We start from the raw sequence: 53,870 nt of genomic DNA, 5'->3' as shown, positions 1-53,870 counted from the left end.
CTGGGCTCGATACCGGCCGTGACCGCCAGGCCCGCGATGACGATGGAGAACTCGCCGCGCGCCACGAGCGCGCCGCCGGCGCGCCAGCGGCCCTTGACGGAGATCTTCGCCCGCCGCGCCGCCCAATAGCCCGTCGCGATCTTCGTGCAGGCCGTGACCACCGCGAGAGCGAGCGCCGGAAGCAGGACCGGCGGGATGCTCGCCGGGTCGGTGTGCAGCCCGAAGAAGACGAAGAACACGGCGGCGAACAGATCGCGCAGCGGCAGCAGCAGCGAGTGGGCGCCCTCGGCGACCTCACCGGACAGGGCGATGCCGACGAGGAACGCGCCGACGGCCGCCGACACCTGGAGCTGCTGCGCGATCCCGGCGACCAGGATCGTCAGACCGAGCACCACCAGGAGCAGCTTCTCCGGGTCGTCGCTGGAGACGAACCGGGAGATGTGCCGTCCGTAGCGTACGGCGAGGAGCAGGACGAGACCCGCCGCTCCGAGCGCGATGGCCAGCGTGACACCGCCCGCCGCCCAGCCGACCCCTGCGAGCAGAGCCGTGATGATCGGCAGATAGACGGCCATCGCCAGGTCCTCGAGAACGAGGATGCTGAGGATCACCGGGGTCTCCCGGTTGCCGACCCGGCCGAGGTCGCCGAGCACCTTGGCGATCACACCCGACGACGAGATCCAGGTGACACCGGCGAGGACGACGGCGGCCACCGGGCCCCATCCCATGAGCAACGCGGCCGCGGCGCCGGGCAGCGCGTTGAACGCGCAGTCGACGAGGCCCGCCGGGTACTGCGTCTTGAGGTTGCTGACGAGATCGCTGGCCGTGTACTCCAGTCCCAGCATCAGCAGCAGCAGGATGACGCCGATCTCGGCGCCGATGGCCACGAACTCCTCGCTCGCGCCGAGCGGGAGCAGCCCGCCTTCGCCGAACGCGAGCCCCGCGAGCAGATAGAGGGGGATGGGTGAGAACCGGAACCGCCCGGCGAATCTGCCCAGCAGGCCGAGCGCGAGGATGATCGCCCCGAACTCGATGAGGAACACCGCGGAGTGCATCCGATCACTCCCTTCCGAGTATCGTCGCCGCCGCTTCCACGCCCTCGCGGGTGCCGATGACGATCACGGTGTCCCCGCCGGCGAGCCGGAAGTCGGGGGTGGGTGACGGGATCGCCTCGGCGCGCCGCAGCACGGCAACGATCGAGGCGCCGGTCTCGGTGCGCAGCTGCGTCTCGCCGAGCACGCGCCCGTTCCAGTGCGAGGTCGCGCCGATCTCGATGCGCTCGGCGACCAGGCCCAGATCGGTGGTGTGCAGCAGGTTCGGGCTGTGATGGGACGGCATCAGCGCGTCGATCAGCGCGGCCGCCTCACCGGACGTCAGCTTCAGCGACAGGTCGCAGGCGTCCGGGTCGTCGTTCCGGTAGGCGCTCAGGGTGCGCCCGCCGTCCCGGTGCGCGACCACCGACACCTGGCGTCGGTCGCGGGTGGTCAGGTCGTACCGGAAGCCGATCCCCGGCAGTGGCGTGCGGCTCAGGCGTGAAGCGGGCACAGCTCTCCCCTTGTCCGTGCTTGTCCTGGATGATGCATGGCTCCTGCATGTACAGGGTGCCGGGTGTCACCCTATCGGCCCCAATGTTTGGCAAAGAAACGGTCTTGTCACGGGGCCGGGTGTGCGGCGAGCACCGTCTCGACCGTGTCGGCGTCCTCGGCCGTCTTGTCCTCGCGGTAGCGCACGACGCGCGCGAAGCGGAGCGTGACGCCGGCCGGGTAGCGAGTGGACTTCTGCAGACCGTCGTAGGCGATCTCCACGACCAGCTCGGGCCGCACCGTGACGACGTGGCCGTCGTCACTCAGGGCCAGCCCCCGCAGCCGCTCCGTCTGCCAGGCGAGCAGCGCGTCCGTGAGCCCCTTGAACGTCTTGCCCAGCATCGCGAAGGAGCCGTCCGGCCTGCGGGCGCCGAGGTGCAGGTTCGACAGCTTGCCCGTGCGCCGGCCGTGCCCCCACTCGGCCGCGAGTACCACCAGGTCCAGCGTGTGCACGGGCTTCACCTTCAGCCAGGACGCGCCGCGCCGCCCCGCGCTGTACAGGGCGTCGAGCGCCTTCACGACGACGCCTTCATGGCCGCGCCGCAGGGTGTCGGCGAAGAAAGCGTCGGCGGCCGCGCGGACTTCCGCGTCCGCCCCGTCCGATACGACGACGTGGCGCACCCGCATCGCCTCGGGCACCAGCAGCGCGAGGCGCGTGTGGCGCTCGGCGAACGGCAGATCGAGCAGCTCGTCCCCGCCCGCGTACAAGGCGTCGAAGAACACCGGCACCACGGGAACGGACCCGGCGGCCGTCGCCACGTCCACCCGCGAACCCACACGGCTCGCGATCTCCTGGAAGGGGCGCGGCCGCCCGTCCCCGTCCAGCGCGATGACCTCCCCGTCGAGAATGAAGCGGCCCCCGTCGAGCCCGGCCGCCGCGGCGGTGACCTCGGGCAGCCGGTCGGTGATGTCGTCGAGCGTGCGCGTGTAGACGCGTACGACGTCGCCGTCGCGGTGCACCTGCACGCGGATGCCGTCGAGCTTCTCCTCCACCGCGCAGGCCCCGAGCTTGTCGACGGCCTCCCTGACCGAGGTGGCGCTGTGCGCCAGCATGGGGAACACCGGGCGCCCGACAGTCAGTCGGAATCGGCTCAGCGCGTCCGGACCCTCGGTCAGCAGTGCCTGCGCCACCACCTGGAGAGACCCGGTCAGCATCACCGCGCGCCGCACGTCCTCCGGCGGCGCGCCGGTCGCCTGCGCCAGCCCCTCCAGGGCCACCGCGTCGAGCGCTCCCTGCCGCACCTCACCGGTGAGCAGACCGAACAGGAACCGCTGCTCGTCCTCGGTCGCGCCGCCCATCAACTCCCCGACGAGGCGGGTCCGTTCGGCCTGCGATCCCGCGCCGGCGACATCGCCCAGCGACGTCAGCGCGGCGTCGACGTCCTGGACCGTCAGCCGGGGCTGCGTGGCAGGGTCCACCGGATCGCGCAGCACCCGCCACCCGACGCCGAGACGCCCCTGCGGGAGGCGTCCCGCGAGGTAGGGGATCACGATCGGTACGTCATCCGGTTCCGCCGCCCGGAAGAGCTCGGCGAGCAGCGCGATCTTCCGCGACCGCGCCTTGGTGGCCGCGACCTCCTGGGACACCTGTGCGAGCCGGGAGAACAGCATGCAGCCATCCTGCACCGGGCCGCGGTGTGGCGCACGAGGGTACGGGCACCCGCCGATAAACCGCACTCCCCGAGGGATTCTCGAAGGGAACTCGTCGTTCGCGGTTTATCCCGGCCCATGCGGAAGGCTGTTCCGCGATGCGAGACCGGCGCGGAGATTTCTTGACTGGCCCGACTCGCCCCTGGTTGGATCGGTGGCATGAACACGAGACTGGACCTCACGCGGCGACGCCATGTCGACCTCGCGCGCGTCTCCAGCTCCTTCTGTTGTCGCGCCCTCTGACGGGTCTCCCGCGCCCCGGCTGCCAGGCCGCCTCCGCCGCGACCGGCGCCGTCGAACCTCCACCGTGCCGACCGATTTCCGCACGGCTCCCCACCACACCGCACTGAACCGCACCGTGTATTCGGTACGCCTTCGGCATGCGTGAATTCCTGATTTCCGTATCCCTGCCTTTCCGCGTTCCCGCGTCCGCGCCTTTCTCAGTTCCTGCATTCCGCGTGCCGAATTCCAGCCCGAAGGGTCCCGTCATGGCCACCGTCCTCTCCATTTCCGGAAGTCCCTCCGCCACCTCCCGCACGGCGCGGCTCCTGCGCCATCTCGACGCGCGGCTCGAAGCGCAGGGCCACGACGTCATAACCCTCGACGTCCGCACCCTGCCCGCCGAGGCGCTCCTCGGCGCCGACTTCGCCCACCCCGCCATCGTCGAGGCGATCGAGCTCCTCGCCCGCGCCGACGGCGTCGTCGTCGCGACTCCCGTCTACAAGGCCGCGTACTCGGGTCTCCTCAAGGCGCTCCTCGACCTGCTGCCGCAGTACGGACTCGACGGCAAGACCGTGCTTCCGCTCGCCACCGGCGGCACCACCGCCCATGTCCTCGCCCTCGACTACGCGCTGCGGCCCGTCCTCAATTCCATGGGAGCCGACCACATCGTCCAGGGGTGGTTCACCCTCGACAAGGACATCACCGTCGCACCGGACGGCACGGTCAGCGTCGCGCCGGGTTCCGCCGAAGCGCTCAGCCGCGTCGTCGACCAGTTCTCGCGAGCACTCACGCGGACCGCGCGGCCGCTGCTCGCCGCGGCGAGCTGACCCGCCGACTCCCGCCCCGCAACCACCTGTTGGCATCACCCTCCTCCGCGATCGGAGTCCGCACGTGTCCCTCACCTTCCACTGGTTCCTGCCGACCAACGGCGACAGTCGCCACGTCGTCGGCGGCGGTCACGGCACACCCGTGACCGCGGCGGGCGGTGACCGGCCCCCGTCCATCGGCTATCTCACGCAGATCGCCCGCGCCGCCGAGGACCTCGGCTTCGTCGGCGCGCTGACCCCCACCGGCGCCTGGTGCGAGGACGCGTGGCTGACCACCGCCATGCTCAGCCAGCAGACCGAGCGCCTGAAGTTCCTCGTCGCGTTCCGGCCCGGTTTCGTCTCACCCACCCTCGCTGCGCAGATGGCGTCCACGTACCAGCGCCAGACCGGCGGCAGGCTCCTCCTGAACGTCGTGACGGGCGGCGAGAGCCGTGAGCAGCGCGCCTACGGCGACTTCCTCGACAAGGACGCCCGGTACGCGCGCACCGGTGAATTCCTGGAGATCGTGCGGGGGTTGTGGGCGGGCGACACCGTCGACCTGGCGGGCGAACACCTCCAGGTGCAGGACGCACGGCTCGCCCGGCTGCCCGACCCGGTCCCCGAGGTGTACTTCGGCGGCTCCTCAGCCGTCGCGGGTGAGATCGCGGCGCGGCACAGCGACGTCTACCTCACCTGGGGCGAGCCGCCCACTCAGGTCGCCGAGAAGATCGCCCGGATCCGCGGCCTCGCCGAGAAGGAGGGCCGCACCGTCCGGTTCGGGATCCGGCTGCACGTCATCACGCGCGACACCTCGGAGCAGGCCTGGGCGGAGGCCGACCGGCTCCTCCAGGGATTCGACCCGGCCACCGTCAGGTCCGTCCAGGAGGGGCTGGCGCGCAGCGAGTCCGAGGGCCAGCAGCGCATGCTCGCCCTGCACGGCGGAAGCTCCGGCAGCCTGGAGATCCACCCCAACCTGTGGGCCGGGATCGGCCTCGTACGCGGTGGCGCCGGCACCGCGCTCGTCGGCAGCCACGACGAGGTCGCCGACCGCGTCGAGGAGTACCACCGCATCGGCATCGACGAGTTCGTGCTCTCCGGATATCCGCATCTGGAGGAGGCGTACTGGTTCGGGGAGGGCGTCCTGCCGCGGCTGCACGCGCGCGGGCTGTGGGCACACCCGCACCGGGATGCGGCAGCGCTGACGGCGCCCCAGGTCCCGTTCGGGAGCTGAGCCGGTCCGCACGCACCTCCGCTACAGCGCCTTGCGCTGGTCCTGCTCGTGCGTCCCGGGCTCCAACGCCGGTGCCGCGACACCGAGATGCGCGCGGCACTGCGGCTTCGGCGCCTTCTCCAGTCGCGAGCGGACCGCCGCCGGACGGATGAACACGAGGGCCGTCGCCGAACCCAGTGCGAACAGCAGGGCGCAGCCCAGGGCGGCCCGGTGGAACGACGTGTTCACGGAATCCGGCTGCGTGTAGGCGTCCCCGGACAGCCCCACCGCCAGCGGCAGCGCCGCCACCACGAGAAGCTGCGCGATACGGGCCGCCGTGTTGTTGACGCCGCTGGCGAGCCCGGCGCGCCCCGGCTCGACCGACGCCAGGACCGTGGCCGTCAGGGGCGCGACGAACACGCTCATGCCCAGGCCGAGGACCGCCACCGCGGGCAGGACATCGGCCACGTACGACGAGCCGGGCTCGATCCGCAGCATGAGGAGCAGGCCCACCGCCGCGATCAGCGGACCGGCGACCAGGGGCGGCGTCGGCCCGACACGGCGCGAGAGATCGCCCGCACGAGGAGAGAGCAGCAGCATCAGGACGGTGATCGGCAGCGTCGCCATACCGGCCTCCAACGCGCTGTAGCCGAGCGCGATCTGGAGCTGGACGGGCATCAGGAACAGGATGCCGCCGATCCCCGCGTACAGGCACAGCGTCATCGCGTTGGCCGCGCTGAACAGCCGGGAGCGGAACAGCGAGGGCGGCAGCATCGGGTTCGCGCGCCGGTGCTCCACGGCGACGAAGGCGACGCCGGCGGCGACACCGAGCACGGCGGGCAGCGCCGTCGACACGGCGGAGGCGCCGCCGGACGACCCGATGAGCGCGTAACTGACGCCCACCAGGCACACGGCGGCGAGCGTGGCCCCCGCCATGTCGAAGCGGGTCCCGGCGACCCCGGCCTCACGGCTCTCCGGGACGTGCCGCACCGCGATCAGCAGCACGACCACGGCCAGTGGCACATTGATGAGGAAGATCCACCGCCATCCTGGGCCGTCGATCAGATACCCGCCGAGGAACGGTCCGAGCGCCCCCGCCACACCCGTGAGCCCCGACCAGGCGCCCACGGCCCGCGACTGGTCCTCGGGGCAGAACGACGACCGTACGAGGGCCAGCGACCCCGGTGTCAGGAGCGCACCGCCGACACCCTGCAGCGCGCGGGCCGCGATGAGGACCCCCTGGTCGGGGGCGAGCCCGCACAGCGCCGACGCGAGCGCGAACCAGGCCACGCCGAGCACGAGTGTGCGCCGCCGCCCGATCCGGTCGCCGAGCGCGCCGCCCCACAGGAGCAGGGCGGACAGCGTCAGCATGTAGGCGTTCACGACCCATTGGAGGCTCGACAGGGAGGCGTCGAGGTCACGCCCGATCGTCGGCAGAGCGACGTTCACCACCGTGCCGTCGAGCATCGCCATCCCGGAAGCCAGGACAACACAGGCGAGGACCCAGCGGCCCCTGGCGGAGGAGAGCCGGATTCCGGGAGCGGATTCGACGGGTTCGGGTGTCATCGCAGCCATTGTCGTGGACGCGGGGGAGCGTCGCAGGACCGCCGCGCGGCGGAGGAGTTCCGCCGGCCTCGCCGGACCCGACCTGCTCGGTCACGGCGCCTGCGACAAGCCCCGCGCCGACTCCTCGGAGCGGGGCTCGCACGAGGCGAGCGGGGCTCCGCAGCCCCGCCGGTGCCCGATACCTACTGCGGGAGGTTGGCCTCGATCGCGGCGACCACCTCGGGAGCGTCCGGCACCACCTGCGGCGAGAAGCGGGCGACGACCTCACCCTTGGGGGAGAGCACGAACTTCTCGAAGTTCCAGCGGATGTCCCCGTCGTGGCCCTCCGCGTCGGCGGTGGTGACCAGACGCTCGTACAGCGGGTGACGTCCTTCTCCGTTCACCTCGACCTTCTCGGTCATCGGGAACGTCACGCCGTACGTCGCCGAGCAGAACTCGGCGATCTCCTCGGCGCTGCCGGGCTCCTGGCCCATGAACTGGTTGCAGGGGACCCCGAGCACGCTGAAGCCGCGGCCCGCGTACGCGGCGTGGAGCTGCTCCAGGGCCGCGTACTGCGGGGTGAGGCCGCACTTCGAGGCCACATTGACGATGAGGACGGCCTTGCCCTCGTACTGGGGGAGGTCGGCGGGGCCACCCTGGAGGGCGGCGATCTCGACATTCTCGTAGACAGACATACTTCGGATGCTAGCGACCCGTGAGGCCGCGCTCCTCGTCACCCCGGCCCCGGGACCGCGGCCCATCTGTGAAGATGGCGAAGAACGATGCGACGAGCGAGTGGAGGACTGATCGTCATGGCGCAGCAGGTGCGAGGCGTGATCGCGCGGGCCAAGGGTGAGCCGGTGCGGATCGAGACGATCGTCGTGCCGGATCCCGGGCCCGGTGAGGCCGTGGTCAAGGTCCAGGCGTGCGGGGTCTGTCATACCGACCTGCACTACCGGGAGGGCGGCATCAACGACGAGTTCCCCTTCCTGCTCGGTCATGAGGCGGCCGGTGTCGTCGAGGCGGTCGGCGAGGGTGTCACCGAAGTCGCGCCGGGCGACTTCGTGATCCTCAACTGGCGTGCCGTGTGCGGCCAGTGCCGTGCCTGCCTGCGCGGGCGCCCCCAGTACTGCTTCGACACGCACAACGCGAAGCAGAAGATGACGCTCCTCGACGGCACGGAGCTCTCGCCCGCGCTCGGTATCGGCGCCTTCGCCGAGAAGACCCTCGTCGCCGCCGGCCAGTGCACCAAGGTCGACCCGGAGGCCTCGCCCGCCGCCGCGGGTCTGCTCGGCTGCGGTGTCATGGCCGGCCTCGGCGCCGCCATCAACACCGGCAACGTCGGCCGCGGCGACTCCGTCGCCGTCATCGGCTGCGGAGGTGTCGGCGCGGCGGCAGTGACCGGCGCCCACCTGGCAGGCGCCGGGAAGATCATCGCCATCGACATCGACGACAAGAAGCTGGCGACGGCGAAGAAGCTCGGCGCCACGCACACCGTCAACTCCCGCTCCACGGACCCGGTCGAGGCCGTCCGCGAGCTGACCGGAGGCTTCGGCGCCGACGTCGTCATCGAGGCCGTCGGCCGCCCGGAGACCTACAAGCAGGCGTTCTACGCCCGCGACCTCGCCGGGACCGTCGTCCTCGTCGGCGTCCCCACGCCCGAGATGCAGCTCGAACTGCCTCTGCTGGACGTGTTCGGGCGCGGCGGCGCGCTCAAGTCGTCCTGGTACGGCGACTGTCTGCCCGCGCGCGACTTCCCGATGCTGATCGACCTCTACCGGCAGGGGCGGCTCGACCTCGACACGTTCGTGACCGAGACGATCGCCCTGGAGGACGTGGAGAAGGCGTTCGAGCGGATGCACCACGGCGACGTGCTGCGCTCGGTGGTGATCTTCTGATGGCGGGCGCGCGCATCGAACACCTCGTCACGTCCGGCACGTTCTCCCTCGACGGGGGCACCTGGGACGTCGACAACAACGTGTGGATCGTCGGGGACGACAGCGAGGTCGTCGTGATCGACGCGGCGCACGACGCCGACGCGATCGCCGAGGCCGTGGGCGACCGGAGGCTCGTCGCCATCGTGTGCACCCATGCCCACGACGACCACATCGACGCGGCACCCGCGCTCGCCGAGCGCACCGGGGCGCCGATCCTTCTGCACCCCGCGGACACGGAGCTGTGGAAGCAGAAGCACCCGGACCGCACACCTGACGGAGACCTCGCCGACGGTCAGCAACTGAGCGTGGCGGGCGTGGAGTTGACCGTGCTGCACACGCCGGGGCACTGCCACGGCGCGGTCAGCCTGTACGCGCCGGACCTCGGTTCCGTCTTCACCGGCGACACCCTGTTCGCGGGTGGCCCCGGGGCGACGGGCCGGTCGTTCAGCGACTTCCCGACCATCGTCGAGTCGATCAGGGAGCGACTCCTCACGCTGCCGCCGGAGACCGAGGTGCGGACCGGGCACGGCGACAGCACGACCATCGGGGCCGAGGCGCCTCACCTGGAGGAGTGGATCGCCAGGGGGCACTGAGCCGGGCGATCGGGCCGGGCGGCAGCCGGAGTGCTGCCGCCCGGGTCTCCCCGGCCGTCACGGGTGAGCGAGTACCGCGCGCACCGTCTTGCCGCCGTAGGGGTCGCTCACCACACTCATACGGCGCGACAGCGCGTCGACGAGGGAGATGCCGCGGCCCGACTCGGCGGACAGCGAAGCCGGCTTGAGGTGCGGGTGGTGCGGGCTGTCGTCGTGGACCGAGACGGTCAGCTCGTCCGCGTCCAGACACAGACTCATACGGCAGTGACTGTCCTCGATCCGGGCCGCGTTGGCGACCAGCTCCGACACGACGAGCACCGCGTCGTGCGCGCCGCCCGCGCTCCGTCCCGCCAGAAAGTCATGAGTGAGGCGCCGGGCCCAGCGGGCGGAGCCCGAGCCCTGCGGCAAGAGGTACTCCACGCGTGCGGGCCGCCGTACGGCGCGCTTGAGCGCACGCATGACGATCACTTCCTTCCGTCGCCTGTGGCACAGGGTGTTCCCCGGTCACGAGCCCCATTCCCCGGCAGCCTGATCGCCAAGCGGGTTCGGCCTGACGGCCGTGCGAGAGCGTGGTAGCCGTGTCCGATGCGACGCCCGAGCAGGAAGTAGGCGATCAGGGCGCCCGTCGTGTTCAGGATCACGTCGTCCACGTCGAAGGCGCGCCCCTCGACGATCGCCCCCTGCGCCAGCTCCACGAGCGCCATCACGAGGACCGTCACCGCGAGCACCCGCATCATGCGGCCCTTGCGCGCCACAAGCACCGGCAGCAGCAGCCCGAACGGCGCGCCGAGCAGCAGATTCCCGCCGATCTGCTTGCACGCGCCGAGGAACGTGTACGACTCGGCGTACTGGCGCAGGGAATGTCCCGGCCGCATGTTGGACCCCGCGAGGTCCGCCGACGCCGGGGACGGCGTCAGGGTCAGCCGGGCGAGGACCGCGGAGAACGCCACGAGGGCCACGAACGCGAAGCCGGCGATGAGCGCCCGGGCGGCGATCCGCCCCCACGGCACCGGCTTTCGTGTCGCCGGCTTTCGTGTCGCCGTTTTCCGTGCTGCCGGCTTTCGCGGCGGGCGCTTCCCTGTCACCCGCTTCCATACCTCGCCCTTACGCTCCTGGCCCTTTCGCCGACGTGCCGCAGTCTGTGGGGTCATGGGGGCCGGTTGCCCCGGCGCGCCCCGGCCATTCCGGCTCGGGCGTCTTCGCGTCAGGTCTTCGTGTCCGGCGGATGCGTCAGGGAGTCGAGGAACCGTTGCAGCGCGGGAGGTCCTTCGCCGCAGCGGCCGCGCTCGACGTGGGGTATCGACAGCTTCGCCAGGCGCAGGTCCTGCACATCCAGGGCCTGTGCCAAGTGAAGTCGTTCCAGGGCGCGTTCGGCGGCTGTCTGACGTACGTACTCGACCACCGTCACGCCCAGGTGGTCCGCGTGCGAGCGGACCGCGTCGTACTCGTCCGGCGTGAAGAGGTCCCGCAGAAGGGCAGTACCGTCCATGGCGGCATGATGCCGCTCCCGGCCGACGCGCGCGGGCGTACGGCATACTCACCGCCCTATCGCGTGGCGTTCGCCGCCCTCACGCGTGCTGGCTCCCTCCGCGAATCTCCGATAAGTTAGGCAAGGCTTACCTAAGAAGATTCGGATGGGTGTCCGACAGATCAGTACCGCCGCTCCCACCGCGGCGGCACGCGCGCGATCAATTCTGGCCACCGCCTGGTCGTGCGAAGTGACCACGGACATCGGGCGGGAGGACCTCGTCGGATCCCATCACGTCACCGACGAGGGCGGGGTAGGGATCCAGCCCCCGGCCGACAGCCTGCTGTCCGCCGCCGTGCTCTGCGCGCCGCGCGGCGAACCGACCGCGCTCATCGAGTTCGCGGACGCCGCGCCGGTGCCCGTCAGGGACCGGATCCGGGCACGCCTGTGGCTTTCCGGGTCACTCGAACCCGACGGCGAACAGTTCGTGCTGAGGCCGGTCCGCGCCGTGCTCCAGACACGTAGCGGCCGCATCGGCATCGAACTCGACGAACTCGCCGGGACCACACCGGATCCCCTCACCACGGCCGAACCCCGCCTGCTCACCCATCTCGCCGACTGCCACCCCGAAGCCGTCGAACAACTCACCCGGCTCGTCGAGGTGGACAGCCTGCACGGCGTCGTCCGGGTCCAGCCCCTCGCCGTCGACCGGCACGGGCTCACCCTCCGGCTCGAACGCGTCCGTGGCCAGGCCGACGTCCGCCTCCCGTTCCACACGCCCGCCGACGACCTGGGGCAGCTCAACGAGCGTATGCACGCCCTGCTTTCCTCGGCGCAGGCGATCAGCCGCCGTCGCAGGTGAGGTCCGCGGCGCGCATGAAACCGAGCGGCGCGCCGTTGTCCGTGCGCGAGACCCGCCACAACTCGTCCGCACCCTGCCGTGTGCCGTCGACCGGGACACCCGGATCCAGTCGGCCGACGATGTCCGTCCACGGGTTGTTGCCCGCGTAGATCGGGGCGTCCGCATGCGTGGCGAAGCACGTGCCGCCCGCGTGCGCCGTCCCGCCGAGCACGGGCACGGAGGCGAGGAGCAGCGCGGCAGGCAACAGGAACGGGAGCGGAGCAGGCGCGTGCGGATCACTGAGGTGCCCTTGTCAACTTGACCCGGCCCTGATGGACCGGGTTTGGAGGTAGTGCCCGGCTGGCTGCTGGGTTGGCTCCTCCGTCCAGACGCCCCGTTATGGGGTGGCAGGGACGCGTGACTCACGCCCCGCATTCCACACGTTCTCGCCGCGTTGGGCGATGTTGTGGGAAGCATTCCGGTCGGCGTGGGCAACGACCCCGCACCCCCGGCAGATGAAAAGCCCCTGGTCCACACGGTTGCGCTTGTCGATGTGCCTGCACTGCGAGCACATCTGCGACGTGTACGCGGGATCGACGTAGACCAGGGGCACGCCTGCCCGCTTGGCCTTGTAGACGATGAAGTCTCCGAGCTGGGCGAAGGCCCAGGAGTGGAGTTGGACCCGTTGGGGCTTACGGAGCCGTACCCTCTGCCGGATTCCCTTGAGTTCTTCCAGGGAGATCCCGGCCGAGGTGCGTTCAGCCTCGGTCACAATCGTCTTCGCGATGATGTGGTTGGTGTTCTTGACGTGCCGCTGCTCGCGGCGGGAGCGCTCTTTCAACCGGCGTTTGGCGGACTTGGTGCGCTTCTTCTGGAGCTTGGCCCGCAGCGTGAGCTGACGTTTGCGGTAGCGGCCCAGTCCGCGCCCGGCGGCCTGGTAACCGGTCGATGTGGTGGCGATGTTGACGATGCCGAGGTCCACGCCGATGAAGCCGTCCGGCTCGTACGCCTCAGCCTCGGGCACATCACAGGTGGCGATCAGGTAGAACACGCCATCGCGCTCGATCAGGTCGGACTCGCCCTTGCGGTACTGCTTGAGCACCTTGAGCGCGTCGGCGGCGCACACGAACGAGACGTTCTTGATGCGCCCGGCCATCGTCCAGATGGACACCGTGTGCTGGTCGTACTGCCAGCTCAGACACCGGTCGTCATACGGCTGCGCGGCCTCGGGGCGGAACGCGATCGGCTTGGACTCCGCCTTGACCCGGCGCCTCGACTTCGGCTTGCCGAGATTTCCGGCGCGCAGGTTGGCGTGCAGCGTGGTGTACGCATCGCGCACCTTCTTGATCACATGCTGCGCGGCCTGCGCCCCGAGCCCTTGCGCCTTGAGATGCGGATACGTGTGCTTACGCAACTCATACTCACGCGGCACACCATGGGCGAACGCCACCTGGGACACCCAGCACGCCAGATCGTTGACCGTGCGCAGCGTGGAGCGCAGCGCGGCGGCCTGTTCGGCCTCCGGCATCAGCTTCACCTGCACCACAATCTTCATACCGAAACCCTATGCGGGGGCACTGACAACAAAGCAGACCCGTACTTACGCGCAGGTCACCCCCATTTAGAGAAGTGATTCCTCCCGGGCCTGAAGACCCGGGGATCCTCACTAGATCCCGCTGAAGGTCCGGGCAGGGCCCGGGACGGGTCCGGTTTCGGGGTCCGACGGACGGGCACAGGCTAGGCGCGCGGGACCCGCTCACCGGGGACGCCGGACACCGGCGGTTCGGCGGCCCGAACCGGTTCCGCACGCCGGAACGCCCACGGCACTCGCGGTTCGACGGCGAACCGGAAGACGCGCCGGACAGGAGACGTACACAGAAGAGTGATGACGCCGACCGCCGCGGCCGTCACCGTCAGTTCACCCGCCGGCGTGTGCAGCCACGGGTGGTCGTACCAGCCCCAGAAGCGCGACGACTTGATGAGGAAGCCGTGCAGCAGGTACGCGTACAGCGTCCCCGTGCCCAGCGTCGTGAACAGTGTCGTCCGCCCCGGCACCCAGGCCAGGAAGCAGACGCTGAGCACGACGGCAAGGACGAACAGGGCCGGCGTCGTGACCAGTCCCGCCCAGGCGGGGGCGCCGAGGCCGGTGACGCTGCCCCGGTGGTAGAACCAGCCCGCGTCGAACCAGGGAGCCACCACGTACGCGGTGACCAGCGTCCCGGCCGCCACGGGCAGCGCCCACAGCCGGGCCCGCCGCGTGCGCAGCCGCTCGAAGTGCCCGGGCCGCAGCGTCAGTCCGAGGACGAAGAACGGCAGGAAACCCACCACCCGTTGGAGTGCCAGGTCACCGCCCGCGTCCGGCGCCATCGACACGAGCACGGCCAGCGCCAGGGCGACCGGCACCGGGTGTCGTAGTTGCAGCCACAGGGGAGTGGTGAGTCGCCAGATGAACAACGCGACCAGGAACCACATCAGATACCAGGGATCGAGCAGGCTGACCGGATACCCCGGATCGTCCTGCGCCCACCGGTAGAACAGCGTGTACGCGATCTCGAACAGCACGTACGGCACCACGACCCCGCCGACGAGACGGCGCAGCCGGCCCGGCGCCATGTCGAAACTCCGCGAGAAATAGCCGGAGATGAGGGCGAACGCCGGCATGTGGAAGGCGTACACACCGAGATACACGGCCGTCACCGTGCGGCTCCCGTACGTCAGCGGCTCCCACGCGTGCCCGCACGCCACGAGCACCATCGTCAGGTATTTCGCGTTGTCGAAGTACGGGTCCCGTGCTCCCTGTGTGACCGGTCCGTGCCGCCTGTCCATCGTTCCCCTTGAGCTCCTCGCGGTGCATGACCCTGGGTGCCCTGCCCGATAGGGCCCGTTTCATGACACACTCCCGGGTGCCCTTTTTCCGACCCTTCGGAAGGTCAGGATGAGCAGCAGGAAGCTGATCACGGCGGCGCGTGTGGTGACCGGCCTGGGCGGCCGCTGTGTCGAGGTCGGTGCCGTCCTCACGGACGGGGACACCGTCGTCGGGGCGGGGAGACGCGCCGAGGTCGAGGCCCTGGCGGACGAGCGGGACGAGCGCATCGCGCTGCCGGGCACCACTGTGCTGCCGGGCCTCGTCGACGCGCACGTCCACCTCGTCTTCGACGCGGGAACGGACCCGGTAGGGACGCTCGAAGGGCAGGACGACGAGGCGCTGCTCGCCGTCATGAGGGAGCGTGCGGCGCGGCTCGTGGCGAGCGGCGTCACCACGGTGCGGGACCTGGGGGACCGCGGGCGACTCACCCTGCGGCTGCGCGAGGAGATCGAGTCGGGCGCGGTGCCGGGACCCTGGATAGTCGCCGCGACGACGCCCGTCACCCCCAAGGGGGGTCACTGCTGGTTCCTGGGCGGAGAGGTCGGCAGCGAGCGCGAACTGCGCGACCTCGTGCGGCGCAACGCCGAGCTGGGCGCTGATGTGATCAAGGTCATGGCGACCGGCGGCGCCCTGACGCGCGGTGGGCCGGCCACCTGGCAGGCCCAGTTCGGCGCCGCTGAGCTGGCCGTCGTCGTCGAGGAGGCGCGCGGTGCGGGGCTGCCGGTCGCAGCTCACGCGCACGGCACGGCCGGGATCGAGGCCGCGGTGACGGCGGGCGTCGACACGCTCGAACACTGCACCTGGATGACCGAGGACGGCAACGATCTGCGTGCCGACGTGCTCGACGCCATCGTGGAGCGCGGGATCCGCGTATGCCCGACCGTCAGTCCGCACTGGCGGATGCTGCCCACGGTCTTCGGGGCCGAACGCGCCGAGAGGCTGTTCGGCCAGGTGCGGACCATGGCGGAACGCGGCGTTCGGTTCATCGCCGGTACCGACGCGGGAGTTCAGCGCGCCGGGTTCGACGGACTGCGCCAGAGCCTGACGTTCTTCGAGCACATCGGGATGCCGGCGCCGCGCGTCCTCGACATGGCCACCACGGAGGCCGCCGACGCGCTGGGCGCCGGCGGCCGCGCGGGAGTCCTCGCCCGGGGGCGTCCGGCCGACCTGATCGCCGTGTCCGGCGGCACGCGCGTCGGCCTCGAGGCGTTGACGGACCTGCGGTTCGTCATGAGCAGGGGAGAGCTGATCCCGCCTCAGCGCGCGGTGTAGGCACCGTCCACGAGGTGGTAGCTGCCGTGCACGAAGGAGGCGCGGTCGGAGAGCAGGAACGCGATCAGTTCGGCGACCTCTTCGGCGTGACCGAGCCGGCCCGCCGGGTGCAGCGCCGTCAGCGCGTCGTACGCGTCCTGGTCCATCTGCCGCAGCAGCGGGGTGTCGATGAAGCCGGGGCCGACCGCGTTCACGCGGATGCCCTTCGCCGCGTACTCGGTGGCCGCGGTCTTCGTCAGGCCGACGACGCCGTGCTTCGCGGCGACGTAGGCGGGGGAGCCGGCGAAGCCGACCGAGCCGAGGATCGACGCGACGTTCACGATGGCGCCGCCCTTGCCGGACGCCTCGATGGCGGGCAGCTCGTGGCGCATCGAATAGAAGACGCCGTCGAGGTTCGTGCGGACGACGCGGTTCCAGACATCGATGTCGTACTCGCCGGTGGGGGCGCTCTCGCCGCCGATCCCGGCGTTGTTGACGGCCAGTTCGAGGCTGCCGAACGTGTCGACGGAGAACTTCACCGCGGCCTCGACCGACTCCGGCTTCGTGACGTCCACGGCGACGGCCGCGGCGGTGATGCCCTCGGCCTTCAGCTCGGCGGCGGCCTTCTCGGCGCCGTCGGCGTTGTAGTCGGCGATCACGACGTTCGCGCCGCCACGGCCCAGGCGGCGGGCGGTGGCGAGGCCGATACCGGAGGCGGAGCCGGTGACAAGGGCGGTCCTGTCGGCGAACTCGGTCGCGTAGTCGCCGACGGGTGCCGGGGTGTTCGTGGTGCTCATGGTGATGTTCACTTTCTGGTTGCGATGTGGGGGGCCGACGCGAGGACGGCCTCCCCGGTCAGGGCGTCGTAGGCCTGCCCCACCAGGTCTGCGAGATCTGTGTCGTGCCCGTCGCCGCCGCGGGCCCACTGGCGCAGGGCGGCGGTGAGCACACCGGCCGCGGCGCCGACGACGACCGCCGGGCGCAGATCCTGGTCCCGGTCGGTGCCGAGCCGGTCGGCGATGATGCGCACGGACTCGTCCTGGGCGTCCACCCGGAGGCGTTCGTACGCGGCGAAGAGCGCCGGTTCCGTGTCGAGGGCCGCGAGCAGGGCACGCATGTGCGGCCTGCGGTGCGGGGCGGACGGCTCCGCCAGCCACTGCTCGACGGCCCTGCGGTAGGCGAGCATCGGGGGCTCGCTCGCGGGGCGGGCGCGCAGGGCCGCGTTGATCCGGTCGGCGTCGGTGCGGGTGAAGTCGAGGGCGGCGTCCTCCTTGCCGCCGAAGTGGCGGCTGAAGGTGCGGCGCGTGACGTCGGCGCGGTCGGCGATGGCCTCCACGGTGACGGCCCCCAGACCCCGCTCCAGCACGAGCCCGACGGCCGCGGCGGCGAGCGCTTCCCGGGTCTGCCGGGCCTTGCGCTGCCGACGGTCCTCGGCGGGTTCGGTGAGTGGTGCGGGGTCGTTCGCCTTCATGTCTTCGAGCGTACACCCATGATGTCCCAATGAGACATGTGTCCCGGCGGGACATGATGGGAGGGGGGGTCAGGCGTGCCAGTGGCCGTGGAGGGCGGCAGTGAAGAATCCGGGGCCGTAGGCGACGGCGAGGCCTTGGGATCCTGCGGCGGGCGGGTCGCTGTGAGTGCGTTCGAGTACGCGCAGGACGCTGGCACCGCCGAGGTTTCCCTCGTTGGTCAACGACTCCGTCGAGTGCCTGGTGCCATGTCCGCCGAGGCCGAAGGTGTCGCCTGTGGTGGAGATGATGCTGTGACTGCCGGGGTGGATCACTGCGAAGTCGACAGGCCGGGCGCCGACCCAGTCCGCGACCACGGTCAGGGTCTTTGCCGCGGTCGTGGGTGCCTGCTTCGTCGACTCGAAATGCATCCCCGCGGCGTCGAGCCGCCCGCGGTACCGGTCCTGGCTATGGGGGAGCGTGTATTCGAGGGTGTCCTCGATGGCGAGACCGGGGCCGAGGGGGCTGCTGGTGACGACCGTAGCCGCGGCGGAGTCGGCGAACAGGGCCTTGTAGATCATCGATTCGATCGTCGCGTTGCTGTGGTTGTAGGAGGTGGAGAGGACCTCCGACGCCACGACGAGGACTTTGCTGCCGGGGCGGACGGCGACGAGGTCCGCGGCGCGGATGAGCGCCTGGGCGCCCCCGCCGCAGGCGGCGGTGGTCATGGCGATTCGACGCACCGTGGGGCGAAGCCCCAGCCGGTTGACGAGATGGATGTCCAGGTTGGGCACGGCCCACCCCGTTGCGTGCGTCGTGACGATCGCGTCGATGTCGTTCGCGTGCTGGCCTGCCGTCTCCAGGGCGAGGACCGCGGCGTTCTGTGACATTTCGAGGGAATCGTCGAACGCGGCTCGCGTGCGGTCGTGGACATCCGCCGTCCCAGAGATCGTGGGGGAGTCGAGGGGGCGGGTGAAGTAGCGGGTTCGTACACCGCAGTTGTCCACGACGCGAAGGAGCGTGGAGAGCCGGGGATGGTCGGAATGGTGCGTGCGTATGTCGTCGGATATCTCCTCGGTGGTGACCTTGTGGGCACCGAGAACTGTCCGGGGTCGTGAGACGTAGGCGGTCATCGAGCAGCTCCCACAAGGAGGGGTTGGGCGTGGGGGGTGCTGCTCAAATTACTTCACCGGGCTCGAATCATCGGCGGCCGAGTGTGATGCAGGCCCTCGCCCGGGCGGAAGATGAGGATGAACAGGCGCGAACCCGGCGCTGTCATGGGCTGTGCGGCGCAGATCGACACCCAGCCGGGGCCCTTGTGAGTGTGGCACAGAGGTCGTTCGTGTCCGTCGGGGTGGAAGAGCGCGCCTCCGGCCTCGTACACGCTGGCCAGTTGGGGATCGGCGAGGACCTCCTTCTCGATCTGCGCCAGGATTTCGTCCTTGGGGCGCGCGGCGATGGCCGCCTGCAGCTGGGGCAGGATCCATGGCACCCAGGCGGTGTCCCAGTCGGTCAGCTGCTTGCGTCCCTCCGGGTCGAGCAGCATCCACCGCATGGTGTTCGCCGGAGGGCGACCGCTGGGGAAAAGCGCCGCGAAGGCGCTGTTGTAGGCGAGCATGTCCCAGGAGGCGTCCGTGATGTAGGCCATGTGCTCGATGCCCTCGACAGCTTCCTGCCAGATGCCGGGGATCTCCTTGCCGGACGACGGACGCAGAGGGCCCGGGGGGTCTTGGAGCAGGGCGTATCGGCAAAGAGAGACCCATTCCTGCTCGTTCAGGTCGAAGAGGTGGGCCACCTCGCGCAACAGGTCCGCCGGCGGGTTCGGGTAGTTGCCCGATTCTAGCCGGTGGTACGTCCCCAGGGTTCGGTGGAGCAGTTGGTCAACCTGGTGCTGGGAGAGGCCGGGGGCGCGTCGGCCCTGGCCTGTGGGGCGGCTGAAGCCGTGGGATTCGGGGGCTATCAGGGCGCGCCGTTCACGGAGCAGGGCGCGGAGCGCCGTCTTGTTCATGGTGGGTAATCCCTTGAGGTACACGCCGAGTTGAGCGAGTGCAGTCTAATTACTCCCATCATGTTTGGTAATAAACATTGCCCGAAGAAAACGATCAGCCGGTGCGTCATGATGGAGCCCGTGGGGTCGGCGACCTGCTGGTTTGAACACCAGGGGCCGCGCGGCCACGCCGATGGGACACCTGGACCGGGACGCTCGAAAATGGCTGAATTTCCCGGTGTCGGGTATCCGTCGAACCCTCGGATCCGTTTCGGGAACAGTGCAGGGCCAGTTGTCATATTCCGATCCATGTGACCGGAAAGTGCATCGCTTGGCCCAGTTCGGGCACTTCTCCCGGCAGATCAAGGGCTCACTGGCTGCGGCCGGTGCCGTCACTCGCCATTACGTAGCGGCCACGGTACCGGCCGCCCGCGCATGCGCCGCCGCGCACGCGGGCCGGCCGCAGGGCGGGGCCGGCGAACCGACCCCGCCGCACCGCGCACTCACCAGTCGCCGTCCGCCACGGGCTTGCCCGCGTCCCCCAGGGGCTTGATCTGGTGCGCGCCGGGCGCCTGCCACGGCTCGTGGTCGTCGCCGAGCCAGTCACCCGCCGGCTTCACCGCCCCGAGCGTGTCCGTCGGCGCGAGATCCTCGGCGCTCTCGTCGTAGTAGTCGAACCAGGGCAGCCCCGCCCGCGTGTACGCGGCCCGGTCCACCGGCGACGGCGGCGGCTCCTCGCCCGTGATGCGGCGCCAGTCCGGCGGCGTCACCAGGTGCACGAACACGCGGCCCGCGGCGGTTTCGGCCCAGTCGGACCCAGGCCGGTCGTCCTGGAACACCTGCTGGCGCATCGTGCCGCCCGCGCCGATCCCCATCGAACGCGCCGCCTGAGCCTGCGGTGCGGCACCCGGCGCGGCCGGCATCGGCGCCGCTCCGTAACCGCCGGACGGCCCCATCCACTGCATGCCGCCGGGCGCAGGCGGCACCGCCCGCGCCGCGGCCTCCCGCTTGCGGGCCTCCTCCGCGCGCCAGGCCCCCAGCGCCGACTCGGCCAGAGCGAAGGCCTGGAGCTGGATCCCGCCCCAGGTCTCCTCGCCGGTGACCTGGCCCTCGACCGTGGCGCCGAGCCCCAGGGGCAGCGCCACGAACTGCCGTACCGTGCCCTTCCCGGACTTGATGCCGTCGAGCCATGGCTGGCGCGGCAGTACCACGTAGTTCTGCGGATCCAGGGACAGCCGGCTGCTCCACGGGAGCCCCGAGATGGCGCACACCTTGCCCACGCCCACCTGGAGCGCGGCCGGTTCGGCCGTTCCCGCGAAGCTCAGCCACATCGCCTCGCGCAGGTACATCGGCAGCATCACGCCGCCGCGCGCCCGCCACTGCGGCGGCACCGAGTCCGCGTAGTCCTCGACCCGGCGCACCGGGAACTCGCCGAGCCCCGGCGGCAGCGGATGCGTTCCGGTCTCCGGCAGGCGCAGCGTGCGTACGAACCGCACCCGCGCACCGCCCGGCAGCACCAGACTGTTCCCGTCGACCCGCACACTCCCGCTCATGATCGTCTCCCCTCGTCGCGCGTCTTCCTCGCTGCTACCACGACGGGTCCGCGCCACCGGTTCCGTCCCTGGCGATCTTCGGAGCGCGCGCCGTCAGGGCCGCGACCGGCCGGCGATGTTCTTGACGTAGTCCTCGACCGCCGCGTCGAGCCCGATGTCGTGCTGCGCCCGCTCGGACAGGTACCAGCGGTGTTCGAGCAGTTCGTGGTAGAGCTCGGCCGCGTCCGTCCGCTCCGGTACGTGGTCGCGTACCGCGCGCACGGTCGGCCGGAACACGTCGCGCACCCAGCGGTGGGCGAGGACCTCGGCGCGCGCCCCCAGGGGATCGCCCGGCGCGTAGTCGTCCTGCGTGGCCATCCAGCTCTCCAGGTCGTTCAGGAGCCGTCGTGCCTGGTTCTCCTCGGCGTCCATGCCGGTGAGGCGCAGGAGTTGGCGCTGGTGGTGGCCCGCGTCCACGACCTTCGGCACGAACGTGACGGTGTCCCCCTGGTCCGCGTGCGAGATCTGCATCTCCGCGACGTCGAAGCCCAGATCGTTGAGGCGGCGGATGCGGCGCTCCATGTAGTGGTGCTTGCCCGCCGGGTAGACGGAGGTACGCGTCAGCTCCGTCCAGAGCGCGTCGTAGCGCTCCCCGATCTCCGTGCCGAAGGCGATCGGGTCGATGGACGGATGCAGGGCGCCGGACGCCTCGAGGTCGAGCATCTCGCCGCTGATGTTGACCCGGGCGAGCTCGATGTCGTACGCGCGCTGCCCGTCGCTGAGCCGGGGGTGCAGCTCCCCGGTCTCGGCGTCCACGAGGTAGGCGGCGTACGCGCCCGCGTCCCGCCGGAACAGGGTGTTGGACAGCGAGCAGTCCCCCCACGCGAACCCCGCCAGATGCAGCCGTACGAGGAGGACGGCGAGGGCGTCCATCAGACGGTGCACGGTGCCGGGGCGCATCGTCGTCTCGAACATGGAGCGGTAGGGGAGCGAGCCGCCCAAGTGACGGGTGATGAGGACGGGTTCGAGAGGCGAGCCGTCGGCGTCCGTGCGGCCGGTGACCACGGCGACGGGGTCGACCGCCGGAATCGCGAGACGGTCGAGGGTGCGCAGGAGTTCGTACTCGCGCACCGCGGGCCGCTCGGCGAGTTCCTTCACGGCCACGACCTCGCTGCCCGCACGGGCGTAGCGGACGACGTGGCGCGAGATGCCACGGGGGAGCGGCACCAGGTATTTCTCCGGCCACTCCTCCAGGGGGACGTGCCAGGGGAGTTCGAGGAGGAGGGCCGGGTGTTCGGGGTTGGTGGCGCTGATCTGCAAAGTCATGCGGTCACAGTCCTGGGTCGCTCGGCGGGTCCAGGGGTGATCGGACCCCGAAGGGGCGGCGCGGGTCAAGAGCGGGGGCGGACCGGCCCCTGATGCGTCCACTCAAGGGCGGCAAGCCCTGGCTGCTCCTGGAGCAGGCACCGTCCGCCCTGCTGCCGCCGACGCGGGGCGACCAGCCGTCGGGCGCCGAAATCCCGTTGAGGCCCGCCGGGCCCCACCCTAGGGTGCGGACCATGCTGCCCCTCGTGGAAACCGACGAGCAATGGGACGCCGTGGTCCCCGACGAAGCGGTCATGCGGCGGGGAGCGGACGACCTCTGCGCCCGGCTCGGCCTCACCGGCCTCCCGCTCACGCGCTTCGAAGCAGGCTCCCAACCCGTCTACGCCGTCGGTGACGAGCACGTCCTGAAGCTGTTCCCGGCGGCCTCGGCGGAGGACGGCGTCACCGAGGCCCGGGTCCTCACCCACCTCGAGGGCAGGCTCCCCGTGCCCACCCCCGAGGTCCGCTCCGCGGGCGCATACGAGAACGGGTGGCGCTACATCCTCATGTCCCGGCTGCCCGGCGAGGACCTGGCCGTGGCCTGGCCCGGCATCCCGCGCGCCGACCAGGATCGCATCGTCACGGAGGCCGGAGCGTGCCTCGCCGCGCTGCACGCCCTCGACCCCGGGCCCCTCGCCGGAGCGGTGGGCCCGGGGGACTGGGACACGTTCGTGGGCGAGCAGCGCGCGGGCGCCGTACAGCAACAGCGCGAACACGGCCTCGCGGAGGGCTGGTTGGAGCAGATCCCCGACTTCCTCGACTCCGTCGAGCTGCCGACCGGACCCGAACGCGCCCTGCTGCACACGGAGTTCATGCGCCAGCACCTCGTCGTCGACCCCCGGAACCGTACTCTGACCGGACTCCTCGACTTCGAACCCGCCATGATCGGAGACCCGGCCTACGACTTCGTGGCCGTCGGCCTGTTCGTCACCCGGGCCGACCCGCGCCTGATGACCCGATTCACCGAGGCATACGGGCGCGCTTTCGCGCCCCGCACCGTGACGGCGTACACACTCCTGCACGTGTACAGCGATCTGCCCTGGTACCTACGGGAACTGCCCGCGCCGCCGGAGGCGACGTTCGACTCACTCGCCGGGGCCTGGTTCGCCGCCGGATGACGCGAGGCGGGCCTCCGCCGCCGCGAGGATCTCCGTGACGCGCAACGCGAAAGCGGCGTCGCAGGCGTGCGGCCGGCCCGTGCGCACGGACTCCAGGAGCGCGTCGACCGCCACGCCGAACGCGTCGACCGACGCACCGCCCGTCGGCATCGACACGATGCCGGACTCCCCGCGCAGCTCCACGTCGACAGCCGCCGCCTTGGCCGGAGTGGTCAGACTCAACGCGGCCGTGGCGGACGCGCCCGACGCATGTGCGAGGACCAGATGCACGGTGTCCGCCGGTCCCCGCGCGGCCGTCACGGACGTGACGTCCCCGAGCACCGGAAGCAGTACGGACAGGGCGTGCGGGCCGACGTCCCACAGGGCGCCGCGCCCGACCCGCCACGGGGACGTGGTCAGCTCGGACGTGTCGCCGGGGGTGTACAGGGACCCGTACCAGTCGGCCCGGCCTGTGAACCAGCCTCCTGCGACGGCCTGTTGGGCCAGCCAGTCGGACGTGGCGGTCGCGAAGCGCAGGGTGAAGAACACGACGGACGCGACCCCCGCGGCCCGTACGGCGTCCACGACCTCCCTGGCCGCGGGCACCGACGTGGCCAGCGGCTTGTCGAGGAGGAGATGACAGCCCGCGGCGGCGGCCCGCGCGGCGAGGGGCGCCTGCACGTCCGGCGGCACCGCGAACGCCACCGCGTCGCACGCCGCGAACAGCGCGTCGACGTCCTCGAAGACCCGAGTCCCATGGGCGGCGGCGACCTCGGCCGCGGCCTCGGGCCTGCGACCCCAGACGCCCACGAGATCCGTCCCCGGGTGGGCGCGCAGGGCGGCGGCGTGTGTCTTCGAGGCCCAGGTGCCGGTGCCGACGAGCCCGACGCGAAGGGTGGTGGCAGCAGAAGTCATGGTCGGCAGTATGGCTGGCGTGCGGCGGAGGGGACAGGAACGGTCGCCGTGCCGGAGGCCTCACGCGTTCCCTTTCGGGCCGAGGCCTTTCGCGTCATCCCCACGCCGGCCAGCACGACCGCCATCCCCGCCACCACCCGCGCCGACAGGTCCTCGCCGAGCACGACGGCGCCCAGCGCCACCGAGACGACCGGCAGGAGGTAGCCGACCGTCGCCGCGCTCGTCGGGCCCTCGTCCGCGATCAGACGGTAGTTGAGGTAGAACGTCACGCCCGTGCCGAAGATCCCGAGGATCAGCACCGCGAGGACGCCCGTCAGGTCGACATCGGAGGAGGTCGAATCTCCGAAGGGTAGCGCCAGCACGCTGAGTGCCGTCGCGGTCGTCAACTGCGCCGAGGACAGTGCGATCGGCTGGACACCGGGCCCGGTGAGCTTGCGCCCCATGTACGCGAACGCCACCGCGTAGCTCGCCGCGGCCGCGAGCAGGGCGAGCGCGCCCCAGCTCGCGAGGCCCGCTCGCTGCCACGGCGCGAAGATCAGCAACGTACCGGCGAAGCCGAGCAGCAGACCCGTCAGCCGCAGCGGTCGCATGCCGCGCTCCGACCCGAGGGCGACGCCGATCAGTAGTGACCACAGGGGAGTTGTGGCGTTGAGTACGCCGGCGACGCCCGAGTCGACGGTCTGCTCGCCGAAGCCGAAGAGGGCGAACGGGACCGCGTTGCAGAAGAACGCGGCGACCACGAGGCGGCCCCACGTGCGGTGGTCGCGGGGCAGCCGCTGCCCGGTCGCCCGGCTCAGCGCGAACAGGACGCCCGCGCCGAGCGCGCACCGCACCACGACGATGTGCACCGGCGAAAACCCGTGCTGAAGCGCCAACTTGATCCACAGGAACCCGGAGCCCCACAGGAGCGCGAGCACCCCCATCCGCACCGCCGCGCCGCGTCCACCGAACACCGCACACCTCCCGTTCGTCGTCGTCCTGGCTTCGTACGCTCCCTCACCCGACTCAACAGGACAAGTGAAAAGTCCTGGACCTACTGTTAACCTCTCCTACATGCTCGATGTGCGACGTATGCAGGTCCTGCGCGCCGTGGTCACCAGCGGCTCGGTCACCGCCGCGGCGGCGAACCTCGGCTACACGCCGTCCGCCATCAGCCAGCAGGTCGCCGCCCTGGAGAAACAGGCGGGCACGGCGCTGCTCGAACGCGTCGGCAGAGGAGTGCAGGCCACAGAGGCGGGGCGGCTGCTCACGCAGTACGCGGACGCCATCAGCCGCCAGGTCGCCGAGGCCGAGACCGCACTCGCCGACCTGCGCGACGGCCGCACCGGCACACTCGCCGTGCGCTACTTCGCCACCGCCGGAGCCGCGCTCGTGGCGCCCGCCGTGGCGCGCCTGCGCGAGCGGCACCCCGGCGTGCGCGTCGACCTGAGAGTGACCGACCCCGAGGATCCGCTGCCCGAGGTGCGGCAGGGGCGGGCCGACGTGGCCGTCGTGGTGCGCACGCGCGATGTGCCGCCCACCGGGATCCGCATGGGCCACCTGGCCGACGACCCCTACCGTGCCGTCCTGCCCAAGAACCATCCGCTCGCCGAGCGGCGCGTCATCGACCTCGCCGAACTCGCCGACGAACCCTGGGTCGACACCGAGGGCGTCGCGGGCCCCTGTCACGAGATCGTCCGCGACGCCTGTGCCGCCGCCGGATTCAGCCCCGACTTCTCGGTCGCGAGCCAGGACTACGCGACTGCCCAGGGCTTTGTCGCCGCCGGAATGGGCATCGGCCTCATGCCTCTGATGGGCCTCAGGAACCGGCACCCCGACATCGTCCTGCGCAAGGTCCGCAAACCGGAGCCGATCCGGGTGATCTGTGCGGCCACCCGCGACACGGCCCCCACGCAGCCCGCCCTCCAAGGGTTCGTCGAGGCGGTGCGGGAGGCTGCGAAGGGCTGAGGACCGGGTTTCGAGGGCCGAGCTGAGGGTGTGGGCGGAGATGCCGGGGCTTGCGACCGGTATGCGGGGCTTCGTCCGTGTGTTCTGGTCAGATGCGAGGACTCTGGTGAATACTGATTCACCACGTAGGTGAATAGAAATTCACCCCACCTCCCGCCCCCGCCCTCGAGGCGTCCACCGGAGCGCTCATGGAGCCCGCGATAAACCCCGACATACGCCCCGAAACAGCCCCACTGCCCGGTCTCCGTGGCCGGCTGACGATCCCGGTCCTCGCCTTCGGCGGCATCCTCATGGCCGTCATGCAGACCGTCGTGGTCCCGCTGCTCCCCGACCTGCCCCGGCTGACCGGAGCCTCACCCGGCGCGGTCTCCTGGACGGTCACCGCGACCCTCCTCGCCGGCGCCGTCCTCACCCCCGTGCTCGGCAGAGCGGGCGACATGTACGGCAAGCGGCGCGTCCTGCTGCTCGCGCTGGGCCTGATGACCGGCGGGTCGGTGCTGTGCGCGCTCACCTCCGACATCCGCGTCCTGATCACGGCCCGCGCGCTCCAGGGCGCGGCCGCCGCGGTCGTCCCGCTCTCCATCAGCATCCTGCGCGACGAACTCCCGCCCCACCGCACGGGATCCGCGGTCGCCCTCATGAGCTCGACCGTGGGGATCGGTGCCGCGCTCGGCCTGCCGCTCGCCGCCCTGATCGTCCAGTACGCCAACTGGCACGTCATGTTCTGGGCGACCAGCGCCCTCGGCGCCCTCGGCCTCGCCCTCGCCTGCTGGGCCGTGCGCGAGTCGCCCGTACGCGAACCGGGCCGGTTCGACACACTCGGCGCGGCCGGGATCGCCGGCGGCCTGGTCTGTCTGCTGCTCGCCGTGTCGCAGGGCGGCCAGTGGGGGTGGGACAGCGCCCGCGTGGTCGGCCTGTTCGCCGGAGCCGTCGTGATCCTGGCGCTGTGGTCGTGGCAGCAGCTGCGGGCCGAGCGTCCGCTGGTGGACCTCCGGCTTGCCGTCGGCCGCCGCGTCGGCCTGCCGCACCTCGCCGCCCTGATCGCCGGCTTCGCCTTCTACGCCAACTCTCTCGTCACGGCGCAGCTCGTCCAGGCGCCCAAGTCCAGCGGCTACGGGCTCGGTCTGTCCATCGTGCAGACCGGCCTGTGCCTGCTGCCCAACGGCGTGATCATGCTGCTCCTCTCGCCGGTGTCGGCCCGCGTCTCCGCCGCGCGCGGCCCCCGCGTGAGCCTCGCCATCGGCGGCGCCGCGATGGCGCTCGGCTATGTCGTCCGCATCGCCGACAGCCGCGACCTGTGGGTGATCGTCCTGGGCGCCGCCATCGTGTCGACCGGTACCACGTTCGCCTACTCGGCGCTGCCCACCCTCATCCTGCGGGCCGTGCCCGCGGGCCAGACCGCGTCGGCGAACGGCGTGAACGTCCTGATGCGGACCATCGGCCAGGCAGTCTCCAGCGCCGCGGTCGCCGCGATCCTCGTCCACCACGCGACCGGCGCCGGCTTCCCCTCACTGCGCGGCTATCAGATGGCCTTCGTCATGGCGGGTACGGTCGCCCTCGTGGTCGTAGCGGCGGCGTTCACCGTTCCAGCTGACGCGGCGGACAATGGAGGGCGCAGGTCCGTCAGCGCCACGACCGGGCGGACGGACAAGGCCCTCGAAGGAGCGTGACCCCGTGACGAGCCCGGCCCCGACGGCATCCGCCGAGGCGCAGTCCGCCCCCGGCGTGATCCGCGACCACCGTTCGGGGCCGGCGCGCCGCGACGCCGAGGCGACCAAGGCCGCCATCATCCGCGCCTGTCGCCACCTCCTCGCCCGGCACGCGCACACCGACATCACCCTCAAGGCCGTCGCCGAGCGCGCCGGGGTCAGCGCCCCGCTGATCCTCAAGTACTTCGGCAACAAGGATGCCCTGTTCTCCCAGGTGATGAACTTCGAGGCGGACGTGGAGGCCTTCCTCGACGCTCCGCTGGAGGACCTCGGCCGGCACATGGTGCGCCACCTCGTCACCGGCCAGTCCGAGCACGGCGCGGATCCCATCCTGCGCATCGTGTTCGCCCCGCTCCACGGCGAACAGGGCGACATCCTCCGCGCCAACTTTCGTACGCAGGTCAGCGACCGCCTCGCCGAACGCCTGCACGGCCCGGACGCGGGCCTGCGCGCCGAACTAGCCGTCTCCCTCCTCCTCGGCCTCGGCGTCATGTACGGCATCGCACGCGGCCCCCATGTGCGCTCCGCGCCCATCGAAGAGATCACCGAGCGCTACGGACCAGCCGTACAGGCCCAGTTGACTCCTGGCACACTGACCGGATGACCACAGCGGAGGAACATCCGGCGGCCACGTCCGACCTGCTCGCCCGCTTTCTGACCGGGCTCCGCGAGGCGCTGCCCGCCCCGTTCTCGCTGTGGGCGCACGGGTCGCTCGCCGGCGGGGACTACCAGGAAGGGCGCAGCGACCTCGACCTCGTCGCCGTCGTCCCGCACCCGCTCAAGCCGGACGAGGAGACACGGCTCACCACGCTGCACGAGGGAATCGACGCCGAACTGCCCCTCGCGGCACACCTCCACTGCAGCTACATGTCGCACGGCGACCTCGACGACCCCGACCGTACGCACTTCACCTGGGCCCACCGGGAGGCCTACGCCCGCACGGTCACGCCCGTCACCCGGCGCGAACTCCACACATTCGGCCTGGTGCTCCATGGGGCTCCGATCGCGAGCACCCTGCCGCCGGTGGACGACCGCACGCTCAGGGCGTACATCCTCGCGGACCTGGCCGGCTACTGGCGGCCCAGGACCGCACGCCCCGAGCTGTGGCTGGAGAACGTCTGGGTCGACCTGGGACTGATGGTCCTGGCCCGGGCCACGGTCACCCTGCGCGACGGCACCCTCATCAGCAAGGCCGAGGCACTCGCCGTCCTCACCGAGCTCGGCGCACCCGCCGACGTCGTGGCGGACATCGAACGCCGACGGTACGGGGGCGGCGTGGCCGATACCGCCCCCGGGTGGCTCGCGCGGCGGGCAGAGCTGACCCTCGACTGGCTCGCACCCGCACTCGACCGCACCATCGCCGCGCACACCACCGACGGCTGAGAGCCGGGGTACCGGAGGGGCGCCGGGCCGGAGAGTGCGATAGCCGGAGGGTCGGGGGCGGAGGGCCGGACTCAGGCGGTCGGATCCGCCGGTACCCGGTCGAGCTCGATGCCGAACGATTCGCGATACGTGTCGAGCACCTCACGGTCGGACGTGAGCTCCGTGCTGTGGCGCTCGCCGCCGACCGTCGTCTTCAGCGTGCGGCCGCTCAGGGTCAGCCGGCCCTCGTCCGTGACCAGCGAGCAGACCAGCGACCGCGTGAACGTGGACTGCGGCGACGTGCAGTTGTACCAGCAGCCGACCTCGAAGTCCCTCAGCTCCCGAGGGCGTTGTTCGAGGAGGTACTCCGGTGCCCCGTCCTTGGACACGCGCAGGTCGCCCTCCTTCGTCTCGGCGATCCGGAAGACGCCACCCGGATCCCGCTGCTCCCCCCGCTCACCGAGGTCGAGCGGGAAGTGGCTGTGTGCCCCGAAACCGACGTCCGCGAGCAGATCGGCCCCGTCGACGGTGTGGACACGGAGGGCGAGATGGTCGTACGGGATGCCGAGGTGTCCCTCCTTGCCGTACACCCGGGCCTGGAGCAGGGACACCTCGAAGCCCAGCGCCGTGAGCAGCGCCGCGAACCCGCCGTTGAGCTCGTAACAGAAGCCGCCGCGGTGGCGGTCGACGAGCTTGGCGACGATCGCTTCCTCATCGATGGAGATGTCCTCGCCCAGATGGATCGAGAGGTTCTCGAACGGGACCGCCCGCTGGTGCGCGAGGTGCAGCGTGCGCAGCGCCTGTGCGGTCGGCGCCGCGGGGCGCGGCGTCGCGATGCGGCGGAGATAGGCGTCGGTGCGTGAGGCGTCCATAGCACCAGTCTGGAGGGTCGGGCGGACCTGGGCCACGGGCGGAGGGACCGTATCGGCCCAGGTCGCGCGGCCTAGGACCAGCGGACCAGGAACGCTGAGGAGCCGTCCGTCAGGCCGCCCCGGCCACCGGCCGCAGGCGCACCGGGAGTTGGTCGACGCTGTTGCCCACGAAACCCGCCTTGCGCGCGAGCTCCGCGTCGGGCGCGGCCAGATCGAGATCGGGGAAACGGGCGAACAGGCGCTCCAGGGCGACGGTGGCCTCCAGACGGGCGAGCGGCGCCCCCAGGCAGTAGTGCGGCCCGTGGCCCAGTGAGAGATGGCGGGCGGCCGAGGCGCGCGTGACGTCGAAGCGGTCCGCGTCCGTGCCGTGCGCGCTCCGGTCACGCCCCGCCGCCGAGTAGCCCGCGAGCACCGGGGTGCCCCGGGGTATCACCGTCCCGTCCACCGTCAGATCCCGCTTCGGGTAGCGGAACGGGAAGTAGCTGACGGGGCTGTCCCAGCGCAGCGTCTCCTCCACCACGTCGGACCAGGACGCCGCGCCCGACAGGACGAGGTCGAGCTGGTCGCGGTGTGCGCACAGGGCACGCACGGCGTTCGTGATCAGGTTCAGCGTCGTCTCGTGCCCGGCGATGATCATGAGGAGCAGGGTGCCGATCAGCTCCTGCTCGCTCAGCCGGTCGCCGTCCTCCTCGCGCGCTGCGATCAGCGCGCTCGTCAGGTCGTCGCCCGGCCGGCTCGCCCGGGACGCGGCGACCGCCGCGAGCACGGAGACCAGCTCACGGTTGGCGGCCACCGCCTCGCGCGGGCCGATGTCGGTGGCCACGACCTGGCCCGACAGATGGTGCAGCCGCCCCCTGAACTCCTCGTCCACGCCGAGCAGTTCACAGATCACGCTCATCGGGAGCGGCAGCGCGAACCGCCGCCGCAGCTCCACGATGTCCTCGCCCTCCGTCACAGCGGCTTCGAGCCTGTCGAGCAGCTCGCCGGTCAGCTCCTCGACGCGTGGCCGCAGGGCCTCGACGCGACGCGCGGTGAACGCCCGGCTCACCAGCGACCGTAGCCGCCGGTGGTCCTCGTCGTCCGCGGTCGTCATACCCTGCACGGTCGCGAACGTCATGAGCGGCCAGCCGTCGGGTATGCGGCCCTCGTTCAGCGCGGTGAAGTGCCGGGCGCTCTTGGCGACATCGGGGTGCGCGAGAAAGTCCTTGAGGGCGTCGTGGCCGAGGACCACCATACCCTCGACGTCACCGGGCAGCACGACCGGGGCGACGGCGCCCCGGTCCAGCAGTCGCGCGTTCGCCGCGTGCGGGCAGCCACCGGCCGGATCGATACGGTGCGGGACCACGGGTGGGATCGTCAACGGAGCTCTCCTGAACGGTCTCGGGAACGCGGGAACGCGGGAATCTGACGCACGCACGCCACCTACGGACGAACACACGTCCCTCACCTACGGACGAGTACACCTACCTCACGTATGAACACGCGTCTCCGTTCCCAAGTCGTACAGCTTCTCGAGCAGCCAGGCCTCGTTTCCCGCGAGTCCCGCCCTGTCCAGGGCCTCGTCGGCCTCCGCGATCGGCAGGGCGAGCAGCGACGCGGCGGTCGCCGGCTCGCATCCGGTCAGTGCGGCGCGCGCGGTGTGCAGCAGGCGCAGGCAGGCCTGGGCCGCGGCGAGTTCGGCATTCCTGGTCGCGTTCATGTCGATGGGCCCCTCAGCTCGGCGAAGATGTGGATGTGGAGACATGTGCCTCCACTCTTGCGCACGGGTCTGACAATTCGCCTTCGACGCGAGTGCTGAGCGGGGGTGCTCGGCCGTCGAACTCGGCCGATGGAACTCAGTCCGTCGTACGGACCTTCGCGCGGCGTCCCAAGTTGAGCCGCAGGCCTTCCGGCATCAGCGTCAGGCGCTCCGCGACGCGCAGCCGGTAGCCGGGTTCGGGGTGCAGGTCGTAGCGGCGCAACAGCAGGCCGAGCACCAACGTCGCCTCATGCAGGGCGAATTGGCGGCCGATGCACGCGCGCGCCCCGGTGCCGAACGGCTTGAAGACATGCGGGGCGCGCGAGCGCACGGCGGCCGGAGCGAAGCGGTCCGGGTCGAAGGCCTCCGGGTCGTCACCCCACGCCTCCGGGTCACGGTGCAGGAGCGATGTCAGGACCAGCGCCCAAGCGCCCCTGCGCATCGGGTGGACCCCGCCGAGCGTCGTGTCGACGGTGGCCTCGCGCGCGAACGCCGGAGCCGTCGGCCACAACCGCAGGGACTCGTCGAGAACGCGGCGCAGATAGCGGAGCTTGGGCACCTGCTCGTAGGCGGGCTCGTCCGCGTCGCCCCACACCCGCTCCACCTCTTCGCGCGCCTTCGCGAGGACGTCGGGGTGGTGCGCCAGATAGTGCAGCGCGAACGACAGGGCGCCCGACGTCGTCTCGTGCCCGGCGACGAGGAACGTGATGACCTGGCGCCGGATGTTCTCGGGGGAGAGGCGCTCCCCGGTGTCGGGGTGGGCGACCTCCAGCATGCGGTCGAGCAGGTCGCCCTGCCCTGCGGAGGGCGATCCGGGTGCGGCTCGCCGCGCGGCGACGACGTCGTCCACGGTCCGGTTGAGGTACGCCATGTCGGCGGCATTGCGACGCTCCGCGCCCCGCAGGAGCAGGGGGGCGAGCGACGGTGGCACCACGTTGCGGCGCTGCGCGAACGACAGCGTGCCGACCATGGCGCTCACGAACGGGTGCGGCCGTTCCCGCTCGAACGACCCGAAGTCATGGCCGAAACCGGTCCGCGCGATCGTCTCCAGGGTCAGCTTCGTCATGTCGCCGGGCACGTCCACGGCCAGGCCCGCCGCCTCCCGGGCGTCCCAGGCCGCCATCAGGCGCCCCGCGACGTCCAGCATCAGCGGGTGGTAGCCCTCCATGGCGTCGCGGCCGAAACCGGGAGCGAGCACGTCGTGCGCCAGTTGCCAGTTGGGTTCGTGGTTGTACGCGGTGAACAGGCCGTCACCGGCCACCGGCCGCAGATTGGCGACGCCCAGGCCGACATGCTTGGCGAACCGTGACTCGTCCGCCATGTCGGCGGCGAACCGCGCGCCCCAGACGAACACGATCTCGTTGCCGAAGGCCTTGCGGCGGAAGACCGGCCCGAGTTCCTTGCCGATCCGCATCGAGTCCTGCACCGGCGTGCGCACGTTCGCGCCGAGGATGTCGCCGACGAGGGGAACGCGTCGCGGCGGGTGCGGTATCAGGTCGAGGCCGGGCCAGCCGAGCTCGGCACTGCGAAAGCCCTTCGTCGGTGTCGAGTCCGTCGCCGGCCGCGTCAACTGAGCCATGATCCCCACCTGTTGGACGTAGAGAGTGCCTGTACCCGACCGTTGTTATACGTGGGTTCAATACGCTCCCCAGTGTGGTCCCGCTATTGAATTCACGTCAAGTAATGCGAGTAAGGTGCTGCCATGGCCGACAGGGAGCAGGAGCGCACGCGCCGCCGGCTGAGCACCGAGGAGCGCCGCGAGCAGCTGCTCTGCGTGGGCGCACGGCTGTTCGCGCAGAGCACGTACGACGACGTCTGGATCGAGCAGGTCGCCGAGATCGCCGGCGTCTCGCGTGGGCTCCTCTACCACTACTTCCCGACGAAACGGGACTTCTTCGCCGCCGTCGTCCAGCGCGAGAGCGAGCGGATGCTGCGCCTGACCGCGGCCGTTCCCGGGATCCCCGTGCGCGACCAGATCGCCGCGGGCCTCGATACGTTTCTCGGATATGTGGAGGCACACGGCGAGGGCTTCCGCGCCTTCCACCGGGCCGAGGCCGCGGGCGACCCGGCCGTGCGCGAGGTGTACCGGCGGGGCCTGGCCGCGCAGGAGCGCCAGATCGTCGAGGCGCTCGCCGCCGACCCCGACCGGTCCCATGTCGACGGCGAATCCCCGGTGCTCCGGCTCGCCGTACGAGGCTGGCTGGCCTTCATGGTGGCCGTGTGCCTCGAGTGGCTCGACGAGCCGGAGCTGTCACGCGATCAGGTGCGCGACCTGTGCGCGCGGGCCCTGCTCGGCGCGATCACGCCGTAGGGCTCCGCGCGGGCCGGTCTCAGCCCCCCGGAGCGGCCTGGCCCGGAGTGACCTTGACGGGCTCCGTGCCGGCGCCGCTGTGCCGGTCCGCCCAGTTCCGCAGCGCCGTCCCGAAGGCGTGGTCGAGGTGGTGAAGACCGGACAGGTCGAGCACGACGGGCCGGTCCTGCGGCAGCGACTCCAGGCTGTCGAGGATCTTCGGCAGCCGCAGGAACGTCGCGTTGCCCGTCAGATACACCTGGATCGGCCCGGCCCCCTTGTCTATGACGTCGAGCCGCACGTGCGAGGCCTCCCACGCCGTCTTGGCCACCGCGAGAGCGAGGCCGATGAGCACGCCCTCGAACATGCTGACCGCGACGATCGACACCGCCGTGACGACCAGTACCAGCGCCTCGCCCCGGTGGTCGCGCCACAGCCCCGCGATCTGCCGTACGGGGATCAGTTTGCCGCCCGCGTGGACCAGGACGGCCGCGAGCGCGGCGACCGGGATCACGCCGAGCGCGGCGGGGAGCAGCGCCGCGAACAGCAGTAGCCATACACCGTGCAGGACCCGGGAGGCCTTCGTGCGGGCGCCCGCCTGGACGTTGGCGGCGCTGCGCACGATCACCGCCGTCATCGGCAGCGCGCCGAGCAGCCCGCACACCGTGTTGCCGGCGCCCTGCGCGATGAGTTCCTTGTCGTACGTGGTGCGCGGCCCGTCGTGCATCCGGTCGACGGCGGCCGCGCTGAACAGGCTCTCGGCGGAGGCGATGAGGGTGAACGCGAGGACGGTGCCGACGACCCCGATGCTCGCGAGCTGCCCGAACGCGTCGGTGCCGGGCGGCTGTACGGACTCGATCAGACCCTGCACCTCGACCCGCGCGACCGGCAGCCCGAACCCGGCGGCCGCGAGCGTCGCGAGCCCCACCGCGGCGAGCGGCGCGGGCACCACCTGGGCCGCCTTGGGCAGCCGCTTCCAGCCGAGCAGCACGACGATCGTGCCCACGCCGATGGCGAGCGCGGTGAGCGCCTTCGGCGAGGTGGCCGAGCCGATCAACAGCCCGGGCAGTCCGGCGAGTTTGTCGATACCCGACGCGGGCGCCGGCGTGTCGGCCATCGCGTAGAGCTGCCCGGCGATCAGGACGAGGCCGATCCCGGCGAGCATGCCCTCGACGACCGCTACTGAGATCGCCCGGAACCAGCGGCCCAGGCGCAGGCTGCCCATGAGGAGCTGGAGCAGCCCCGCCGCGAGCACGATGACGCCGAGCACCGGCAGGCCGTACGCCTGCACGGCCTCGTACACGAGCACGGTGAGCCCGGCCGCGGGCCCGCTCACCTGCAGACTGCTGCCGGGCATGGAGCCGGCCACCAGACCGCCCACGATGCCGGTGACGAGGCCCAGTTCGGCCGGGACGCCGGACGCCACGGCCACGCCCACGCAGAGCGGCAGGGCGACCAGGAACACGACGAGAGACGCGGCGAAGTCCTGCCGCGGTACCAAACGCTTCACGAGCGCATACCTCCAGCGCGCCCCGTGCGGGGCGCGTAGTCCTACACGTGCGGAGTGTCACGGGAGGCGGGCAGGAGGGTGCGCCGAAGACGCGGGGGAACTGCTCCTGCCCTCGGGCGCTCTCAGCAGCGGAAGACCTGGAGTATGACGGGGAGGGAGTCGGCCGCCCGTCTCGGCTGGCGGTGCGGGGACCTCTCGTCGGCGCCTGCCGTCGGCGCGACACCCGGGTCCCCGGCCTGGACCTGCCACGGGCACGCGGCCCCGCGCACGGAGGCGTCGGGCACGTACTCCTCCGCGCGGTACCGGTCGCGGGGCAGGTAGTGGTGGGACGAACTCCGGGGCAGCTCGGTGTGGTCGCAGGTGGCGACCGGGCTGCCGGTGTGCGTCACCGGCCCGTGCGCGGACGCGGACGGGGCGCCCTTGACCAGGAGTTGGAGGACGAGCATGCCGACGGTGAGGGCCATCAGGCAGGCCCTCGCTGTCGTCGTGCCCTGTGCCATCCGGTCGGCCCCCTGGTCGCGTCGCCTCGTAATCCTCTTGGGCAGTCAGCAGATTAGCCTGGCGAACTGCCCATGTGGTTACCGTAAGGTTGCGCGGCGGTAAGGGCGCGCAGGACGGCGCGTGGTGATCGGTTTCCGGCGGTCGAATCTCAGCCGAGAGTGTCGTACACGGCGCTGATCAGGGCCATCTTGCGCGGGTCGTCGGCGATGTGAGGACCCATCCGGTTCATCACATAGCCCACGGCGACACCCGACTCGGGGTCGGCCGACCCGAACGAGCCGCCGAAACCGTCGTGTCCGACCGCGCGCGGGTTGGGCCCGTACGAGCCGTTCGGTCCGCTCAGCCAGAGCCCGAGGCCAAGCTCCGTCTCGTGCGTGAATCCGGCCCCCAGGACCAGGTCGCGACAGCTGCCCTGACCCTCGCGAATCCGCTCGGCGCCCTGTGGGGACAGGATCTGCCGGTCGCCGGAGCGGCCCTTGCCCGCGACGATCGCGTACAGCGCGGCGACGGCGCGCGCCGTGCCGTGACCGTTGGCGGCCGGGATCTCGGCGGCGCGCCATGCCGCGGTGTTCGCCTCCGACGCGCCGGCGATCGGGTTGGTCAGCGCCGCGAGGGCGGCGGGGGCCAACTGGGCGAAGATCGCGGCCTGTTCGCTGGTGGCCTGCGCGCGCGGGTGCACCAGTTCCGCCGCGCGGCCCGCCTCCTTGTCCGGCAGTCCGATCGTGAAGTCGATGCCGAGCGGGCCCGTCACCTCGCGCTCAAGGAACGCGCCCGGCAGCAGACCGCTGACGCGCCGGACGACCTCGCCGACCAGGAACCCGTACGTCAGTGCGTGGTAGCCGGAGACCGAGCCGGGCTCCCACCAGGGCTCCTGCGCCGCGAGCCGGGACGTGGTGAGCTCCCAGTCGAAGAGCTGTTCCAGGGAGTGCGGCTCGCGCAGCCCGGCAAGCCCGGCCCGGTGCGACAGCAGATGACGTACGAGTACGCCTTCCTTGCCGGCGGCGGCGAACTCGGGCCAGTACGTGGCGACCGGCGCGTCCGGGTCGAGCAGGCCGCGGTCGATGAGGATGTGGGCGCACAGAGCCGTCGGGCCCTTCGTCGTCGACCACACGTTGACGACCGTGTCGCGCTCCCACGCGCGCGTGCGGGCCGCGTCGGCCCAGCCGCCCCACAGGTCGACGACGGGCGCGCCGTCGATCAGGACGGTGACGGCCGCGCCCAGCTCCTCGCGCTCGTCGAAGTTCTCCTCGAAGGCGGCGCGGACGGCGTCGAAGCGTGCGTCGCAGTGTCCTTGGATGCCGGGCGCGTGCTGGGTCATGGGGTCTCCGTGGGCCGAAGCGGTGAGGCGGGGCGAGTCGGGATGGGTCCGCAGGAAGTGAACATACCGACTGGTCGGACCAGCGGGAAGAGGGACGGCGGCCGATGGTTTCCCCGCGCCGGCCCGTCAGGCGAAAAGGGCGAAATTGCAAGGCTGCCTGTCGGCCTTCTACGGTGAGGCCATGCAGCGAGAACCCGCGTACGAGCCGCTCGCCGAACAGGTGGCCGCCGATCTCTCCACCGTCGTCGGACGTCTGCTCAGGCGACTGCGCACCGCGTCGCCCGACAGCCTCCTCACCCCGACGCAGCGGACCGTACTGGCCCGCCTGGACGGAGAGGGCCCCGCCACCACGGCCGCGCTCGCGCGCGCCGAGTACGTGCGGCCTCAGTCGATGCGGCTCACCCTCGCCGCTCTGGAGGAACGGGACTTCGTCGCGCGTACGCCGGACCCGGACGACGGCCGTCAGTCCGTCGTCGCCATCACGGAGAGCGGCCGGAGCACCCTCGCCTCGGTCCGGGCGGCCAAGCACGGCTGGCTCGTCCAGGCCCTGACCGGCGAGCTCGACGAGGCCGAACTGCGCACCCTCGCCGAGGCCACCGCGCTCATGGAACGGCTGGTGGAGAAGTGAGCGATACGGGGAACGGGCGTTCCGCCTCCCGAAGTTGATCTACGTATGGCATTCTCCTTCCGAGCGTCGGCGGGCACCGGTCCGCCGGCAAGGGGAGGGGACATCATGAAGACCCGGAGCACCGTGATCAGAGCGCTCGCCACCGGTGCCTGCGCGATCGGTCTGGTCGCCGGCCTGCAGGGCCAGGCCTGGGCCGGAACGGTCACCATCTATGCGCCCAGCGGCGCCGGCAGCGCCACGTGGAACGCCGACCCGGACGGTTCGACCCCGGGCGACGCGATCCGCGCGTGTGACACCAAGTCGGACGGCTGGGGCATCGAGACCGCGCTCGACTACAACTACGACGGCATCATGGACCGGCGCGTCGACACCCGTGGCCACACGGCCGGATACTGCAGCCCGTGGAAGGGCGGCGACCTCACCGAGGGCAGGACCGTCCGCATGTACGTCACCCCGGTCAGCGGATCCAGCTACGGCCCCTCGACGTACATCGACGTCACGGCCTGACACCCACACGCGCCTTGAGCCTCCCCCGGCGTCGGCTGGGGGAGGCTGTGTCAGGCGCCGGTTCAGAACCCGATCGCCTCGCGGAGCAGCAGGACGATTCCCTGGCCCGTGAGGGGTTGCGCGTTGAGGACCAGGAGTTGGTTGACGGAGCTGGGCTGTCCGTACACCTCGAGGGCGCGGGCGGTTTCGAGCGGGAGGGCGTGTTCCTCCAGGCGGCGCAGAGCGGTGTCCAGGTCGGGCACCACCTTCTGCGCCCCGACGACCAGGATCGTGCGCCCGGCGCCACCGGCGTACGCGGGCAACTGGCTTCCGCTGGCTGAGGCCACCACGAGGGAGCCGGTCTCGGTGAGCGCGGCGACGCTGCCCACGACGACGTCGGGGACGGCGATCAGGCGCCGGATGTCGTCCGCCTCGGTGGCCCGGTCCATGGTCACCGCGCGGGGCTTGACGGCCGCCCGGTACCGGCCGCTGGTGTTGATGTCGTCGTCGATGCCGGACAGCCGCAGCGTCTCGCTGGCCGTGGTGAACACACTGGCGTCCTCCGGGATCAGCTCCTGGACCCGGGTCCGCGCCGCGGCGGCGTCATCGAGGATCTCGACGGTGAAGCGGTGCGCCGCCAGCGCGGCGGCCGCCCGCTCCAAGCGGTCCGCGGGCGCCGGGCCGGTGAACTGTGTGGCGGGAGTCGAGACGGTCATCGTGCCTCCTGGGTCGCGTGGGGGTCCCAGGCCGGGGCCGAGCCCGTCAGTGGGGTGGTGTCGAAGTACCGGATCTCGTAGACCCGCTCGGAGAACCTCCAGCCTTCGTCGGTGCGGCGGTAACGGTCGTGGTAGATCGCGTAGTTGAGGCCCTGAAAGCCGCTCTGCATGCGCGCGATCTCCTGCATGTAGGCGCGGCCGGTCGCGGTGTCGCCCTCGATCCGGATCACGCCCGGATGCGTGTTCTGCACGAAGAAGTCCCACTGGGCCTGGAGCCGCTCGCCCCCGGTGCGGATCTCCTCCCGGCCGGTCATCTCGATGGGGACGTCGGGCATCCGCAGCACGCCGTCCTCCGTGAACAGCGACGCGAGGCGGGCGCGGTCGCGCATCATCGCCGCGTCGGTGAACTCGCCGCGTAGCGCCTCGATCTCCACGCGGTCGGCAATCGCCTGAAAGTCGGTCATCGGCTTCCTCCGTTCCGTATGCCCGTTACGACAACGCAGCCCTCCGGAATGTGAGGCGACGCGAACGACGTCACATTCCGAAGGGCTGTCCCGTCAAAGAGATGGAGGGCAAGTACGAGGCCGAGGCAAGGGAGTGCGCGACACCATGGCCAACCGATCCGAGACGGCACACGGTCATCGGCCCGATCCGGGCCTGGACGCGATCATGAGCGAGCGGCGCCGGCTGACCGATCTGGCGTACCGGCTCCTCGGCTCGCTGGCCGACGCCGAGGACGTCGTGCAGGAGACGTACGTCCGCTGGTACGGCATGGACCGGCCGCAACGGGATGCCATCGAATCTCCCGGCGCCTGGCTGACGACGGTCGCGAGCCGTATCTGCCTCAATCTGCTCGGCTCCGCCCGCGCGCGCAGGGAGCGGTACGTGGGCGAGTGGATCCCCGAGCCGCTTCCCGAGCGCCGGGAGTGGACCGACGGCGTCGCGGCGGACCCGGCGGACCGGATCACCCTCGACGAGTCGGTCGACATGGCCTTCCTCGTCGTACTGGAATCCATGACACCGGCCGAACGCGTCGCCTTCATCCTTCACGACGTCTTCCGTTACGCGTTCGCCGAGGTGGCCGAGATCGTCGGCCGCACACCTGCGGCCTGCCGCCAACTGGCCTCCTCGGCCCGCCGCCGCATCCGCGACGCACAGGCCCCCGCCGGGCCGACGACCGCGCAGGCCGGCATCGTCCGGGAGTTCAAACAGGCCTGGGCGGCGAAGGACGTGGGCGCTCTCATGGGCCTCCTCGACCCCGACGCCACCGTGATCGCCGACGGCGGGGGCCTGGTCGGCGCCCTGCGGCGGCCGATCACGGGTCGCGAACGGGTCGCCCACGCCTATCTCAACGTCGCCCGCCTCGCGCCCGACCTGACGATCCTGGAGCGCACGGTCAACGGCCGTCCCGGCCTGGTCGCCCAGCAGGACGGCGTCACCGTCACCGTGTTCGCGTTCCGCATCTCCGGCGACCGGATCACCCACATCTGGGCCGTACGCAACCCGGAGAAGCTGCGCCCCTGGACAGAGGAGTGACAGTGGCGGGCCCGTGTGTCAGCGGGACGCCGTGGGGACCGCATCGGAGGACGCCGCCGCCGCGGACTCCGGTGTCGCTTCCGCGAGATGGTCGACGGTGCCGTCGGGGTCGGTGAGGCGGTTCAGGCGTCCCGGTACGTCGAAACCGACCAGCAGGACCACGATCACCGTCCCCGCGAAGGTCAGCACGGCCAGGGCACGCCCCAGGTCCATGCCCGCGGCGAGATGCGCGCCGAGCACCGGCGCGACGGCCCCGCCGAGCGCACCCACGTTGTAGGTGAACCCCAGCGCGGCGGCGCGGTTCTCGGTGGGGAAGTGGCCGCCGATGTACCGGGGCAGCAGCCCGGAGATGCCGAAGCTGGTCGCCTGGAGCACGAAGAGCAGGGCGCCGAGCAGGAGAAGGTTGTCGCGCACCGCGAACACCGGGAAGACGAACACCAGCGAGGCGAGCAGCGTCAGCGCGTACGCCTTCTTCGTGCCCATCCAGTCACCGGCGAAGCCCGCGAGCCAGCAGCCCGCCATCGTGCCGAAGCCCGCGAAGTACAGCGCGTCGGTGACCTGTTCCGGCGAGTAGCCCAGCTCGGTCTTGAGGTACGTCGGCAGCAGCGCCTGGATCGGCCACGAGTACAGGAACGCGAAGAAGATCGTCACGATCATCGACACGTAGAGCAGCCAGCTCCTGCGCCCGCCGAGCTGCACGGCGAACGCGATGAGCGCGGCCGCGGCCACGACGGACAGCACGGGCACGAGCCCGTCGCCGGCGGGCGTGAAGACGGCGAACAGCGACACGGTGGCGGCCACGGCGAGGACGACGTTCACCGTCGCCCTGGCGGGGGTCGCGAACAGTGGCCGGAACGGGTTCGGCCGCGCCTTCTCCGCCTGCTTGCCGACCGACTCGTTCCAGTCCGCCGCCTCCGGCAGCGCCCGCCGCATCCACAGGGCGACGGCGATCGGGAGGAGGCCCACGTAGAACATCCAGCGCCAGCCCAGCGTGGGCACGACCCAGTTGTAGACCTGCGCGGCGAGCACCGAGCCCATCGAGAAGCCCGAGATCAGGAAGCCGCTGGCCCGATTGCGCACGCGTGTGGGCCAACTCTCCATGACGTACGTGGCGCTGGCGCTGTACTCGCCGGCCATGCCCATCCCGATCGCGAGGCGCGCCACGAACAGGCTCGTGTAGTCCCAGGCGAAGCCGCACGCGAAGGTGCCCAGGGAGTACAGCAGGATGCTGAGGACCATCGAGAGCTTGCGGCCGTACCGGTCGCCGAGCGCGCCCAGGACGGCTCCGCCGAGCCAGCGCGTGATGAACGCGCCGGAGATCAGGCTCGCGGCCTGCACGGTGCTCAGGCCGAAGTCCGAGCTGATCTCGGTCAGCACGAGGGTGATCAGGACGAAGTCGAACCCGTCGAGGACGTAGCCGATCCAGGCGGCGAAGAACGCCTTCCACTGGGTGCCGCTCACCTCGCGGTACCAAGGGAGCGGTGGCTTGGCTGTGGTGTGCACGATTACTCCAGGATGCCGGAAGGACTCGCCGTCGAGTCCCGTCTGCGGTGTGGGGTGCGGTACGGCCTGAGTGGGGGTTGAGCGGGAACTACGTACGGGGGAGCGCGGTCACGAAACGGGAGGTCAGCGCGGTGGGCGCGGTGATCGCGGTGCCGACGACGACGCTGTGCGCACCCCGCGCGAGCGCCAGCGCGGCCTCCTCGGGGGTGCTGACACGGCCTTCGGCGACGACGGGGACCGCCAGCGTGGCGGAGAGCGCGCACACCAGATCGAGATCGGGACCGTCCTGGCGGGGGGAGCCGGGTACGTAGCCGGACAGCGTCGTCGACACGAAGTCCGCGCCGGCGGCCGCCGCGGCGACGCCCTCGTCGAAGGTCGCCACATCGGCCATCACCAGAGCCCCGGCGGCGTGCACCGCCGCCACGATGTCGGCGAACGTGCCGCCGTCGGGCCGGGGGCGCGCCGTCGCGTCGGCGGCGACGACGTGGGCGCCCGCCTCGGCGACGGCCAGCGCGTGCCGGACGGTCGGCGTGATGTAGACGCCGGTGTCCCCGTCCTTCCACAGCCCGATGAGCGGCAGGTCGACGGCGGCGGAGATCGCGGCGATCACCTCGGGTTCGTTGGCCCGGATCCCGGCCGCCCCGCCGGCCGCGGCGGCCCGGGCCAGCCGTACGAGGGTGCCAGTGTCGCGCAGGGGATCTCCGGGCGGTGCCTGACAGGACACGATCAGCCTGGCGCTGAGCAGATCGGCGACGCGGGACGAAGGCGCGGGGTCGTTCATCGAGGGCTCCAGGGAAGGGACGTTCAGGACGGGGGCGGCGCGTGCAGCGGGACGTGCGTGGGCAGGCGCGCGGCGCCGATGACGGCGGCGTCCGCCCCGAAGAGGGGCCTTGAGGGACGTAGCCGGGCCAGTGGCGGCATGAGTTCGGCGGCGAACGCCTCCGTCAGCGCGTCCCAGTAGAGCGGCCCGATGTGCGGCACTCCGCCGCCGACGACGACCCGGTCGGGCCCGAGCGTGTTGGCGAGACCGCCCAGGACCCGGCCCGCGGCGACCGCGCCGGTCACGATGGCGCGCACCGCCGGCTCCTCACCCGACGCGGCCCGCTCGGCCACGGTCTCCAGGCGGTCCACGGGCAGGCCGGTGAGCCGCCCGTACACTGCGGCGATCCCCGGCCCCGAGGCGACGGCCTCCAGATGCCCCGTGCCGCCGCAGGTGCAGGGCAGCCCCGCCGCTTCGGGGCTCGGCACATGGCCGAGATGACCGGCGATGCCCGCGGTTCCGTGCACCATGCGCCCGCCCACGGCCACCGCGCCGCCGACACCCGTGCCGATCGCCGCGTAGACGAGGGACGCGCCCGCGCCGGCGGCGGCCAGTTCGGGGGCCGCCGTCGCGCGTACGTCGTTGTCGCACGCGACCGGGAGGCCCGTACGGGCCGCGAGACCGACGGCGAGTGCCGTGCCCGCCCAGCCGCGGATCGAGTCGGTGGCGCTGGTGACGGTGCCCGTCACCGGGTCGATCACCCCGGCCGCGGCGACCCCGAGGACGCCGGGGCCGGTGCCGCCGTCGACCGCACGGGCCGCGGCGGCGAGCGCGTCGAGCACGGCGTCGGGTCCGTCGGCGGCGGGCGTGGCCCGCGTGTGCCGGGCGAGGACCGTGCCGTCCGGGGCGACGAGCGCGGCGGCGATCTTCGTGCCTCCGAGGTCGAGGCCGATCGCCGGACCCGTGACCGTCATCGGACCGGCGCGAGCCCGGCGGCCCGCAGGTGCCGCGCGACCTCGGCGACGGACTCCGCACCGAGCTGGATCTGCGGGAACGCCGTGTCGCCGCACTCGATGACCCCGAGGAGCCGCAGCGCCGCCTTGAACGAGCCGAGCGCGGACGAGCTGCGCCCCATGTCGGCCTCGGGGCCCACGTCGACCATGCCGAACAGCGCGACGAGACGCTCCTGCTCCTTGGCGGCGAGTGCCCAGTCGCCGGCCAGCGCGGCGTCGTAGAGACGCACGTATCCGGCCGGGTCGACGTTGCCGATGCCGGGTACGACGCCGTCCGCGCCCGCCAACAGGGCGCAGTCCACGGTGAGTTCGGATCCGGTCAGGACGGAGAACTGCGGGGCGGGTCCGTCCGTGCGGCCGTCGCGGCCGCCGAGCTCGACGATCAGGCGGCGCAGCCCGCCCTCGTCGCCGCTGCTGTCCTTGAGGCCGGCGAGCGTGCCGTCCTCGGCGAGCTCCCGCACCAGCGACGCGGGGAGCTTGCTGTGGACGGCGATCGGGATGTCGTACGCGAACAGCGGCAGGTCCACGCTCGCGTGCAGGGTGCGGAAGTGGCCCGCGATCTCCCTGGGGTGGGTGCGTGTGTAGAAGGGTGCGGTGGCGACCAGGGCGTCGGCGCCGAGCTCGGCGGCCACGCGCGCGTGGGCGATGACGCGCGCGGTCGTCGTGTCGATGACACCGGCGAGCACGGGGACCCGGCCCGCCGCCTCCACGACGATCCGCAGGGTGACGGCACGCTGCTCGTCGGTCAGATAGGCGACCTCGCTGGTCGAGCCGAGGGCGAACAGTCCGTGCACGCCGCCCGCGACGAGGTGCTCGACGAGACGGGCCAGGGATGCGGTGTCCACCTCGCCCGTCTCGTCGAGGGGGGTGCAGACGGGCGGGACGACCCCGCGCAGGGGTGCGGTCAGGGGCATGGCGGCGCTCCGGGTTCTCTTCGGTTCAGAGGGGGTAGGGCGTCAGACATAAGACGTCCTACGTCCTGGCACCTTAAGTCGCACCCTGCGGGGGCGGTCAAGGGGTATTCAACTGCTTTTGATTTTCAACTCTTTACAGAGCATGAGTGCATATATGTGAGTGCGCCCCGATCTACCTTTGATCTTGGCCAGTGCTCCGCCGTTTACGGCGGGGGTGAAGGCCATCTCAGGGCTGCTCTGACCCGCACGTTCGCACGGGTCCGCAGTGTTGTCCTCAGCCGGTGGGGCGCTGCTGGTTGTCGATGTACTGCTTGACGACGGTCAGCGGTGCGCCGCGGCAGGATCCGGCGAAGTAGGAGCCGGACCAGAAGTGTCCGCCCCATAGGTAGCGGCGGACGTGGCTGTCGTATTCCTGGCGGAGCCTGCGGGAGCTGACGCCCTTGAGGGAGTTGACCAGTTTGGAGAGCTGGACCTTGGGCGGATAGTGCACGAGCAGATGCACATGGTCCTGCTCGCCGTTGAACTGCTTGAGTTCGGCCTCGAAGTCGGTGCAGACGTCGCGCATGATCTCCTCGGTGCGCGTCAGCATGGCGTCGGTGAATGCGTTGCGCCGGTACTTGGTGACAAAAAACCAAGTGGGCGTGCAGGTGGTGAACGACGTGGCGCCGGTGCGCATATCAGGATGAGGGTTCAGGTTCCATCGTGGTGACATGAGCCAACTGTAGTAGGGTGATGGTCATGGGTGAACTGGTGTGGGAGAAGCGGCAGTTCGGGCACCGCGCCCGGCTGGCGCTGACGCCTGCACAGGTCCGGCTCATGGATGACCAGGCGCACGCGGCGCGCGCGATGTGGAATCAGCTCCACGACCTGTGGCAGATGACGCCGAAGTGTCAGCGCGCTCTGACGCGCATGGATCAGGCGTTGCGGCAGGCCCGCAAGGAGATCGACTGGTATGGGGTGCTGCCCGCGCAGGCCGCGCAGGCGGTACTCAAGACGTACTTCCAGGCGTGGCGGAACTGCTGGGACGGGCGTGCGGACGAGCCGAACTTCAAGGCCCGCTTCCGCACGGCATTGTCGGTGGACATCCCGCAGGGCCGGGACTTGCAGATCAAGCGAGTACACCGACGGTGGGGCATGGTCAACATCCCCAAGGTGGGCCGTGTCTGGTTCCGCTGGACCAAGGATCTCCCCGTCGGCAAGCTCGCCAACAAGGAGAACCGGATCACCGGGGCACGGCTGGTCAAAGACGGGCTCGGATGGCACATCGCCTTCCGTATCCAGACCCTTGAGCCCAAGCCGGAGCCCCACCAGGGTCCCGAGGTCGGTATCGACGCCGGGGTGAACCTGCCGCTTGCGCTGTCCGACGGCAACCACCAGGACCACGACCGGCCGCCCCGACTCCCGGACGGCACCGCCGACCGGGACAAGTGGCTGAACCCGGATGAGAAGGCCAAACTGCTCCGCCTGGAACAGCGCGCCGCGCACCGCAAGAGCTTCCGCAAGTCGAAAGAGCGCAGCTCCAACCGGCTGCACGCCACCTACGACCAGATCAAGCAGCTCCGCGCAAGAGCCACGCGCCGAGCAACCGACTGGCAGCACAAGACCACCACCGCCATCGCCAAGCAGTACGGCACGGTCGTGGTGGAGCAGTTGCAGATCACGAACATGGTCAAGTCCGCCAAGGGAACCATCGAGAGCCCGGGGAAGAACGTCGCGCAGAAGTCCGGCCTGAACCGTTCCATCAGCCAAGAGGCGTGGGGCCGCACCGTGACATTGCTGACGTACAAAACCGCCCGAAACGGCGGAACCCTGGTCAAGGTCCCCGCCCCGAACACCTCCCTGCGCTGCTCCGCGTGCGGATTCATCACGCCCGGCAGCCGCGAAGACCAGGCCACGTTCGTATGCAAGAACCCGGCCTGCGGATGGTCGGCGAATGCCGACTGGAACGCGGCCCGGAACGTCTTGCACCTGTACCGGATCGGCCTCGTGACGATCCCGGCTGCCGGGAGGGCAGTCGTCAGGCGCACCCGTGGCGTCAAGCCCGCTGCCGCAAGGTAAGCAGGAATCTCCTTCCTGAGCCTGCGAAGGGAGGAGAGCACTTCAATCGGTGACACCAAGTGAGTTGCCTGGACGTTCGAGAGGGGAACGCGTGACCTCCTTCCGCATGGTTCGTTGACCGGTGCGACAAGCGGATGAGAGTTCTCGGAGCGGGGTGGGTGGGGTGAGCGGGAGGCCGGGGCGGTCGGTTTCGGGACTGCGTGTGCCCGCCGGGCCGTTCGTCGCTCCAGGGCCTTCCGGTGTGGCGGTACGCGACCGGCTCAAGCACCTCACGGCCGAGGATGAGAGGGTGCTCACGCTGGTCGGCGCGCACCTGGGCGCGCTCGCCTCGCGGGATCTCGCATCACGTTGCCGGGATGGTCTGGATCATTCGGTGCAGACGTGGGCGGCGAGGAAGCGGGAGCTGACGCCGCGGTCGTCGTCCAGGTGGGCGGGTGCGATCACGAAGGCCACACATGATCAGTGGGCGCTGTCCCGGCGCGGACAGATGGCACACATCCAGAGCCTCGAAGCCGGAATCAGGACCATCGCGCATCGCCTGTCGTTGCCAGTCGGGGAGCGGGGCGGCAAGCGGGCTCCGGGTGGATACCGGTCCCGGAGGGAGTGGCACGCCAAATCCCGCCGCCTTGCAGCATTGGAGGACCGTCTCGCTGCGGTGCGGGCCGACCGGGAGGCCGGACGGGTGCACGTAGTACGCGGCGGCAAGCGCCTGATGAACACCCGCCACAACCTGGCCACAGCCCAGCTGACCGAGCAGGAGTGGCGCCAGCGCTGGGAGGCCGGGCGCTGGTTCCTGCAAGCGGACGGCGAGTCCGGCAAGCGGAACGGGAACGAGACGATCCGCATCAGCCCCGACGGCGAAGTGTCCATCAAACTCCCCGCCCCACTCGCCGGGTACGCCAACAGTAAGCACGGCCGGTACGTGCTCGCCGCAAAGGTGCGCTTCCCGCACCGCGGCCAGGAATGGCGAGACCGCGTGGAGGCAAACCGGGCAGTCGCCTACCGCATCCACCTGGACGTGGCACGTTCACGCTGGTACCTGACCGCCTCGTGGGCATTCCCCGTCGCCCCGACCATCCCCATGGACGCTGCGCTGGCGCACGGGGTGATTGGCGTGGACACCAACGCCGACCACCTCGCCGCCTGGCGGCTCGACACCCACGGCAATCCGATCGGCCGGCCCCGGCGCTTCTTCTGCGACCTGTCCGGCACCGCCCAGCACCGCGACGCCCAGGTCCGGCACGCCCTCACCCGGCTGTTGAACTGGGCCAAGTCCTGCGGCGTCGCCGCCGTCGCAGTCGAAGATTTGGACTTCGCGACGGAGAAGAGCCGCGAGAAGCATGGACGCAAGCGCCGCTTCCGCCAGGTGATCTCCGGCATGCCCACCGGCAAACTCCGTGCCCGCCTCGCCTCCATGGCCGACCAGACGGGCATCGCGGTCATCGCCGTCGACCCGGCCTACACCTCCAAATGGGGCGCGCAGCACTGGCAGAGGCCCCTCACCAGCAGGACCAGGAAGACCAGCCGTCACGATGCCGCGAGCATCGCGATCGGCAGGCGCGCCCAAGGGCACCCGATCCGGCGACGGACGGCACCGCCCCCACACGACCAGAGCGATCGTGTGGGGCATCGGACCGTCCAGGCCGAGCGGCGTGCTCTTGCGGGCGAGGAACCCCGCCCCCGCATGCCCGGACCACGGACACGATCCGTGCCGCCCGGACGCGGAGCGAACGCGGGGGACCAGTGTGCCCAAAACCGTTCGGGGCACGCGGCTGAGCATGGGTTCTGGCAACAGGACCCACTCCCGCTCAGTCTCTAGGAACGGTAGAGGTCACATTCCCGCGGCGGTCACCCGGCCACAGGGATTGTGTGGTCACGCGCGCGTCACCGGCGCCCGCACCCGCCGCCTGCTTGTGCGGGCCGTGGCGCAGCTGGATGCCCTCACCGGACGCGGCGAACAGGCCGTCCCACGCGGGGTTCTTGACCATCGATGTGATGCGGCGGTGCCAGGTCACGCCGTCGTCGTCCGAGTAGCTGTGGTCGGCGTGCAGGACGTCGGGATCGTCCTACGGGCGCCGCAGAAGGCCGTCAAGAGCGCGTGCGGGCCTCGGAGATGCGTCGCCGGACCGGCGCGTAGTGCTCAGCGATGGCCTGGACGAACGCCGCCGCGTCGCCCGCGCGGGCCGCCGTCACGATGCTGTGGTGCGCGGCGACGGTCTCCGCCTGCTCGGTGTGCGTGAAGCCGTCGATCTGCGGGGCCACGATGGCGTACACATCCCAGAACGCCATCGAGAGCTGGCCCATCAGGTCATTGCCGAGCGGCGCTACGAGCAGGGCGTGGAACGCGCGGTCGGCCTCGATGATCCCCTGCCCGTCACCGCCGACGCCGGCGTCGCTCATCCGGGTCACCAGGCGTTCCAGCGCGTCGAGTTGCTCGCCGCTGAGTGACGCGACGATCCGCTCGGCCATGCCGCGCTCGAACAGCTCGCGCACGTCGACGAGGTCGGCGAGCACCTGCACGTCGTCGTCAGGGCTCAGCAGCCCGCGGAACGTCAGGCTCTCGACAAGGGCGGACAGGCTCAGATGTCCCACGTACGTGCCGTGGCCGTGCCTGACCTCGACGATGTCGAGCGCGTGCAGGATCTTGACCGCCTCGCGGACGCTGGACCGGCTCGCACCGAGCGCCTCGCACAGCTCCGTCTCCGTGGGCAGCGGATCGCCGGGGTGCAGTCGGTTCTCGAGGATGTACCGCTTGATGCCGTCGGCGACTTCCTGCCGGAGCAGCGGCCGGACCGGCCTGGTACCGGGCATGAGCGCTCTCCCCACCTCTGGACGCACCTGGACCCGCGGCCCGGGCCGCTTCTACGCTACCAAGGCATCGGACATCAGATGTCCGGGGTCGGGTGGGCCGGCAACCCCGCCCCTCAAGGCGTCCTGCCGCCCTCGGCTCCGAGGAACAGTGCCCCTTCGGGCTCCTGCCGACCACTGGTCTGGTGCCAGTAGTCCCGCGTCTCGACGGCGAGTCCGTCGCCACGGAACCGTACGAACACGCAGCCCGCCAGCGTCGAGACCTCGCCGCCCCCCTCGGTCACCACCCGGAACTCGGCGACGGCCAGTCCGTCCGGGCCGACCACCGGCGGTCCGAACCGCACGTCGAGCGGGCGCTCGTCCTCGAACGACCAGCGCAGATAGCCGGCGAGCGCCGCCCGCCCCCGGTGCGGCTCCCGGAACGGCATCGAGCGGTGCACGCAGTCCTGCGCGTAAAGGGCGAGGAGCGCCGGGACGTCGTGCCGCGCCCACCCCCGCTCCCAGGTCTCGACGAACCGCCGTGCCGCGTCAGCTGTGTCCATGCCGGTGCGAACGCGCTTGCGTGGCGCCGTCATTCCTCGGGGCTCGGCGGCTTCTCGTGTTCGCCCCCCTCGACGGCGGGCGGTGGGGGAGCCGGCTGCTGGGCCCGTTCGAGGAAGCGCAGGAGCTCCACCGGGAAGGGCAGTACGAGTGTCGAGTTCTTCTCGGCGGCGACGGCCACCACGGTCTGCAGGAGCCGGAGTTGGAGGGCCGCGGGCTGTTCGGACATCTGGGCCGCCGCCTCGGCGAGCTTCTTGGAGGCCTGGAGTTCGGCGTCGGCGTTGATGATGCGGGCGCGCCGCTCACGGTCGGCCTCGGCCTGCCGGGCCATGGACCGCTTCATGGTCTCGGGCAGCGACACGTCCTTGATCTCGACGCGGTCGATCTGCACGCCCCAGCCGATGGCCGGGCTGTCGATCATCAGCTCGAGGCCCTGGTTGAGCTTTTCGCGGTTGGAGAGCAGGTCGTCGAGGTCGCTCTTGCCGATGATGGACCGCAGCGAGGTCTGAGCCATCTGGGAGACGGCGAACCGGTAGTCCTCGACCTGCACGATCGCGTTGGCGGCGTCGACGACCTTGAAGTAGATGACGGCGTCTACCCGCACCGTGACGTTGTCCCGGGTGATGCCGTCCTGCCCAGGCACCGGCATCGTGACGATCTGCATGTTGACCTTGTGCAGATGGTCGATGCCGGGGATGACGGTGGTGAACCCCGGCCCGCGGACGGCGCCGTGCAGCCGGCCCAGGCGGAAGACCACGCCCCGCTCGTACTGCTTGACGACACGGGCCGCGGCGGCGGCGTAGACAGCGCAGAACGAAGCGGTCGCGGCCGCGGCCGTGAGCAGTTCCGCCAGCATGGCGACCCCCTGTCTTTGAGTCGTCCGGCTCGATGTGTGGCGGCCGGCTCGGGGGTAGGTGAGCCGGCGCGGTGTGCGTAGGCAGGCTGGTGTGCCTAATCAACGATATGCCCGAAATGTTCGATAAGGCGAGGAGCGGTGGACGGTCACACGGAGTGACCACGTCCCGCCTTGCGGCGTGCAAGGAACGGGCACGTCGGCGGCCGGTCGGCAACCCGCCGGCGGCCCCAACTCCCGGCCGGGCCACGGCGACGGCTGAGGTAGTGTTACCGCTCCCAGCAGCGCTTCGGCCGAGGAGGTGAGCCCCATTACCGCTGTGTCAGGTCGGGTGCTCCCTTCGCAGACCCCCGCGGTCCACCGGACGTAGGTGGCCGCAGGTCGTCGGGAGCCCCATCGGCATCCCGAAAGGTCATGCTTCACACATGTCGGTTCACCCGTCACCCCCGTCACACCACCTCGCCGTCGTCGCCAGACTGCGAGCAGCGGGCTGCGTCTTCGCCGAGGAAGAGGCGGACATCCTCCTGTCGACGGCCCGTACGCCGGACGAACTCGCCGCGATGGTCGAGCGCCGCGTGGAGGGCCTGCCCCTCGAACACGTCGTCGGCTGGGCGGAGTTCTGCGGTCTGCGCATCACGCTCGAACCCGGTGTCTTCGTACCGCGGCGCCGCACCGAGTTCCTCGCCCGCCAGGCGGCCGCCCTCGCACCCGCCGGGGCCGTCGTGCTCGATCTGTGCTGCGGCAGCGGGGCCGTGGCCGCCGCGCTCGCCACCCACGCCGACCCCGCCGAACTGCACGCGGCCGATCTGGACCCGGCAGCCGTGCGCTGCGCCCACCGGAACGTGTCGCGGTTCGGCGGCGAGGTCCACGAGGGCGACCTGTACGGGCCTCTGCCCGCGGCACTCAGGGGCCGCGTCGACATCCTGGCCGCCAACGGCCCGTACGTCCCCACCGGCGACGTCGCCCTGCTCCCGCCCGAGGCCCGCGACCATGAGCGGCGCATGGCGCTCGACGGAGGCGCCGACGGGCTCGACATCATGCGCCGCGTCGCGGCCGGGGCCCCTCAGTGGCTGGCCCCGGGCGGACATCTCTTCGTGGAGACCAGCGAACAGCAGGCCGCCGAGGCCGTCGCGGCGGTCACCCGCAGCGGTCTGTCGGCCCGGGTGGTGACGGACGAAGACCTGTACGCCACCGTGGTCATCGGCACGAAGCGGGGTGCGGCGGGGGAGGGGTAGCGAGGCTGTGCGGGGGACGTCGTATCCCGCGCCCCCGCATCTACCCCGCCCGGTTCGGAACCCGGCGCGTTCGTGTCCACTCGAGGAGTTCGTCGGCCGGCCACGTGTTCACCACGCGATCGGCCGGTACCTCGCACTCCTCGGCGCGGGCGCAGCCGAGGGGCTGCCAGTCGAGCTGGCCCGGTGCGTGCGCGTCCGTGTCGACGGAGAACAGCGTGCCCGCCGCCACGGCCTCGCGCAGCAGCCGGCGGGGCGGGTCGAGGCGTTCGGGGCGGCTGTTGATCTCGACCGCGGTGCCCGACTCCGCGCACGCCGAGAACACGGCCTCCGCGTCGAACTGCGACTCGGGGCGGCCCCGGCCCACCCTGTTCCGTCCCGTCACGAGCCGCCCCGTGCAGTGTCCGAGCACGTCGGCGAGCGGGTTCGTCACCGCGGCCACCATCCGGCGCGTCATCGCCGGAGCGTCCATGCGGAGCTTGGAGTGGACCGACACGACGACCACGTCGAGCTGGTCGAGGAGTTCGGGTTCCTGGTCGAGGGAACCGTCGGCGAGGATGTCGCACTCGATGCCGGTGAGCAGCCGGAAGGGCGCCCAGCGCTCGTTCAACTCCGCCACTGCGGCCAGCTGTTCGCGTAGCCGCTCCGGCGACAGGCCGCGTGCCACCGTCAGGCGCGGAGAGTGGTCGGTCAGCACCGCCCACTCGTGCCCGAGGGCGATCGCCGCGCGGCCCATCTCCTCGACGGTGCTGCCGCCGTCCGACCAGTCGGAGTGCAGATGGCAGTCGCCGCGCAGCAGCGCGCGCAGCCGCTCACCGCCCTCCGCGAGCGGCGCCGCCGCGCCCTCGCTCTCCAGGCGCTCCAGATAGTCCGGCACCTCGCCCGCCAGCGCCTCCCGGACCACCTGCGCCGTCTTGGGCCCGACCCCCTTGAGCGATTCGAGCGTCCCGGCCGCGGCACGCTCGGCCACCTCCCCGTCCGGCAGCGCACCGAGCACCTGGGCGGCGGTTCGGAAGGCTCCGGCCCGATACGGGGGCGCGAGCGTGCGCTCCAGGAGGAAGGCGACCCGCTCCAACGCCTCGACGGGTCCCATCGCCATGGCCTTCGCCACCTCCCGCTCCCGCGTCGCGTACCGGTTCCCTCCAGCGTGGCTCACCCTCGCGTGCGCCGCGACACGCGGGAGTCCCGGGGCGCGGGGACGAGGCGCGGGCAGATCCGTTGCCTACGCCGCATGCTCCGGCGCCCGGACGAGTCGGTCGCCGG

General features: G+C 71.2%; 54 protein-coding genes and 4 pseudogenes (2 of these 58 running past the window's edge). 19 read left to right on the top strand and 39 right to left on the bottom strand.

The features are described 5' to 3' along the window. The 3 genes from OG758_RS06315 to OG758_RS06305 all read right to left on the bottom strand — a co-directional run. Positions 1-1,052: the 5' portion of a cation:proton antiporter gene (locus OG758_RS06315; protein WP_326709038.1), read on the bottom strand. Its footprint begins 241 nt before the window's first position; only the first 1,052 of its 1,293 coding nucleotides appear in the window; its start codon is at positions 1,050-1,052; its stop codon lies beyond the left edge, outside the window. 4 nt (positions 1,053-1,056) lie between these two features. Next, positions 1,057-1,542: a cation:proton antiporter regulatory subunit gene (locus OG758_RS06310; RefSeq protein ID WP_326709037.1), complete on the bottom strand. Its 486-nt coding sequence runs from the start codon at positions 1,540-1,542 to the stop codon at positions 1,057-1,059. Positions 1,543-1,649: 107 nt separating this feature from the next. Continuing rightward, positions 1,650-3,191: an ATP-dependent DNA ligase gene (locus OG758_RS06305; protein ID WP_326709036.1), complete on the bottom strand. Its 1,542-nt coding sequence runs from the start codon at positions 3,189-3,191 to the stop codon at positions 1,650-1,652. A 198-nt stretch (positions 3,192-3,389) separates the two neighbouring features. Between OG758_RS06305 and OG758_RS48835 the strand changes: the two genes are divergently transcribed. From OG758_RS48835 to OG758_RS06295, 3 genes are all read left to right on the top strand, one after another. Beyond that, positions 3,390-3,473, top strand: a complete 84-nt coding sequence (locus OG758_RS48835) for a putative leader peptide (RefSeq protein WP_351255852.1) — start codon at positions 3,390-3,392, stop codon at positions 3,471-3,473. Positions 3,474-3,718: 245 nt separating this feature from the next. Then, on the top strand, positions 3,719-4,279 hold the full coding sequence (gene ssuE, locus OG758_RS06300; protein WP_326709035.1) for an NADPH-dependent FMN reductase: 561 nt from the start codon (positions 3,719-3,721) through the stop codon (positions 4,277-4,279). A gap of 64 nt (positions 4,280-4,343) precedes the next feature. Beyond that, positions 4,344-5,489 (top strand): LLM class flavin-dependent oxidoreductase, encoded by a 1,146-nt coding sequence (locus tag OG758_RS06295; protein ID WP_326709034.1) that lies wholly within the window; start codon positions 4,344-4,346, stop codon positions 5,487-5,489. A gap of 21 nt (positions 5,490-5,510) precedes the next feature. Here OG758_RS06295 and OG758_RS06290 read toward each other — a convergent pair whose 3' ends face one another. Together OG758_RS06290 and OG758_RS06285 are read right to left on the bottom strand one after the other, a co-directional pair. Continuing rightward, complete coding sequence (locus OG758_RS06290) at positions 5,511-7,034, bottom strand: MFS transporter (RefSeq protein WP_326709033.1); 1,524 nt, start codon at positions 7,032-7,034, stop codon at positions 5,511-5,513. Between the two features lie 182 nt (positions 7,035-7,216). Continuing rightward, complete coding sequence (locus tag OG758_RS06285; protein WP_326709032.1) at positions 7,217-7,708, bottom strand: glutathione peroxidase; 492 nt, start codon at positions 7,706-7,708, stop codon at positions 7,217-7,219. A gap of 117 nt (positions 7,709-7,825) precedes the next feature. On the opposite strand from OG758_RS06285, the gene OG758_RS06280 reads away from it, so the two are divergent. Both OG758_RS06280 and OG758_RS06275 read left to right on the top strand, forming a co-directional pair. Beyond that, positions 7,826-8,911 (top strand): S-(hydroxymethyl)mycothiol dehydrogenase, encoded by a 1,086-nt coding sequence (locus OG758_RS06280; RefSeq protein WP_326709031.1) that lies wholly within the window; start codon positions 7,826-7,828, stop codon positions 8,909-8,911. Beyond that, positions 8,911-9,543 (top strand): MBL fold metallo-hydrolase, encoded by a 633-nt coding sequence (locus tag OG758_RS06275; RefSeq protein WP_326709030.1) that lies wholly within the window; start codon positions 8,911-8,913, stop codon positions 9,541-9,543. The genes OG758_RS06280 and OG758_RS06275 overlap by 1 nt, the downstream gene beginning before the upstream one ends. A 57-nt stretch (positions 9,544-9,600) precedes the next feature. Here the strand turns inward: OG758_RS06275 and OG758_RS06270 are convergent, their stop codons facing one another. From OG758_RS06270 to OG758_RS06260, 3 genes and pseudogenes are all read right to left on the bottom strand, one after another. Then, complete coding sequence (locus tag OG758_RS06270) at positions 9,601-10,002, bottom strand: ATP-binding protein (protein ID WP_326709029.1); 402 nt, start codon at positions 10,000-10,002, stop codon at positions 9,601-9,603. Positions 10,003-10,097: 95 nt separating this feature from the next. After that, positions 10,098-10,553: pseudogene (locus OG758_RS06265) on the bottom strand (VanZ family protein); the annotation flags it as partial. A 194-nt stretch (positions 10,554-10,747) separates the two neighbouring features. Continuing rightward, a complete protein-coding gene (locus OG758_RS06260) occupies positions 10,748-11,032 on the bottom strand; it encodes a hypothetical protein (protein ID WP_326709027.1) in 285 nt (94 codons plus the stop codon). A gap of 145 nt (positions 11,033-11,177) precedes the next feature. Between OG758_RS06260 and OG758_RS06255 the strand changes: the two genes are divergently transcribed. Beyond that, positions 11,178-11,873 (top strand): DUF2470 domain-containing protein, encoded by a 696-nt coding sequence (locus OG758_RS06255; RefSeq protein WP_326709026.1) that lies wholly within the window; start codon positions 11,178-11,180, stop codon positions 11,871-11,873. Here the strand turns inward: OG758_RS06255 and OG758_RS06250 are convergent. From OG758_RS06250 to OG758_RS06240, 3 genes are all read right to left on the bottom strand, one after another. Then, a complete protein-coding gene (locus OG758_RS06250; RefSeq protein WP_326709025.1) occupies positions 11,854-12,117 on the bottom strand; it encodes a hypothetical protein in 264 nt (87 codons plus the stop codon). The genes OG758_RS06255 and OG758_RS06250 overlap by 20 nt on opposite strands. A gap of 132 nt (positions 12,118-12,249) precedes the next feature. Next, complete coding sequence (locus OG758_RS06245) at positions 12,250-13,407, bottom strand: RNA-guided endonuclease InsQ/TnpB family protein (RefSeq protein ID WP_326709024.1); 1,158 nt, start codon at positions 13,405-13,407, stop codon at positions 12,250-12,252. Positions 13,408-13,589: 182 nt separating this feature from the next. Beyond that, a complete protein-coding gene (locus tag OG758_RS06240; RefSeq protein ID WP_326709023.1) occupies positions 13,590-14,678 on the bottom strand; it encodes an acyltransferase family protein in 1,089 nt (362 codons plus the stop codon). 109 nt (positions 14,679-14,787) lie between these two features. Here OG758_RS06240 and OG758_RS06235 point away from each other — a divergent pair, with 109 nt between their 5' ends. Continuing rightward, positions 14,788-15,990, top strand: coding sequence for an amidohydrolase family protein (locus tag OG758_RS06235; RefSeq protein ID WP_326709022.1), 1,203 nt, complete (start codon positions 14,788-14,790; stop codon positions 15,988-15,990). Here the strand turns inward: OG758_RS06235 and OG758_RS06230 are convergent. The 6 genes from OG758_RS06230 to OG758_RS06205 all read right to left on the bottom strand — a co-directional run bounded on the left by OG758_RS06230 (position 15,975) and on the right by OG758_RS06205 (position 22,262). Further along, entirely contained in the window at positions 15,975-16,766 is a 792-nt protein-coding gene (locus OG758_RS06230; RefSeq protein ID WP_326709021.1) for an SDR family NAD(P)-dependent oxidoreductase, read from the bottom strand. The genes OG758_RS06235 and OG758_RS06230 overlap by 16 nt on opposite strands. An 8-nt stretch (positions 16,767-16,774) precedes the next feature. After that, positions 16,775-17,440 (bottom strand): TetR/AcrR family transcriptional regulator, encoded by a 666-nt coding sequence (locus OG758_RS06225; RefSeq protein WP_326709020.1) that lies wholly within the window; start codon positions 17,438-17,440, stop codon positions 16,775-16,777. Positions 17,441-17,509: 69 nt separating this feature from the next. Continuing rightward, entirely contained in the window at positions 17,510-18,550 is a 1,041-nt protein-coding gene (locus OG758_RS06220; RefSeq protein WP_326709019.1) for a PhlD, read from the bottom strand. Between the two features lie 53 nt (positions 18,551-18,603). Beyond that, positions 18,604-19,425: an MmyB family transcriptional regulator gene (locus tag OG758_RS06215; protein ID WP_326709018.1), complete on the bottom strand. Its 822-nt coding sequence runs from the start codon at positions 19,423-19,425 to the stop codon at positions 18,604-18,606. 482 nt (positions 19,426-19,907) lie between these two features. Further along, positions 19,908-20,960, bottom strand: coding sequence for a hypothetical protein (locus OG758_RS06210; protein WP_326715825.1), 1,053 nt, complete (start codon positions 20,958-20,960; stop codon positions 19,908-19,910). Positions 20,961-21,050: 90 nt separating this feature from the next. Then, positions 21,051-22,262, bottom strand: a complete 1,212-nt coding sequence (locus OG758_RS06205; RefSeq protein WP_326709017.1) for a DUF4032 domain-containing protein — start codon at positions 22,260-22,262, stop codon at positions 21,051-21,053. 233 nt (positions 22,263-22,495) lie between these two features. Here OG758_RS06205 and OG758_RS06200 point away from each other — a divergent pair, with 233 nt between their 5' ends. Continuing rightward, positions 22,496-23,419 carry a phosphotransferase family protein gene (locus OG758_RS06200; protein WP_326715824.1) on the top strand — a complete coding sequence of 308 codons (924 nt, stop codon included), beginning with the start codon at positions 22,496-22,498 and terminating at the stop codon, positions 23,417-23,419. On the opposite strand, the gene OG758_RS06195 is transcribed toward OG758_RS06200, so the two are convergent. Next, positions 23,387-24,313 (bottom strand): Gfo/Idh/MocA family protein, encoded by a 927-nt coding sequence (locus OG758_RS06195; protein ID WP_326709016.1) that lies wholly within the window; start codon positions 24,311-24,313, stop codon positions 23,387-23,389. The genes OG758_RS06200 and OG758_RS06195 overlap by 33 nt on opposite strands. Further along, positions 24,310-25,236, bottom strand: a complete 927-nt coding sequence (locus tag OG758_RS06190) for a DMT family transporter (RefSeq protein ID WP_326715823.1) — start codon at positions 25,234-25,236, stop codon at positions 24,310-24,312. The genes OG758_RS06195 and OG758_RS06190 overlap by 4 nt, the downstream gene beginning before the upstream one ends. Before the next feature lie 130 nt (positions 25,237-25,366). On the opposite strand from OG758_RS06190, the gene OG758_RS06185 reads away from it, so the two are divergent. The 4 genes from OG758_RS06185 to OG758_RS06170 all read left to right on the top strand — a co-directional run bounded on the left by OG758_RS06185 (position 25,367) and on the right by OG758_RS06170 (position 29,352). Beyond that, positions 25,367-26,260 carry a LysR substrate-binding domain-containing protein gene (locus tag OG758_RS06185; RefSeq protein WP_326709015.1) on the top strand — a complete coding sequence of 298 codons (894 nt, stop codon included), beginning with the start codon at positions 25,367-25,369 and terminating at the stop codon, positions 26,258-26,260. Positions 26,261-26,448: 188 nt separating this feature from the next. Continuing rightward, the gene (locus tag OG758_RS06180; protein WP_326709014.1) at positions 26,449-27,930 is read left to right on the top strand and encodes an MFS transporter; all 1,482 of its coding nucleotides are present in this window, start codon (positions 26,449-26,451) and stop codon (positions 27,928-27,930) included. 4 nt (positions 27,931-27,934) lie between these two features. Further along, complete coding sequence (locus OG758_RS06175) at positions 27,935-28,573, top strand: TetR/AcrR family transcriptional regulator (RefSeq protein WP_326709013.1); 639 nt, start codon at positions 27,935-27,937, stop codon at positions 28,571-28,573. Then, positions 28,570-29,352 (top strand): nucleotidyltransferase domain-containing protein, encoded by a 783-nt coding sequence (locus OG758_RS06170; protein WP_326709012.1) that lies wholly within the window; start codon positions 28,570-28,572, stop codon positions 29,350-29,352. Before OG758_RS06175 ends, OG758_RS06170 begins: the two co-directional genes overlap by 4 nt. A 71-nt stretch (positions 29,353-29,423) precedes the next feature. On the opposite strand, the gene OG758_RS06165 is transcribed toward OG758_RS06170, so the two are convergent. The 4 genes from OG758_RS06165 to OG758_RS06150 form a co-directional block, all read right to left on the bottom strand. Beyond that, on the bottom strand, positions 29,424-30,203 hold the full coding sequence (locus OG758_RS06165) for an arylamine N-acetyltransferase family protein (protein ID WP_326709011.1): 780 nt from the start codon (positions 30,201-30,203) through the stop codon (positions 29,424-29,426). Between the two features lie 109 nt (positions 30,204-30,312). Continuing rightward, the gene (locus OG758_RS06160; RefSeq protein WP_326709010.1) at positions 30,313-31,563 is read right to left on the bottom strand and encodes a cytochrome P450 family protein; all 1,251 of its coding nucleotides are present in this window, start codon (positions 31,561-31,563) and stop codon (positions 30,313-30,315) included. 108 nt (positions 31,564-31,671) lie between these two features. Then, complete coding sequence (locus OG758_RS06155) at positions 31,672-31,902, bottom strand: hypothetical protein (protein ID WP_116505549.1); 231 nt, start codon at positions 31,900-31,902, stop codon at positions 31,672-31,674. 136 nt (positions 31,903-32,038) lie between these two features. Further along, the gene (locus OG758_RS06150; protein WP_326709009.1) at positions 32,039-33,520 is read right to left on the bottom strand and encodes a cytochrome P450; all 1,482 of its coding nucleotides are present in this window, start codon (positions 33,518-33,520) and stop codon (positions 32,039-32,041) included. Between the two features lie 123 nt (positions 33,521-33,643). Between OG758_RS06150 and OG758_RS06145 the strand changes: the two genes are divergently transcribed. Beyond that, positions 33,644-34,252, top strand: coding sequence for a TetR/AcrR family transcriptional regulator (locus OG758_RS06145; RefSeq protein WP_326709008.1), 609 nt, complete (start codon positions 33,644-33,646; stop codon positions 34,250-34,252). Positions 34,253-34,271: 19 nt separating this feature from the next. On the opposite strand, the gene OG758_RS06140 is transcribed toward OG758_RS06145, so the two are convergent. The 3 genes from OG758_RS06140 to OG758_RS06130 form a co-directional block, all read right to left on the bottom strand. Beyond that, positions 34,272-35,741, bottom strand: a complete 1,470-nt coding sequence (locus OG758_RS06140; protein ID WP_326709007.1) for a SulP family inorganic anion transporter — start codon at positions 35,739-35,741, stop codon at positions 34,272-34,274. Positions 35,742-35,863: 122 nt separating this feature from the next. Then, a complete protein-coding gene (locus tag OG758_RS06135; RefSeq protein ID WP_326709006.1) occupies positions 35,864-36,241 on the bottom strand; it encodes a hypothetical protein in 378 nt (125 codons plus the stop codon). Positions 36,242-36,390: 149 nt separating this feature from the next. After that, the gene (locus OG758_RS06130) at positions 36,391-37,560 is read right to left on the bottom strand and encodes a serine hydrolase domain-containing protein (RefSeq protein WP_326709005.1); all 1,170 of its coding nucleotides are present in this window, start codon (positions 37,558-37,560) and stop codon (positions 36,391-36,393) included. A 181-nt stretch (positions 37,561-37,741) separates the two neighbouring features. Here OG758_RS06130 and OG758_RS06125 point away from each other — a divergent pair, with 181 nt between their 5' ends. Both OG758_RS06125 and OG758_RS06120 read left to right on the top strand, forming a co-directional pair. Then, positions 37,742-38,188: a MarR family winged helix-turn-helix transcriptional regulator gene (locus OG758_RS06125; RefSeq protein WP_326709004.1), complete on the top strand. Its 447-nt coding sequence runs from the start codon at positions 37,742-37,744 to the stop codon at positions 38,186-38,188. 105 nt (positions 38,189-38,293) lie between these two features. Beyond that, positions 38,294-38,695, top strand: a complete 402-nt coding sequence (locus OG758_RS06120) for a hypothetical protein (protein WP_266570640.1) — start codon at positions 38,294-38,296, stop codon at positions 38,693-38,695. A 62-nt stretch (positions 38,696-38,757) separates the two neighbouring features. Here the strand turns inward: OG758_RS06120 and OG758_RS06115 are convergent, their stop codons facing one another. Continuing rightward, the gene (locus tag OG758_RS06115) at positions 38,758-39,390 is read right to left on the bottom strand and encodes an LUD domain-containing protein (RefSeq protein ID WP_326709003.1); all 633 of its coding nucleotides are present in this window, start codon (positions 39,388-39,390) and stop codon (positions 38,758-38,760) included. Then, positions 39,387-39,854: a nuclear transport factor 2 family protein gene (locus OG758_RS06110; RefSeq protein WP_326709002.1), complete on the bottom strand. Its 468-nt coding sequence runs from the start codon at positions 39,852-39,854 to the stop codon at positions 39,387-39,389. Before OG758_RS06110 ends, OG758_RS06115 begins: the two co-directional genes overlap by 4 nt. Positions 39,855-39,999: 145 nt before the next feature. Between OG758_RS06110 and sigJ the strand changes: the two genes are divergently transcribed. Continuing rightward, entirely contained in the window at positions 40,000-40,926 is a 927-nt protein-coding gene (sigJ, locus tag OG758_RS06105) for an RNA polymerase sigma factor SigJ (protein WP_326709001.1), read from the top strand. Positions 40,927-40,944: 18 nt separating this feature from the next. On the opposite strand, the gene OG758_RS06100 is transcribed toward sigJ, so the two are convergent. The 5 genes and pseudogenes from OG758_RS06100 to tnpA all read right to left on the bottom strand — a co-directional run bounded on the left by OG758_RS06100 (position 40,945) and on the right by tnpA (position 45,763). Beyond that, the gene (locus tag OG758_RS06100; protein ID WP_326709000.1) at positions 40,945-42,429 is read right to left on the bottom strand and encodes a sialate:H+ symport family MFS transporter; all 1,485 of its coding nucleotides are present in this window, start codon (positions 42,427-42,429) and stop codon (positions 40,945-40,947) included. 88 nt (positions 42,430-42,517) lie between these two features. Further along, entirely contained in the window at positions 42,518-43,210 is a 693-nt protein-coding gene (locus OG758_RS06095) for an N-acetylmannosamine-6-phosphate 2-epimerase (RefSeq protein WP_326708999.1), read from the bottom strand. 23 nt (positions 43,211-43,233) lie between these two features. Next, positions 43,234-44,163 (bottom strand): ROK family protein, encoded by a 930-nt coding sequence (locus OG758_RS06090; protein WP_326708998.1) that lies wholly within the window; start codon positions 44,161-44,163, stop codon positions 43,234-43,236. After that, complete coding sequence (locus OG758_RS06085; RefSeq protein ID WP_326708997.1) at positions 44,160-45,116, bottom strand: dihydrodipicolinate synthase family protein; 957 nt, start codon at positions 45,114-45,116, stop codon at positions 44,160-44,162. The genes OG758_RS06090 and OG758_RS06085 overlap by 4 nt, the downstream gene beginning before the upstream one ends. A gap of 274 nt (positions 45,117-45,390) precedes the next feature. Next, a pseudogene (gene tnpA, locus OG758_RS06080) lies at positions 45,391-45,763 on the bottom strand (IS200/IS605 family transposase). A 91-nt stretch (positions 45,764-45,854) separates the two neighbouring features. On the opposite strand from tnpA, the gene OG758_RS06075 reads away from it, so the two are divergent. After that, complete coding sequence (locus OG758_RS06075; RefSeq protein WP_326708996.1) at positions 45,855-47,174, top strand: RNA-guided endonuclease InsQ/TnpB family protein; 1,320 nt, start codon at positions 45,855-45,857, stop codon at positions 47,172-47,174. Between the two features lie 163 nt (positions 47,175-47,337). Next, a pseudogene (locus tag OG758_RS06070) lies at positions 47,338-48,993 on the top strand (IS200/IS605 family accessory protein TnpB-related protein). Between the two features lie 91 nt (positions 48,994-49,084). Here the strand turns inward: OG758_RS06070 and OG758_RS06065 are convergent. The 4 genes and pseudogenes from OG758_RS06065 to OG758_RS06050 all read right to left on the bottom strand — a co-directional run. After that, positions 49,085-49,237: pseudogene (locus tag OG758_RS06065) on the bottom strand (exo-alpha-sialidase); the annotation flags it as partial. A gap of 25 nt (positions 49,238-49,262) precedes the next feature. Further along, positions 49,263-49,985, bottom strand: a complete 723-nt coding sequence (locus OG758_RS06060) for a FadR/GntR family transcriptional regulator (RefSeq protein WP_326708994.1) — start codon at positions 49,983-49,985, stop codon at positions 49,263-49,265. 113 nt (positions 49,986-50,098) lie between these two features. Beyond that, a complete protein-coding gene (locus tag OG758_RS06055; RefSeq protein WP_326708993.1) occupies positions 50,099-50,524 on the bottom strand; it encodes a nuclear transport factor 2 family protein in 426 nt (141 codons plus the stop codon). 29 nt (positions 50,525-50,553) lie between these two features. Beyond that, positions 50,554-51,378, bottom strand: coding sequence for a slipin family protein (locus OG758_RS06050; RefSeq protein ID WP_326708992.1), 825 nt, complete (start codon positions 51,376-51,378; stop codon positions 50,554-50,556). 422 nt (positions 51,379-51,800) lie between these two features. Between OG758_RS06050 and OG758_RS06045 the strand changes: the two genes are divergently transcribed. Next, positions 51,801-52,610: a putative protein N(5)-glutamine methyltransferase gene (locus OG758_RS06045; RefSeq protein ID WP_326708991.1), complete on the top strand. Its 810-nt coding sequence runs from the start codon at positions 51,801-51,803 to the stop codon at positions 52,608-52,610. 40 nt (positions 52,611-52,650) lie between these two features. On the opposite strand, the gene OG758_RS06040 is transcribed toward OG758_RS06045, so the two are convergent. Together OG758_RS06040 and otr(A) are read right to left on the bottom strand one after the other, a co-directional pair. Next, on the bottom strand, positions 52,651-53,700 hold the full coding sequence (locus tag OG758_RS06040; RefSeq protein ID WP_326715822.1) for a PHP domain-containing protein: 1,050 nt from the start codon (positions 53,698-53,700) through the stop codon (positions 52,651-52,653). A gap of 129 nt (positions 53,701-53,829) precedes the next feature. Then, positions 53,830-53,870: the 3' portion of a tetracycline resistance ribosomal protection protein Otr(A) gene (otr(A), locus tag OG758_RS06035; protein WP_326708990.1), read on the bottom strand. Its footprint extends 1,879 nt past the window's final position; 41 of the gene's 1,920 nt are visible here — the last part of the coding sequence; the start codon falls outside the window, past its right edge — the gene reads right to left on this strand; its stop codon occupies positions 53,830-53,832.

The organism is Streptomyces sp. NBC_01474, from assembly GCF_035918215.1.
In the GTDB taxonomy this organism is placed as follows: domain Bacteria; phylum Actinomycetota; class Actinomycetes; order Streptomycetales; family Streptomycetaceae; genus Streptomyces; species Streptomyces aureus.
This window is presented reverse-complemented; position numbering and strand designations above follow the sequence as displayed.

What these genes read in the sequence shown, in the direction of transcription:
- OG758_RS06060 (WP_326708994.1), bottom strand. Translation starts at nt 49,985, where the DNA reads ATGCCCGGTACCAGGCCGGTCCGGCCGCTGCTCCGGCAGGAAGTCGCC.
- OG758_RS06280 (WP_326709031.1), top strand. Translation starts at nt 7,826, where the DNA reads ATGGCGCAGCAGGTGCGAGGCGTGATCGCGCGGGCCAAGGGTGAGCCG.
- OG758_RS06150 (WP_326709009.1), bottom strand. Translation starts at nt 33,520, where the DNA reads ATGGCTCAGTTGACGCGGCCGGCGACGGACTCGACACCGACGAAGGGC.
- OG758_RS06135 (WP_326709006.1), bottom strand. Translation starts at nt 36,241, where the DNA reads ATGGCACAGGGCACGACGACAGCGAGGGCCTGCCTGATGGCCCTCACC.
- OG758_RS06130 (WP_326709005.1), bottom strand. Translation starts at nt 37,560, where the DNA reads ATGACCCAGCACGCGCCCGGCATCCAAGGACACTGCGACGCACGCTTC.
- OG758_RS06125 (WP_326709004.1), top strand. Translation starts at nt 37,742, where the DNA reads ATGCAGCGAGAACCCGCGTACGAGCCGCTCGCCGAACAGGTGGCCGCC.
- OG758_RS06245 (WP_326709024.1), bottom strand. Translation starts at nt 13,407, where the DNA reads ATGAAGATTGTGGTGCAGGTGAAGCTGATGCCGGAGGCCGAACAGGCC.
- OG758_RS06180 (WP_326709014.1), top strand. Translation starts at nt 26,449, where the DNA reads ATGGAGCCCGCGATAAACCCCGACATACGCCCCGAAACAGCCCCACTG.
- OG758_RS06050 (WP_326708992.1), bottom strand. Translation starts at nt 51,378, where the DNA reads ATGCTGGCGGAACTGCTCACGGCCGCGGCCGCGACCGCTTCGTTCTGC.
- OG758_RS48835 (WP_351255852.1), top strand. Translation starts at nt 3,390, where the DNA reads ATGAACACGAGACTGGACCTCACGCGGCGACGCCATGTCGACCTCGCG.
- OG758_RS06185 (WP_326709015.1), top strand. Translation starts at nt 25,367, where the DNA reads ATGCTCGATGTGCGACGTATGCAGGTCCTGCGCGCCGTGGTCACCAGC.
- OG758_RS06090 (WP_326708998.1), bottom strand. Translation starts at nt 44,163, where the DNA reads ATGACGGTCACGGGTCCGGCGATCGGCCTCGACCTCGGAGGCACGAAG.
- OG758_RS06275 (WP_326709030.1), top strand. Translation starts at nt 8,911, where the DNA reads ATGGCGGGCGCGCGCATCGAACACCTCGTCACGTCCGGCACGTTCTCC.
- OG758_RS06110 (WP_326709002.1), bottom strand. Translation starts at nt 39,854, where the DNA reads ATGACCGACTTTCAGGCGATTGCCGACCGCGTGGAGATCGAGGCGCTA.
- OG758_RS06270 (WP_326709029.1), bottom strand. Translation starts at nt 10,002, where the DNA reads ATGCGTGCGCTCAAGCGCGCCGTACGGCGGCCCGCACGCGTGGAGTAC.
- OG758_RS06225 (WP_326709020.1), bottom strand. Translation starts at nt 17,440, where the DNA reads ATGAAGGCGAACGACCCCGCACCACTCACCGAACCCGCCGAGGACCGT.
- OG758_RS06240 (WP_326709023.1), bottom strand. Translation starts at nt 14,678, where the DNA reads ATGGACAGGCGGCACGGACCGGTCACACAGGGAGCACGGGACCCGTAC.
- sigJ (WP_326709001.1), top strand. Translation starts at nt 40,000, where the DNA reads ATGGCCAACCGATCCGAGACGGCACACGGTCATCGGCCCGATCCGGGC.
- OG758_RS06285 (WP_326709032.1), bottom strand. Translation starts at nt 7,708, where the DNA reads ATGTCTGTCTACGAGAATGTCGAGATCGCCGCCCTCCAGGGTGGCCCC.
- OG758_RS06290 (WP_326709033.1), bottom strand. Translation starts at nt 7,034, where the DNA reads ATGACACCCGAACCCGTCGAATCCGCTCCCGGAATCCGGCTCTCCTCC.
- OG758_RS06165 (WP_326709011.1), bottom strand. Translation starts at nt 30,203, where the DNA reads ATGGACGCCTCACGCACCGACGCCTATCTCCGCCGCATCGCGACGCCG.
- OG758_RS06145 (WP_326709008.1), top strand. Translation starts at nt 33,644, where the DNA reads ATGGCCGACAGGGAGCAGGAGCGCACGCGCCGCCGGCTGAGCACCGAG.
- OG758_RS06085 (WP_326708997.1), bottom strand. Translation starts at nt 45,116, where the DNA reads ATGCCCCTGACCGCACCCCTGCGCGGGGTCGTCCCGCCCGTCTGCACC.
- OG758_RS06220 (WP_326709019.1), bottom strand. Translation starts at nt 18,550, where the DNA reads ATGACCGCCTACGTCTCACGACCCCGGACAGTTCTCGGTGCCCACAAG.
- OG758_RS06055 (WP_326708993.1), bottom strand. Translation starts at nt 50,524, where the DNA reads ATGGACACAGCTGACGCGGCACGGCGGTTCGTCGAGACCTGGGAGCGG.
- OG758_RS06045 (WP_326708991.1), top strand. Translation starts at nt 51,801, where the DNA reads ATGTCGGTTCACCCGTCACCCCCGTCACACCACCTCGCCGTCGTCGCC.
- OG758_RS06200 (WP_326715824.1), top strand. Translation starts at nt 22,496, where the DNA reads ATGCTGCCCCTCGTGGAAACCGACGAGCAATGGGACGCCGTGGTCCCC.
- OG758_RS06305 (WP_326709036.1), bottom strand. Translation starts at nt 3,191, where the DNA reads ATGCTGTTCTCCCGGCTCGCACAGGTGTCCCAGGAGGTCGCGGCCACC.
- OG758_RS06120 (WP_266570640.1), top strand. Translation starts at nt 38,294, where the DNA reads ATGAAGACCCGGAGCACCGTGATCAGAGCGCTCGCCACCGGTGCCTGC.
- OG758_RS06230 (WP_326709021.1), bottom strand. Translation starts at nt 16,766, where the DNA reads ATGAGCACCACGAACACCCCGGCACCCGTCGGCGACTACGCGACCGAG.
- OG758_RS06115 (WP_326709003.1), bottom strand. Translation starts at nt 39,390, where the DNA reads ATGACCGTCTCGACTCCCGCCACACAGTTCACCGGCCCGGCGCCCGCG.
- OG758_RS06215 (WP_326709018.1), bottom strand. Translation starts at nt 19,425, where the DNA reads ATGAACAAGACGGCGCTCCGCGCCCTGCTCCGTGAACGGCGCGCCCTG.
- ssuE (WP_326709035.1), top strand. Translation starts at nt 3,719, where the DNA reads ATGGCCACCGTCCTCTCCATTTCCGGAAGTCCCTCCGCCACCTCCCGC.
- OG758_RS06260 (WP_326709027.1), bottom strand. Translation starts at nt 11,032, where the DNA reads ATGGACGGTACTGCCCTTCTGCGGGACCTCTTCACGCCGGACGAGTAC.
- OG758_RS06205 (WP_326709017.1), bottom strand. Translation starts at nt 22,262, where the DNA reads ATGACTTTGCAGATCAGCGCCACCAACCCCGAACACCCGGCCCTCCTC.
- OG758_RS06195 (WP_326709016.1), bottom strand. Translation starts at nt 24,313, where the DNA reads ATGACTTCTGCTGCCACCACCCTTCGCGTCGGGCTCGTCGGCACCGGC.
- OG758_RS06235 (WP_326709022.1), top strand. Translation starts at nt 14,788, where the DNA reads ATGAGCAGCAGGAAGCTGATCACGGCGGCGCGTGTGGTGACCGGCCTG.
- OG758_RS06040 (WP_326715822.1), bottom strand. Translation starts at nt 53,700, where the DNA reads ATGGGACCCGTCGAGGCGTTGGAGCGGGTCGCCTTCCTCCTGGAGCGC.
- OG758_RS06075 (WP_326708996.1), top strand. Translation starts at nt 45,855, where the DNA reads ATGGGTGAACTGGTGTGGGAGAAGCGGCAGTTCGGGCACCGCGCCCGG.
- OG758_RS06155 (WP_116505549.1), bottom strand. Translation starts at nt 31,902, where the DNA reads ATGAACGCGACCAGGAATGCCGAACTCGCCGCGGCCCAGGCCTGCCTG.
- OG758_RS06095 (WP_326708999.1), bottom strand. Translation starts at nt 43,210, where the DNA reads ATGAACGACCCCGCGCCTTCGTCCCGCGTCGCCGATCTGCTCAGCGCC.
- OG758_RS06170 (WP_326709012.1), top strand. Translation starts at nt 28,570, where the DNA reads ATGACCACAGCGGAGGAACATCCGGCGGCCACGTCCGACCTGCTCGCC.
- OG758_RS06190 (WP_326715823.1), bottom strand. Translation starts at nt 25,236, where the DNA reads ATGGGGGTGCTCGCGCTCCTGTGGGGCTCCGGGTTCCTGTGGATCAAG.
- OG758_RS06255 (WP_326709026.1), top strand. Translation starts at nt 11,178, where the DNA reads ATGGGTGTCCGACAGATCAGTACCGCCGCTCCCACCGCGGCGGCACGC.